Annotated in this window: 39 protein-coding genes (1 of these 39 only partly in view); 21 read left to right on the forward strand and 18 right to left on the reverse strand. The window is 70.5% G+C overall.

Annotation, left to right across the window (positions count from 1 at the left end):
- Positions 1-1,640 carry the 3' portion of a DNA translocase FtsK 4TM domain-containing protein gene (locus C7416_RS22815; RefSeq protein WP_111521039.1) on the forward strand. It extends 1,642 nt beyond the left edge of the window, so the window shows 1,640 of its 3,282 coding nt (coding positions 1,643-3,282); its start codon lies beyond the left edge, outside the window; the stop codon is at positions 1,638-1,640.
- 32 nt (positions 1,641-1,672) lie between these two features.
- Positions 1,673-2,014: a cupin domain-containing protein gene (locus tag C7416_RS22820; RefSeq protein ID WP_111521040.1), complete on the forward strand. Its 342-nt coding sequence runs from the start codon at positions 1,673-1,675 to the stop codon at positions 2,012-2,014.
- Positions 2,015-2,204: 190 nt separating this feature from the next.
- On the opposite strand, the gene C7416_RS22825 is transcribed toward C7416_RS22820, so the two are convergent.
- From C7416_RS22825 to C7416_RS22840, 4 genes are read right to left on the reverse strand one after another with little or no spacing between them, the layout of a single operon-like run.
- Positions 2,205-2,807, reverse strand: coding sequence for a peroxidase-related enzyme (locus tag C7416_RS22825; protein ID WP_111521041.1), 603 nt, complete (start codon positions 2,805-2,807; stop codon positions 2,205-2,207).
- Entirely contained in the window at positions 2,804-3,349 is a 546-nt protein-coding gene (locus C7416_RS22830; protein ID WP_111521042.1) for a CMD domain protein, read from the reverse strand. Before C7416_RS22830 ends, C7416_RS22825 begins: the two co-directional genes overlap by 4 nt.
- Positions 3,350-3,391: 42 nt before the next feature.
- A complete protein-coding gene (locus tag C7416_RS22835) occupies positions 3,392-4,858 on the reverse strand; it encodes an FAD-dependent oxidoreductase (protein ID WP_111521072.1) in 1,467 nt (488 codons plus the stop codon).
- Complete coding sequence (locus C7416_RS22840; protein WP_111521043.1) at positions 4,851-5,861, reverse strand: LysR family transcriptional regulator; 1,011 nt, start codon at positions 5,859-5,861, stop codon at positions 4,851-4,853. The genes C7416_RS22835 and C7416_RS22840 overlap by 8 nt, the downstream gene beginning before the upstream one ends.
- Before the next feature lie 225 nt (positions 5,862-6,086).
- On the opposite strand from C7416_RS22840, the gene C7416_RS22845 reads away from it, so the two are divergent.
- On the forward strand, positions 6,087-7,565 hold the full coding sequence (locus C7416_RS22845) for a glycine betaine ABC transporter substrate-binding protein (RefSeq protein WP_111521073.1): 1,479 nt from the start codon (positions 6,087-6,089) through the stop codon (positions 7,563-7,565).
- Here C7416_RS22845 and C7416_RS22850 read toward each other — a convergent pair.
- The gene (locus C7416_RS22850; protein ID WP_111521074.1) at positions 7,562-8,977 is read right to left on the reverse strand and encodes an aminotransferase-like domain-containing protein; all 1,416 of its coding nucleotides are present in this window, start codon (positions 8,975-8,977) and stop codon (positions 7,562-7,564) included. The genes C7416_RS22845 and C7416_RS22850 overlap by 4 nt on opposite strands.
- 160 nt (positions 8,978-9,137) lie before the next feature.
- Between C7416_RS22850 and C7416_RS22855 the strand changes: the two genes are divergently transcribed.
- Genes C7416_RS22855 through C7416_RS22865 form a run of 3 tightly spaced genes read left to right on the forward strand, consistent with a single transcriptional unit; the run spans position 9,138 to position 12,547 of the window.
- Positions 9,138-9,323, forward strand: a complete 186-nt coding sequence (locus tag C7416_RS22855; protein ID WP_012352788.1) for a DUF2970 domain-containing protein — start codon at positions 9,138-9,140, stop codon at positions 9,321-9,323.
- Positions 9,324-9,336: 13 nt separating this feature from the next.
- Complete coding sequence (locus C7416_RS22860; protein WP_111521044.1) at positions 9,337-10,662, forward strand: c-type cytochrome; 1,326 nt, start codon at positions 9,337-9,339, stop codon at positions 10,660-10,662.
- A gap of 7 nt (positions 10,663-10,669) precedes the next feature.
- On the forward strand, positions 10,670-12,547 hold the full coding sequence (locus C7416_RS22865; protein ID WP_111521045.1) for an NAD(P)-binding protein: 1,878 nt from the start codon (positions 10,670-10,672) through the stop codon (positions 12,545-12,547).
- A 7-nt stretch (positions 12,548-12,554) separates the two neighbouring features.
- On the opposite strand, the gene C7416_RS22870 is transcribed toward C7416_RS22865, so the two are convergent.
- Both C7416_RS22870 and C7416_RS22875 read right to left on the reverse strand, forming a co-directional pair.
- Complete coding sequence (locus C7416_RS22870; RefSeq protein ID WP_111521075.1) at positions 12,555-13,457, reverse strand: acyltransferase; 903 nt, start codon at positions 13,455-13,457, stop codon at positions 12,555-12,557.
- 232 nt (positions 13,458-13,689) lie between these two features.
- The gene (locus C7416_RS22875; protein ID WP_111521076.1) at positions 13,690-14,646 is read right to left on the reverse strand and encodes a SphA family protein; all 957 of its coding nucleotides are present in this window, start codon (positions 14,644-14,646) and stop codon (positions 13,690-13,692) included.
- Between the two features lie 213 nt (positions 14,647-14,859).
- Between C7416_RS22875 and C7416_RS22880 the strand changes: the two genes are divergently transcribed.
- From C7416_RS22880 to C7416_RS22940, 13 genes are all read left to right on the forward strand, one after another.
- Entirely contained in the window at positions 14,860-16,008 is a 1,149-nt protein-coding gene (locus C7416_RS22880) for a BamA/TamA family outer membrane protein (RefSeq protein ID WP_111521046.1), read from the forward strand.
- 134 nt (positions 16,009-16,142) lie between these two features.
- Complete coding sequence (locus tag C7416_RS22885) at positions 16,143-17,375, forward strand: formylglycine-generating enzyme family protein (RefSeq protein WP_111521047.1); 1,233 nt, start codon at positions 16,143-16,145, stop codon at positions 17,373-17,375.
- Between the two features lie 58 nt (positions 17,376-17,433).
- Positions 17,434-18,507 (forward strand): HAD family hydrolase, encoded by a 1,074-nt coding sequence (locus C7416_RS22890; RefSeq protein WP_111521048.1) that lies wholly within the window; start codon positions 17,434-17,436, stop codon positions 18,505-18,507.
- Positions 18,508-18,572: 65 nt separating this feature from the next.
- Positions 18,573-20,330, forward strand: coding sequence for an arylsulfatase (locus C7416_RS22895; RefSeq protein WP_111521049.1), 1,758 nt, complete (start codon positions 18,573-18,575; stop codon positions 20,328-20,330).
- A gap of 69 nt (positions 20,331-20,399) precedes the next feature.
- Entirely contained in the window at positions 20,400-23,057 is a 2,658-nt protein-coding gene (locus C7416_RS22900) for a fused MFS/spermidine synthase (RefSeq protein ID WP_111521050.1), read from the forward strand.
- The gene (locus C7416_RS22905) at positions 23,054-24,028 is read left to right on the forward strand and encodes an AAA family ATPase (protein ID WP_111521051.1); all 975 of its coding nucleotides are present in this window, start codon (positions 23,054-23,056) and stop codon (positions 24,026-24,028) included. The genes C7416_RS22900 and C7416_RS22905 overlap by 4 nt, the downstream gene beginning before the upstream one ends.
- 19 nt (positions 24,029-24,047) lie before the next feature.
- Positions 24,048-25,070: a DUF58 domain-containing protein gene (locus tag C7416_RS22910; RefSeq protein ID WP_111521052.1), complete on the forward strand. Its 1,023-nt coding sequence runs from the start codon at positions 24,048-24,050 to the stop codon at positions 25,068-25,070.
- On the forward strand, positions 25,067-25,582 hold the full coding sequence (locus C7416_RS22915) for a DUF4381 domain-containing protein (protein ID WP_111521053.1): 516 nt from the start codon (positions 25,067-25,069) through the stop codon (positions 25,580-25,582). Before C7416_RS22910 ends, C7416_RS22915 begins: the two co-directional genes overlap by 4 nt.
- Positions 25,569-26,645, forward strand: a complete 1,077-nt coding sequence (locus C7416_RS22920; RefSeq protein WP_111521054.1) for a vWA domain-containing protein — start codon at positions 25,569-25,571, stop codon at positions 26,643-26,645. Before C7416_RS22915 ends, C7416_RS22920 begins: the two co-directional genes overlap by 14 nt.
- The gene (locus C7416_RS22925) at positions 26,645-28,306 is read left to right on the forward strand and encodes a VWA domain-containing protein (RefSeq protein ID WP_111521055.1); all 1,662 of its coding nucleotides are present in this window, start codon (positions 26,645-26,647) and stop codon (positions 28,304-28,306) included. The genes C7416_RS22920 and C7416_RS22925 overlap by 1 nt, the downstream gene beginning before the upstream one ends.
- Positions 28,307-28,317: 11 nt before the next feature.
- Positions 28,318-29,694, forward strand: a complete 1,377-nt coding sequence (locus C7416_RS22930) for a BatD family protein (protein WP_240988163.1) — start codon at positions 28,318-28,320, stop codon at positions 29,692-29,694.
- A gap of 33 nt (positions 29,695-29,727) precedes the next feature.
- On the forward strand, positions 29,728-31,425 hold the full coding sequence (gene aspT, locus C7416_RS22935) for an aspartate-alanine antiporter (RefSeq protein WP_111521057.1): 1,698 nt from the start codon (positions 29,728-29,730) through the stop codon (positions 31,423-31,425).
- Between the two features lie 142 nt (positions 31,426-31,567).
- Complete coding sequence (locus C7416_RS22940) at positions 31,568-32,446, forward strand: class II glutamine amidotransferase (RefSeq protein ID WP_111521058.1); 879 nt, start codon at positions 31,568-31,570, stop codon at positions 32,444-32,446.
- 42 nt (positions 32,447-32,488) lie between these two features.
- Here C7416_RS22940 and C7416_RS22945 read toward each other — a convergent pair whose 3' ends face one another.
- The 11 genes from C7416_RS22945 to C7416_RS22995 all read right to left on the reverse strand — a co-directional run bounded on the left by C7416_RS22945 (position 32,489) and on the right by C7416_RS22995 (position 46,684).
- Positions 32,489-34,909, reverse strand: a complete 2,421-nt coding sequence (locus C7416_RS22945) for a spermine/spermidine synthase domain-containing protein (protein ID WP_111521077.1) — start codon at positions 34,907-34,909, stop codon at positions 32,489-32,491.
- A 40-nt stretch (positions 34,910-34,949) separates the two neighbouring features.
- On the reverse strand, positions 34,950-35,741 hold the full coding sequence (locus C7416_RS22950; RefSeq protein ID WP_111521059.1) for a protein-L-isoaspartate(D-aspartate) O-methyltransferase: 792 nt from the start codon (positions 35,739-35,741) through the stop codon (positions 34,950-34,952).
- A 64-nt stretch (positions 35,742-35,805) separates the two neighbouring features.
- Positions 35,806-38,586 (reverse strand): Hsp70 family protein, encoded by a 2,781-nt coding sequence (locus tag C7416_RS22955; RefSeq protein ID WP_111521078.1) that lies wholly within the window; start codon positions 38,584-38,586, stop codon positions 35,806-35,808.
- A 28-nt stretch (positions 38,587-38,614) separates the two neighbouring features.
- A complete protein-coding gene (locus C7416_RS22960; protein ID WP_111521060.1) occupies positions 38,615-40,462 on the reverse strand; it encodes an Hsp70 family protein in 1,848 nt (615 codons plus the stop codon).
- The gene (locus tag C7416_RS22965; RefSeq protein WP_111521061.1) at positions 40,459-41,037 is read right to left on the reverse strand and encodes a DUF2760 domain-containing protein; all 579 of its coding nucleotides are present in this window, start codon (positions 41,035-41,037) and stop codon (positions 40,459-40,461) included. Before C7416_RS22965 ends, C7416_RS22960 begins: the two co-directional genes overlap by 4 nt.
- Positions 41,038-41,074: 37 nt before the next feature.
- On the reverse strand, positions 41,075-43,042 hold the full coding sequence (rpoD, locus tag C7416_RS22970) for an RNA polymerase sigma factor RpoD (protein ID WP_111521062.1): 1,968 nt from the start codon (positions 43,040-43,042) through the stop codon (positions 41,075-41,077).
- Between the two features lie 327 nt (positions 43,043-43,369).
- Complete coding sequence (locus C7416_RS22975; protein WP_062799292.1) at positions 43,370-43,828, reverse strand: Lrp/AsnC family transcriptional regulator; 459 nt, start codon at positions 43,826-43,828, stop codon at positions 43,370-43,372.
- A gap of 56 nt (positions 43,829-43,884) precedes the next feature.
- Positions 43,885-44,448: a cysteine dioxygenase family protein gene (locus tag C7416_RS22980; RefSeq protein WP_111521063.1), complete on the reverse strand. Its 564-nt coding sequence runs from the start codon at positions 44,446-44,448 to the stop codon at positions 43,885-43,887.
- A 191-nt stretch (positions 44,449-44,639) separates the two neighbouring features.
- Positions 44,640-45,416: a cell envelope integrity protein TolA gene (gene tolA, locus C7416_RS22985; protein WP_111521064.1), complete on the reverse strand. Its 777-nt coding sequence runs from the start codon at positions 45,414-45,416 to the stop codon at positions 44,640-44,642.
- A 128-nt stretch (positions 45,417-45,544) separates the two neighbouring features.
- Positions 45,545-45,913, reverse strand: coding sequence for a VOC family protein (locus tag C7416_RS22990; RefSeq protein ID WP_111521065.1), 369 nt, complete (start codon positions 45,911-45,913; stop codon positions 45,545-45,547).
- 75 nt (positions 45,914-45,988) lie between these two features.
- Positions 45,989-46,684, reverse strand: a complete 696-nt coding sequence (locus tag C7416_RS22995; RefSeq protein ID WP_111521066.1) for a TetR/AcrR family transcriptional regulator — start codon at positions 46,682-46,684, stop codon at positions 45,989-45,991.
- Between the two features lie 343 nt (positions 46,685-47,027).
- Here C7416_RS22995 and C7416_RS23000 point away from each other — a divergent pair, with 343 nt between their 5' ends.
- Positions 47,028-48,752: an AMP-binding protein gene (locus C7416_RS23000; protein ID WP_111521067.1), complete on the forward strand. Its 1,725-nt coding sequence runs from the start codon at positions 47,028-47,030 to the stop codon at positions 48,750-48,752.
- Between the two features lie 57 nt (positions 48,753-48,809).
- Positions 48,810-49,099, forward strand: a 290-nt coding sequence (locus C7416_RS23005; RefSeq protein WP_309250943.1) for a carboxyl transferase domain-containing protein, incomplete at its 3' end; no start/stop codon positions are given.

Genomic DNA, 49,099 nt, shown 5'->3' on the forward strand with positions numbered 1-49,099 from the left:
CATCCGCTGAAGCCCAGGCACCCGTCGACGTCGCGCCAGACAGCCCGCCCCCCGCCAAGCCCCGCATCGTGCTGCCCGCCGTGGTTGGCCGCACCGTGCCGCTGGCAGCCGCGACGCCGCCCGCGCCGGTGACGCCACCGGCGCCGCGTCCCGTGGTCGACTACCGCCTGCCGCCGTCGGACTTGCTGGAATGCGAAGTCGACAGTGCCGAGCAGGTGTCGGAAGAACGCCTGCGCGAAACCGGCGAGCTGATCGAACAGCGGCTGGCCGAGTTCAAGGTGCCGGTCGCCGTGGTCGGCGCGGGCGCCGGCCCGGTGATCACCCGCTTCGAGGTCGAGCCCGCCATGGGCGTGCGCGGCGCGCAGGTGGTCGGGTTGATGAAGGACCTGGCGCGGGCGCTGGGCGTGACCTCGATCCGCGTGGTCGAGACCATTCCGGGCAAGACCTGCATGGGGCTGGAGCTGCCCAACGCGCGCCGGCAGATGATTCGGCTGTCCGAGATCGTCAACGCCGCCTCGTTCCAGGCGCATCATTCGCGGCTGGTGCTGGCGATGGGCAAGGACATCACCGGCAACCCGGTGGTGACCGACCTGGCACGCGCGCCGCACCTGCTGGTCGCCGGCACCACCGGCTCGGGCAAGTCGGTGGCGGTCAACGCCATGATCCTGTCGATGCTGTACAAGGCCACGCCGGAAGACGTGCGCCTGATCATGATCGACCCCAAGATGCTGGAGCTGTCGGTCTACGAGGGCATCCCGCACCTGCTGGCGCCGGTGGTCACCGACATGAAGCAGGCCGCCCACGCGCTCAACTGGTGCGTCGGCGAAATGGAAAAGCGCTACAAGCTGATGTCGGCGCTGGGCGTGCGCAACCTGGCCGGCTACAACCAGAAGATCCGTGCCGCCGAGGCCGCGGGGCAGAAGGTGCCCAACCCGTTCTCGCTGACGCCTGACGCGCCCGAGCCGCTGTCGCGCCTGCCCATGATCGTGGTGGTGATCGACGAACTGGCCGACCTGATGATGGTCGCCGGCAAGAAGATCGAGGAACTGATCGCGCGCCTGGCGCAGAAGGCGCGCGCCGCCGGCATCCACCTGATCCTGGCCACGCAGCGCCCGTCGGTTGACGTGATCACGGGCCTGATCAAGGCCAATATCCCCACGCGCGTGGCGTTCCAGGTCTCGTCCAAGATCGATTCGCGCACCATCCTCGACCAGATGGGCGCCGAGAGCCTGCTCGGCCAGGGCGACATGCTGTTCCTGCCGCCGGGCACCGGCTATCCGCAGCGCGTGCATGGCGCTTTTGTCGCCGACGACGAGGTGCACCGCGTGGTCGAGCACTGGAAGCAGTTCGGCGAGCCCGACTACGATGAGGCCATCCTCGCCGGCGACCCGGCCGAGGCCGGCGGCGCTGACCTGTTCGGCGACGGCGGCGGCGACGGCGAGGCCGACCCGCTCTACGACGAGGCCGCCAGCTTCGTGCTGACCAGCCGCCGCGCCTCGATCTCGGCGGTGCAGCGGCAGCTGCGCATCGGCTACAACCGCGCGGCGCGGCTGATCGAGCAGATGGAAGTGGCCGGACTGGTCTCGCCGATGGGCCGCAACGGCGCGCGCGACGTGCTCGCGCCCGGGCCGGCCGACTGAGCGGACCGCCACCACGGCCCGAAGGAGTCAGCATGCAGCCTGAACACGGAAACCTGCTCGCCGGCGTCCCGGCCGGCGCCGCGCAGGAAATCTTCGAGCCGCTGCTGCAACGCCCGGGCCTGCGCATCGAGCGCATCGTCTCCAACGGCCAGGCCAGCCCGGAGGGCTTCTGGTACGACAGCGCGGAGGCGGAGTGGGTGCTGCTGTTGAGTGGCCGTGCCGCGCTTGAACTGGAGGGCCAGCCGAGGTTGCATACGATGCGGCCTGGCGACTGGCTGCACCTGCCGGCGCATTGCCGCCATCGGGTGGCGTGGACTGATGCAACGCAGCCCACAGTCTGGCTGGCGATGCATTATGGGAGCGGCGAAGGCTAGGACGTGCAAGCTGCGCGCGCTTGCGATGCGCGGCGGTTTGCTCCCCTCTCCCGCTTGCGGGAGAGGGGCCGGGGGAGAGGGCAGGCGCTGGCATACCGACTCGCTTGACTTCGTTGAAACTCCGGCCCTCTCCCCCACCCCTCTCCCGCGCGCGGGAGAGGGGAGCTTATGCGTGCGCTCCTGGCCTTGGTTAACCGACCGCCACCTGCTCCTGCGGAAACACAGGTTCCCCCAGATTCAGCATCAGCCGGTTCGCCCACGCGAAGATCGCGATCGAGTGGATCAGGTCCAGGATCTCCGCGTCCGTCACGCCGGCCTCGCGCAGCGGCTTGAGCTGTTCGGCGGTGACTTCGGCCGGCCGCTCGGTCAGCTCCGCCGAAAATTTCGCGATGGCGCGTTCGCGCGCGGTGGTGCCGGCGCTGTAGGGGTCGTCGAACACCTGGCGGATCACGTCGTTGCGCTTGGCCAGCTGTTCGAAGCGCTGGGCGTGGACCGAGGCGCAGTAGACGCAGCCGTTGATGCGCGACACCACCGTGGTCGACAGCTCGCGTTCGGCGCGCGGCATGCCGCCGGGCGCGTACATGATGGCGTTGAAGGCGGTCGAGCGTTGGCGCAGGATCTCGGGCTGGTGGACCAGGAAGCGGTAGTAGTCCTGCACCTTGGCCTTGGGGTGGCTCTCTTCGAGCACGGCGATCTGCTCGGGCGTGGCCTGGTCGAGGTCGACCACGTCCAGCCATGCCTTCCAGTCGAGCACTTCGTTGGTGAAGCCGTGGGATTTGATGATTTCGCTCATGCCTGGGCTCCGGCGGGGTTGTCGTTCAGGGCTTGCAGGGCTTTCAGTGCGCCCAGTCCGGCCACCAGCCGCACCTGGTACGACAGGAACGCGACCAGCTGCGCCAGCGTGACCACCGCCGGGGTGCTAAGGCCAGCGGCCGGCAGCGCCAGCAGCGCGGCCTGGTCGCCCTCGACCGGTTTCTCGATCAGCTTGCGGGTGAATTCGAGCATGGCGCGCAGGCGCGGCTCGGCCACGTCCGCGGGCGTGCCCTCGGCCGCGGCGCGGATCTGGCCGGCATCGGTGCCGAGCTGCTCGAGCCGGCCCCGGTAGTGCGCGGCCAGTGCCGGCGACGGCGTCAGCCGGGCGGCGTACAGCGCCACCAGCAGCCGTTCCGCCAGCGACAGGCCAGGCAGGTCGGGATCGAACAGGGCATCGTAGCTGCCCTGGGTGGCGGCCACGACCTTGTCGCGCTGGTGCCGCAGGGTGTGGGTGGCGCTGCCCGGCGCGAGGCCGGTGAGCTGGTCGATCAGGTCGACCGCGGAAGTCGGGGGCTGGGTCATCGGACGTTCTGTCTGGGTTGGGTCGGGAGTCGGTTCGGGGATTCAGGCCTTGGCGGTGCGCAGCGCCGGCGGCGGCGCCGGCACCCATTCGTCGCCGAAGACCTCGGGCTCGGCATAGGCCTGCAGCGCGGCGTAGTGCAGCTCGATGTCTTCCTGGTACAGCCGCGCGGCAATGCCCTGGCCAAGCCGGCGCGCGCCGTCGCTGATCGCCGGGATGTCGCCGGAGACGGTGCCGTGCGACAGCGCCGCCGGATAGCAGAAGCAGTGGATGCGCGTCAGGCCCGGGCAGGCGCCGGGGGTCTTTTCCTGGAATTCGAAGGCTTCGCCGAGGTCGGGCGAATCGGACAGCTCGCGGTCTTCCTGGCCCGCGGGCGGCGCATGGCGGTCGCGCCAGAACCGGATATGCGGGGCGAAGGCGGCGAACTCCGGGCGCGTTTCCAGCGCGATGCGGAAGCCGGTGGAGAAGATCAGGAAGTCCAGTTCGAACTCGCCGCGCGGGGTGCGCACGTGCAGCACGTCGCCCTGCGCCTCGATCGCTTCCAGCGCGGCGCCCAGGTTGAAGTACGCATTGGCATGGCGCGACACGCGCAGCGTGCTGCCGCGCGGCGGCGGCACCTGCTGGCTGTTGATGTAATGGCGCAGGCGCCATTTCCAGGCGTCGGGCAGGCCGTAGTGGCCGAAGGTCAGGCCCGGGTTGCCGGCGCCCTTGCTCTTGTTGACGCGCGGAATGTCGGCGCGGCGAATCAGCATCTCGACGCTGGCGGCGCCGGCCTCCAGCGCGGTCGCGGCGCTGTCCATGGCCGAGGCGCCGGCGCCGACCACGCCTACGCGCTTGCCGCGCAGCGCGGCGTAGTCCATCTGGTCCGACGAATGCGCCCACAGGTGGCGCGGCAGCGCGGCCGCCACCGGCGGCACATAGGCGCCGCCGAGGCCGTCGCGGCCGGTGGCCAGCACCACGCGGCGCGCCAGCACCGTGAGCGGGCCGGCCGGCGTCTGCATCGACAGCGCCACCAGCCCGTCGGGGCGCGGCACGATCCGCTCGATCTCGTGTTCGTTGCGGATATCCAGCGCCAGCACCTGGCGGTACCAGCGCAGGTAATCCATCCATTGCAGGCGCGGGATCTTGTCCAGCGCCTGCCACGCGGCTTCGCCGAACTGGGCCTCGAACCAGGCGCGGAAGGTCAGTGCCGGCAGGCCCAGCGCGGGGCCGGTCAGTTGCTTGGGCGAGCGCAGCGTCTCCATGCGCGCGGTGGTGGCCCACGGGCCTTCATAGCCCGCCGGGGCGCGGTCGAAGGCGCGCACGCGCACGCCCAGGTGGGTCAGCGTGGCGCTTGCCGCGAGGCCTGCCATGCCGCCGCCGATCACGGCGACGTCGAGCACCTCCTGCCCGTCGACCCTGCGCGGGATGGTCCAGGCCTTGGCGGGCAGCTCCAGCCAGGACAGGTCCTGGCGCAGCCGGGCTTCGAGGGCGGCCAGGCCTGTAGGGGTGGGAGCGGATAGTTCAGTCATGGCTTGGAAGTCCGGCATCGTGTGAGAGCGTGTCAGCGTCTTCGCTGGCATCGCCATAGAGCGATTGCAGCAGCGCGCCGTGTTCGGCGGGCTCGCGCCGCACCAGGTCGGGCAGCAGCGCGGCAGCGGCGTCGGCCACCGCCTGCACCAGCCCCTGCACGGCGGTGCTGGCCGGGCGCGCCTGCGGCGTGATTACCCCGAAAAAGAACGGAATATCGGCATCGATCGGCAGCACCGCGATATCGGTCAGCGGCAGCCCGCGCGCGGTCACCGGCTCCAGCAAGGCGATGCCGAGCCCGGCGCGCACAAGGGTCAGGGCGCTGATCGAGGTGTTGGTGTCGATCACCCCGGCCGCCGGAACGTTGGCGGCGGCGAGCGCGCGGTCGACGCGGCGGCGCAGCCGGTAGGGGTTGTGCATGGTGATCAGGCGGCGGCCGCGGCAGTCCTGCAGCGCGATGGCGGGCTGCGCCACGAGCGGGTCGTCGGCGCGCAGCGCCGCCACGCAGGCGGACTGTCCGATCCAGTGCACGGTCACGCCGCGATGCTCCAGCGGCAGGCTGTTCAGGCCGATGTCGGCGGCACCGGTCAGCACGGCGTGCACTACCTGCTCCGGCGACTGGCTCTGCACCGCCACGCGCTCCGGCGCGCACAGTCCGCGCGCGAAGGCCAGCGCCAGCGCCGGCGGCAGCAGGCCCGCGGCCAGCGCCGGGGTGGCGGCGATGCGCAGCGGCCGGCCATCGCCGCGCGCCAGCGCCGCTGCGCGCGTGCGGATTTGCTGCATGCCCGCCAGCGTCTGCTCGACCTCGTCGTAGAGCAGGAAACCCTGCTCGGTCGGGCTCACGCGCGGGCCGCTGCGGGTGAACAGGGCGAAACCGAGTTCGGCCTCCAGCTCCTGGATCAGTCGCGTGATCGCCGGCTGCGAGCGACCGAGCAGCCGCCCGGCGGCGGTGACGCTACCGGTGGTGACGACTGCGGCGAAGGCTTCCAGTTGCCGGATTTCCATGGAGTCGGGACGGGGCGCGCTACCGGGTTCTATGTCTAAACTGGATTCTGACGCCTTCAACATGCGAAATGCAAATACTATTTCGGGATAAGTTCATACGCGGCCTATGATGTAGCGATGCCGGGCGCACACCGGCGCCAGATCGGGACGGACGTGTTGGCCGGGATTCGTGGAAGTCAGGCAAGGGGGAGGGCGTGGCACCGGCTCGGTTTCGCCGTGGCCTGGGTGCTGGCTGCGGCACTGGCGACGAGCCTGCCGGCCCGCGCGGCGGACCCGCTGCGCGTCGGTTCCAAGCGCTTCACCGAGTCATACATCCTTGGCGAACTGCTGAGCCAGGCCGCAGGGCCGCCCGGCACCGCGCAGCACCAGCCCGGCCTGGGCAACACCGCGATCGTGTTCGCGGCGCTGAAGGCCGGCAGCATCGATCTCTACGCCGACTACACCGGCACGCTGGCCGCCGAAGTCCTCAAGCTGCCGCCCGGCGCGGGCCTCGACCAGATCCGGCGCGCGCTGGCGCCGCTGGGGCTGGGCGCGGCGATTCCGCTGGGATTCGAGAACACCTATGCGCTGGCCGTGTCCGACGCCCGCGCGGGGTCGTTGCAGCGCTTGAGCGATCTGGCGACGCAGCCCGCGCTCAGGCTCGGGCTGTCGCACGAGTTCCTCGGCCGCGCCGATGGCTGGCCCGGGCTGGCCAGCCGCTATGCCTTGCCGCAACGCCCGCTCGGTCTCGACCACGGCGTTGCCTACGAGGCGCTGGCGGCGGGGCAGGTCGACGCCATCGACATCTATTCCACCGATGCCAAGATCCGCAAGTACCGGCTGCGCGTGCTGACGGACGACCGGCATTACTTTCCGCGCTACGACGCCGTGGTGGTCTACCGGCTCGACGTGCCGCAGCGCTTCCCGCAGGCGTGGCAGGCGCTGCAACGGCTGGCCGGGCGCGTCAGCGCCGACGACATGATCGCGATGAACGCGGCGGCGGAGCTAGACGGCCAGCCGTTCGCCGCGATCGCGCGCGCCTTCCTGGACGGTGGCGCAGCGCAGGCAGCAAATGTCGCTGACGCACAGCGCAGCCGGCTGCTGGCCGCGCTGTTCGGCCCCGACACCGCGCGGCTGGCGCGGCGCCATGTCGGGCTGGTCGCGGGCGCGGTCGGCGCCGCGACGCTGGTGGGCGTGCCGCTGGGGATGCTGGCGGCGCGGCGCCGGCGCACCGGCCAGGCGGTGCTGGGCGCGGTCAGCGTGCTGCAGACGGTGCCGTCGCTGGCTTTGCTGGCGATGCTGATCCCGCTGCTGGGCCGCATCGGCGTGTGGCCGGCGATGGTGGCGCTGTTTCTCTATGCGCTGCTGCCGATCGTGCGCAATACCGCCACCGGGCTGGAGCAGGTGCCGCAGGGCATGCGCGACGCGGCGCGCGCGCTCGGGCTGCGCGGCGCGCAGGTGCTGCGCTACGTGGAGCTGCCGCTGGCGTTGCCGGTGCTGCTGGCCGGCGTCAAGACCGCGGCCATCATTAGCGTGGGCACGGCCACCATTGCGGCATTCGTTGGCGCCGGCGGTTTCGGCGAGCGCATCGCCACCGGGCTGGCGCTGAACGACACCACGCTGCTGCTGGCCGGCGCAATCCCGGCCGCGGTGCTGGCGCTAGTGGTGCAGGCCGCGTTCGAGGCGCTGGAGTGGGCGTTGCGCCGCCGGCGCGACGCGCGCTAGCCGGCCTGCTGCGCGATCAGCCGCCCCAGCGTGGCCACCGCGGCCTCGGCCTCGTCGTTCCACAAGTGGCCGTAGTTGAGCCGGATGCAGTTGCGGTAGCCTTGCCGCGCCGAGAAGATCGGTCCCGGCGCGATGCCGATGCCGGCTTCCAGCGCGGCATGATGTAGCGCCAGCGCATCGAACCCCGCGGCAAACTCCACCCACAGGAAATAGCCGCCGTCCGGACGCGACACCCGCACCTCTTCCGGGAAATGCTGGCCGATCGCGTCGATCATGCGGCCCTGCTGCATCTCCAGCACGTGGCGCAGCTTGCGCAGGTGCTTGTCGTAGCCGCCGTGCTGCAGGTATTCGGCCAGCGCCACCTGCGTCGGCACGCCGGCCGACAGCGTGGTCATCAGCTTGAGCCGCTGGATCGCCTCGCCAAAGCGGCCCGGTGCGACCCAGCCGATGCGGAAACCCGGTGCCAGGGTCTTGGAGAACGAGCTGCAATGCATCACCAGCCCGTGCGTATCGAAGGCCTTGGCCGGCAGCGGGCAGCGGTTGCCGAAGTAGAGCTCGCCATAGACGTCGTCCTCGATCAGCGGCACCTGGTGGCGCGCCAGCAGGGCCACCAGCGCCTTCTTCTTGTCCTCCGACATGCTCGCGCCGAGCGGGTTCTGGAACTGCGTCATGAACCAGCACGCCTTGACCGGATGGCGCGACAGCGCGGTGTCGAGCGCGCCCAGGTCGATGCCTTCGGCGGGATCCACCGGGATCTCGACGGCCTTGAGCCGCAGCCGCTCCAGCGCCTGCAGCGAGGCATAGAAGCCGGGCGATTCGATCGCGACCACGTCGCCCGGCTGCGTCACCGCCATCAGGCACAGGTTCAGCGCCTCGAGCGCGCCGTTGGTGACGACCAGGTCCTCGGCCGGCTGCGGCGCACCTGTCCCCAGGTAGCGCAGCGCGATCTGGCGGCGCAGCGCGGCATTGCCGGGCGGCAGGTCGTTGACCGAGTACCACGGGTCGAGCGCGCGGCCGGCGCGCGCCAGCGACTTGCCCAGCCGCTCCCACGGGAACAGCTCGGGCGACGGAAAGGCCGAGCCGAACTGCACCAGCTCGCGGTCGCGCGCGCCTTCGAGCACGGCGAACACCAGCTTGGAAATGTCCACCTGCGTCGACACCTGCCGCGACGGGCGCGCCTGCGGCTGCGGCAGCTCGCGCCGCGCCGGCCCCGCCACGTAGTAGCCGGAGCGCTCGCGCGCCCGCACCAGCCCGCGCTCTTCCAGCCGGTAATAGGCCTGGAACGCGGTCGACGGGCTGACGCCGTACTGGGCCACGGTCTTGCGGATCGACGGCAGGCGCGTGCCCGGGGGCAGGCTGCCGTTGCGGATATCGGCGGCCAGGGTTTCGGCGAGGGCTTCGTACCGTTTCATGGTGAGGGGGGGCAGGGCGGCGGCGGTCAGGGGATTATCGCCCGGGCGCAACCAACTGATACGTAATTTTTCCAGTTATCTGATGCTGGTATGGCTGGCGGCGACGGGCCATAATCGGCCCATCGTTCCAATACCCGTTGCCGTTGTGCGAGGAAATGCCATGAACCCGTTGAGGCTGTTGCGGACCGTGCTGTGGGGCTTCTTCGGCCTGCGCCAGGGCAGCGAGCACCAGCGCGACCTGGACAACCTGCGCCCGGTGCCGCTGATCGTGACCGGCGTCGCCGTCGCCGCCGGACTGGTGGCCTGCCTGGTGCTGGCGGCCAACTGGGCCGTGTCGGCGGCATGAGCTGACTGCATCCATGCGCTTCCCTTTCCACGGGCGTGGCCTTGCTTTCTCCCGCGCGTTGCGCCAGCTGGCCGGGCTGACGCTGGCCGTGCTGCTGCCCGCGGGCCTGGCTCAGGCCGCCGGCGACGCGCAGCAGGTCGAGCGCGGCCGCTACCTGGCACGCATCGCCAACTGCGCCGCCTGCCATACCAGCACCGGCGGCAAGCCCTTTGCCGGCGGGCTGCCGATCCGCACCGCGGTCGGCACGCTCTATTCGACCAATATCACGCCCGATGCCGGCAGCGGCATCGGCGCCTACACGCTGGCCGAGTTCGACCGCGCCGTGCGCCATGGCGTCGCGCGCGACGGCAAGCGCCTGTATCCGGCCATGCCGTACCCGTCGTACGCGCGCATGCAGAAGGACGATGTGGCGGCGCTGTACGCCTACCTGCGCGCCGAGGTGGCGCCGGTGGCGCAGCGCAATCCCGCGCCGCAGATGCGCTGGCCGTTCGGCATGCGCGGCCTGCTGGCGGTGTGGAACGTGCTGTTTCTCGATGACGACCCGGTCCGCAACGACCCGGCGCGCGACGCCGCCTGGAACCGCGGCGCCTACCTGGTGCAGGCGGTGGCGCATTGCGGCGCCTGCCATACGCCGCGCGGCACGCTGTTCGCCGAGAAGGGCCTGGACGAGCGCAGCCGGCATTTCCTGGCCGGGGCCAGCGTCGAAGGGTGGTCGGCCACCAACCTGACCGGCGACCAGGTCACCGGGCTGGGCGCCTGGTCGCGCGCGGACATCGCCGAATTCCTGCGCACCGGGCGCAACGCGCACGCGACCTCGTTCGGCCCGATGTCGACGGTGGTTTCCACCGCGACCCAGTACATGAGCCCGGCCGACCTGGACGCGGTCGCCGCCTACCTCAAGTCCCTGCCTGGCGCGCGCGGCGAAGACAAGCCGTTCCGGCACGATCCCGCCACCGCGCAGCAGCTGCGGCAGGGCCGCTTCGACCTGCCCGGCGCGCGCCAGTACGCGGTGTTCTGCATGCCGTGCCATGGTGCCGACGGCAAGGGCTTCGCCCGCGTCTTTCCGCCGCTGGCCGGCAACCCGACCGTGGCCGATCCGGATCCGGCATCGCTGGTCAACCTGCTGCTCGACGGCGCCGTGACCGCACGCGTGGCGACCGCGCCGTCGGACTACCACATGCCCGGCTATGGCTGGACCCTGGACGACCAGGAGCTGGCCAATGTGCTGACCTTTATCCGCGGCAGCTGGGGCAACCGCGCCGCGCCGGTGGCGGAGGCCGAGGTGGCCGCGCGGCGCCGGGCCCTGGCCGCGCAGCGCCAGGCCGACGCCCAACCATGAGCCGCCGATGACGATCACCCGAAGAGACTTCCTCAACGGCACCGCGCTGGCCATTGCCGCGGGGCTGGCGCCGGTGCAGCTGCTGCACGCGCAGCCGCGCGCGGGCGCGCCGTCCGCTGCCACGCCGTCCGCCGCCTATCCGCCGGCGCTGACCGGGCTGCGCGGCAACCATGCCGGCACCTACACACTGGCCCACAGCCTGGCGCGCGAAGGCGCGAAGTATCCCGCGGTGCTGGCGCGCGAGGCCTTTGACCTGGTGGTGGTCGGCGGCGGCCTCAGCGGCCTGGCGGCGGCGTGGTTCTACCGTCGCCGCTTCGGCGCCAATCGCCGCATCCTGATCCTGGATAACCACGACGATTTTGGCGGCCACGCCAAGCGCAACGAATTCACGGTGCGCGGCAAGCGGCTGGTGACCTATGGCGGCAGCGCCGAGATGCCGGCGAGCGCGGCCGGCGACGCCGCGGTGCGCGAGCTGCTGGCCGGGCTCGGGCTCGATGCCGCGCGTCCGCCCGCGGCCGTCGCCCCTGACCCTTATGCCGAGCTCGGCATGGGCCGGGCGGTGTTCTTTAATGCCGAGCACTTCGGGCGCGACCAGTGGGTGGCGGGCGATCCCTTCGGCGAAGCGATCGACGCGCGCAGCGGCGCGCGCGCGGGCGGCCCCGCGGGGGGCCCCGATCCGGCGGCGCTGTCGCGCTTTCTGGACAGCGCGCCCTTGCCCGCGGCGGACCGCGCCGCGCTGGCGCGGCTGGCCGCCGGTACCACCGACTACCTGCCGGCGCTGTCCGGCGCCGAACGCAGCGCGGCGCTGCGAACCATGCGCTATGCCGCCTTCCTGCGCGACCAGGCCGGCATCGGCCTGGCCGGGCAGCGCTTCCTGCGCAGCCGCAGCCTCGATGCCTATGCGCTCGATGCCGACGGCATCTCGGTGGCCGACGCCATCGCCATCGGCCTGCCTGCAGGCGCCAACATGCCGGCGCCGGCGGGCAATGCGCGGCTGGGCAAGTCGCCCGCGTCGCGGCTGTGGTTTGCCGATGGCAATGCCGCGCTGGCGCGGCTGCTGGTGCAGAGCCTGATCCCCGGCGTGGCGCGCGTGGGCGCGCCGGCGCAGGTGGTAGCGGCCGCGTTCGACTACAGCCGCCTGGACCGCGAAGGCGATCCGGTGCGGCTGCGCCTGAACAGCACCGCGATCGCGGTCGAGCCCGACGGCCCGATCACGCGCGTCACCTATGGCTTCAGCGGCAACCTGCACCGGGTCGAGGCGCGCCACGTGGTGCTGGCCGGCTACAACATGATGATCCCGTACCTGTTGCCGTCGCTGCCGGCGCAGCAGAAGGCCACCCTGCACAACGAGGCCAAGGCGCCGCTGGTCTATACCAAGGTGGCACTGGACCACTGGCAGGCGTTTGCCGCGCTGCGCACGCGCCGCATCCATGCGCCGGCGATGCCCTACACCGATCTGTGGCTGGAGCCGCCGGCGGGCCGGGAACCGTCCGACCCGGCGGTGCTGCACATGCTCTATGTGCCGACCGTGCCCGACAGCGGCATGCCGGCGCGCGACCGATTCCGCGCCGGCCGTGCCTTGCTGCTGGGCACGCCCTTCGACGCGATGGAGCGCGACATCCGCGCCCAGCTCGACCGCATGCTCGGACACCAGGGCTTTGCCTCGAAGGACGTGATCCGGGGCATTACTGTCAACCGCTGGGCGCACGGCTACAGCTACATGCCCGACAGCCTGGCCGGCGAGAACGTGGCGCCCGACGTGGCGTGGCCGGGGCTGGCCGGCGTCGGCAACATCAGCATCGCCAACAGCGACAACGCCGGCAGCCCTTCGCTGACGGCGGCGGTGGCGCAGGGCAAGCGCGCCATCGAGCGGCTGCCCGGCTAGCGCCCGCTCAATCGCGGCGCGGCGGCGTCAGCGCGTCGATCTCCGCATCCTTGGCTTCCCACTGGCGTGCCAGCCAGTGGTGGAATTCGGTGCGAAAGGCCTTGTCGCTGCCGTAGTCGGCGTTGCAGAAGGACGGCGGCACCGGCAGCTGGCGCATCCGCACCAGCACCGGGCCGGCGCGACCGCAGGCGAGGTCCCAGAAGCCCGGCGCGCCTTGCGGGTAGACGATGGTGACATCGATCAGCGAGCGGAACTTGTCGCCCATCGCGTTCAGCGCCACCGCCAGCCCGCCGGCCTTGGGCTTGAGCAGGTGGCGGTAGGGGGAAGCCTGCGCGGCACGCTTTGCCTCGGTAAAGCGCGTGCCTTCGGCAAACACCATCACGCTGGTCGGCACCAGCGAGAACTTGGCGCAGGCGCGCCGCGCGGTTTCCTGGTCCTGGTGCCGCAACGCCGGATTGCGCCGCAGCTCGGCCTTGCCGTGGCGCTTCATGAACGGGAAGTCCAGCGCCCACCAGGCCAGGCCGATCACCGGCACATAGATCAGCTGCTGCTTCAGGAAGAACTTCAGCAGCGGGATGCGGCGGTTCAGCGCCCGCTGCAGCACGAAGATATCGGCCCACGACTGGTGGTTGCAGTTGACCAGGTACCAGTCGGCATAGCGCAGGCCCTCGTTGCCGCGGATGTCCCAGGGCTCGCGCTGGATCCACGCGAACCAGCCGGTGTTGCCAGAGATCCAGGCGGTGGCGATGCCGTTGAGCAGCGGGTCGATGCGGCGCCTGGCCGCGGCGAACGGCAGCGCCAGCTTCAGCAGCGCCAGCGGAAACAGCAGCGCGCACCAGAACAGCGTGCTGGCGATCAGCAGGGTCCAGCTCAGGATGCCGGTGACGAAGGCGAAGCGGCCGCGCGGCACCAACGCCCGGCGGCGTGGCCGCACGGCGGGGATGGCGGAGGCGGGCTGGCTGGCGTCAGGGGAAGCTGGGCAGGCGGTGGAAGCGGTGGAAGCGGTGGAAGCGGTGGAAGCGGGGGAAGAAGAGGGCAACGTCGTCATGGGCGCCAGTTTGCAGGCAGGAAAGGAATTGGAGCTTGCGCTTGATCAACGCGGACGCTGGCTCGTGGGTATCTCAAGTTAACGCGTGATGCCTTCAGAACACCAGCGTCGCCGTGCCCATGAAGGTATTGGTGCTCTTCAGCCGGTTCTTGCTCGCCACCGACGGCACCCAGCGCAGGCTCAGCGACAGTAGGCTTTTGGCGCCGATCTTGGTGTCGTAGGTGACGATCGGCCCCACCGCCCAGTCGTGGCCGCGGAAGCCGTTCAGCCGGTCCGCCAGCGGCCCGCTGTCGTCGCCCAGCTGCTGCGTGGTGCCGGCGATCAGGCCCACGCCGGCGCCGTTGGCAAAGCGCTTGAGCAGCATCGTGTCGAGCGTGAACAGCGGCGCGTTCTGGTAATCGGTGGCGTGGTTGCGGGTGTAGAACTGGATGCCGGCGACGGCATCGAACTCCAGCCCGTGTTCGGGGAACAGCTTGGTATAGGCCACCTGCGGAATGAAGGTCCAGTTGTTGAGGCTGGGATTGGCCAGGGCGTTGGCATCGTACTTGCCGGTCGGCGCCCACACGTTCAGGCTCAGCGCCACGTGTTCGGTCTTGGAAAAATGGTAGCCCGCGATGAGCGGCGCGAACGAGATGTCGAATAGGTTGGAGGCGGTGTCCTGGGTGCTGACGCCGCGGCCGCTGACGGCAAGGTTGGCCGTGACCTTGGTCCACACATAGGGCAGCGTAAAGCTGGAGGCGAAGTTCCAGGCGCCGGTGTCGGTATCCCACACTTTCATCACGGTCGCGAGGGTGAAGGCGATCTTGCCGTCGATGCCGGCCGAGGCCTTGCCCGCGATCGGCACCGTGCGGCTGCCGCCGATCGAGCCGTCGAGGTAGATCTCGCCGACATTGACGATCAGTGCCGGCTCGGGCGACACCACCCCCGCGTTGGGCAGCACGCTGGTGCCGGTCACGGGACGTCCGAGCGCGCCTTCGGTGGCGTGGGCGCCGGCGCAGGCCAACAGCAGCGGTGCAGTCAAGGCAAGCCGTTGTGCGAGGGTTTTTGGCATGGGCATCAACAGGTAGGACAGACCGGGCAGGGCACGCGGTCGGCGCCCGCGCCGGTTTTTCGACATTGCATACTAGCAGCAAACCCCCGCGTCACTGTTGGCGCGAAAACACGCAAAAAAAGCTCGCCAAAACTTTCATTACGGCATCGCAAATATTTACTTCACAAGGCCGAATCCACTCGGCGATGATGCTTGCCGATGATTCGTCCCACCATGAAAAGACGCCTTGCCGCGCTGATGTTCGCACTGCCCTTGTGCTGGTGCTGCGGCGCATGGGCGCAGGCCGACGCGGCTGGCGAGAAGAAGCCGCTGTCGTTCTTCGACCCCGAAGACGGCGCGCTGGACATGAGCGACTTCCTGCTCAACCACAGCGGCGCGCTGCCCGTGCCCACCATCATCACCGAGCCCGCGGTCGGCTATGGTGCGGGCCTCGGGCTGATGTTCTTCTCGCAATCGATGGCCGACTCGGCCGCCAGCGCCAGGGCCAGCGGCAAGGGCCCGGCGCCGCCCAACATCACCGGCATCGGCGGCGCGTATACCGAGAATGGCACCTGGGGCGCCGGCGTCGCGCATTTCCACACCTGGGACGGCGACCGTTACCGCTATCTCGGCGCGCTGGCCAAGGTCGATGCCAACCTCGACTATTACGGCTTGCGCAACCAGCCGCGCGCCTATGCGCTGCGCGGGGTGTTCCTGGTGCAGCAGCTGCTGGTGCGCATCGCCGACACCCGCTGGTACGTGGGCCCGCGCTATGTGTATTTCGATTCGACCGCGACCTTCAGGTTTGGCGATGCCGGCGAGCTGGGCAGCTTCGACCGGAACCAGCGCATCGGCAAGGCCGGGCTGGTGGTCGACTACGACTCGCGCGACAACATCTTCTATCCCACCCGCGGCAGCTATGCCGAACTCGAGGCGCAGTTCGCACGCGGCGGCTTCGGCAGTACCCAGTCGTTCGACATGTACAACGCGCGCGGCTTTACCTGGCTGCCGCTGGCGCGCACCGTGATCCTCGGCCTGCGCGCCGATACGCGCTTTTCCAGCGGCGACGTGCCGTTCTATGCGCAGCCCTACGTCGACCTGCGCGGCGTGCAGAAGGGGCGCTACCAGGACCGCAACGCGCTCGCCGCGGAAATGGAATTGCGCTGGGATGTGACCCCGCGCTGGTCGCTGCTGGGCTTTACCGGTGTCGGCAAGGCCTATGGGCGCTGGCACGATTTTTCCGATGCCTCGAACATCTACAGCGTCGGCGCGGGCTTTCGCTACATGATCGCGCGCAAGCTGGGGGTGTCGATCGGCGTGGATGTGGCGCACAGCAAGGGCCAGAACGCGTTCTATATCCAGGTGGGCAGCGCCTGGCGCTGAGGCGACAGCGGAATGAGAAAAAAACTTAATTCACTGCTGCCGGAAATCATAAAAAGCTGACTTCTGATTGCCAAACCCATCTGAGATCATTGTTTTCGCTGATCGGCGCAGTGTTTTGCATACAGAGACATGGAATGAGCGGACCACGTGATAGCGGCAATCCCGGTGCGGGCCCAGCGGCCCTGGCGGCCGCACGGCGCGGCGGCAGGCGGGCGTGGCTGCTGGCCGGCCTGCTCGGTGTGGGGCTCGCGGCCGGCCTCGGTGGCAGCTACTGGTATCTGAAGGGACGGACCCCGGCCGCGCCCGCGATTGTCATCGGCGATGGCAAGAACGGTCCCGCCGGCATGGTGCGCGTGCCGGGAGGCGAATTCCTGATGGGCAGCGACAGCAAGATGGCGCAGCCCAATGAAAAACCGGCGCACAAGGTGCGCGTGCATGCGTTCTGGATGGACCAGCACCACGTCACCAACGCGGAATTCCGCAAGTTCGTCGAAGCCACCGGCTATGTCACCACCGCCGAGCGCGCCCCCGACTGGGAAACCCTGCGCGTGCAGCTGCCGCCCGGCACGCCGCGCCCGCCCGACAGCGCCATGGTCGCGGGCGGCATGGTCTTCGTCGGCACGCCGCGGCCGGTGCCGCTGCAGGACTATTCGCGCTGGTGGCGCTATGTGCCCGGCGCCGACTGGCGCCATCCGACCGGCCCCGGCAGCTCGATCGAGGGCAAGGACAACCACCCGGTGGTGCAGGTTTCATACGAAGACGCACAGGCGTATGCCAAGTGGGCCGGGAAGCGGCTGCCGACCGAGGCGGAATGGGAGTTCGCGGCGCGCGGCGGGCTCGAGCAGGCGACCTATGCCTGGGGCGAGCAGTTTGCCCCCGACGGCAGGCAGATGGCCAATGTCTGGCAGGGGCAGCAGAACCAGCCGTTCCCCGTGGTCAGCCCCAAGGCCGGCGGCGCGCTGGGCACCAGCCCCGTCGGCACCTTTCCGCCCAACGGCTACGGCCTTGCCGACATGACCGGCAATGCCTGGCAGTGGGTCGCGGACTGGTACCGGGCCGACCAGTTCCGGCGCGAAGCCGGCAAGGCGCAGCCGATCGAAAACCCGGCGGGCCCGCTGGCGTCGTGGGACCCGTCCGAACCGGGGGTGCCGGTCAACGCGCCCAAGCGCGTCACGCGCGGCGGCTCGTTCCTGTGCAACGAGGATTTCTGCCTGAGCTACCGCCCCAGCGCACGGCGCGGCACCGATCCCTTCAACAGCATGTCGCACCTCGGCTTCCGCCTGGTGATGGACGAAGGCCGCTGGGCGGAAATGCAACGCCGGCCACCGGTGGCCATGACCGGCCACGCCGGGCCCGCAGCGCGCTGACGACGCGCGCGGACCACGATTCTTTCCAGCAGCACAACCCGCGTCAGGAGCGAGCAATATGACCATGGCAGCGCCTCCCGCAATCCTTGCCAGCCACACGCGCAAGGCCATCGCCGCGCTGGCGCTGGCCGGCCTGGCGCTGGCCGGCTGCTCGACCTCCGCCACCGCCCCCGCGGCCCAGGACGCGGCCGCACAGTCCGCGCAGGCCCCGGCAACGGCGCTGCCGTCGTGGCGCGACGGCGCGACGCGGCAGGCGCTGCTGAAGTTCGTCGCCGACGTGACGCGACCGGGCTCGCCAGGCTTCGTGCCGCCCGACGAGCGCGTGGCCGTGTTCGACAACGACGGCACGCTGTGGAGCGAGCAGCCGCTGTACTTCCAGTTCTTCTTCCTGCTCGACCAGATCCGCGCCGCGTCGCCGCAGCACCCGGAGTGGCGCAACAACCCGGCCTTCAAGGCGCTGATGGCCAACGACATGCAGGGCCTGATGCGCAACGAGAAGCAGCTGGCCACGCTGATCGCCAGGGCCAACAGCGGCATGACCGTCGACGAGTACGACCGCACCATCCGCGACTGGCTGGCAAAGTCCCGGCATCCCAAATTCAACCGGCCTTACACCGAACTGGTGTACCAGCCGCAGCTGGAACTGCTGTCCTACCTGCGCGCCAATGGCTTCAAGACCTACATTGTCTCGGGCGGCACCATCGACTTCATGCGGCCGTGGAGCCAGGCCATCTACGGCATCCCGCCCGAACAGGTGATCGGCTCCTCGCAGGCGGTGCGCTACCAGGTGCGCGACGGCAAGCCGGTGCTGGTGCGCGACCCCAAGCTGGACTTCATCGATGACGGGCCGGGCAAGCCGGTCGGCATCTACCGCCATATCGGCCGCCGGCCCATCCTTGCCGTGGGCAACTCCGACGGCGACCTGCAGATGCTGGAGTACACCACGGGCGGCGAAGGCCCGCGCCTGGGAGTACTGGTGCATCACGACGATGCCGAGCGCGAGTTCGCCTATGACCGCCAGTCCAAGGTGGGCAAGCTCGACAAGGCCCTTGATGCGGCCCGCGTCAAGGGCTGGACGGTGGTCAGCATGAAGCGGGACTGGCAGCAGGTCTATCCGGCCGGCAAGCCATGACCACACGTATCAGCGGCAAACCAGCGGCAAACCGACCGTAACGGGTCAATGAACGGAGGCGGGACATGCACAGAGTTGAAGAACGCATAGTCAGAGGGCGGAGGTCCAGGCTGGCGCTGCTGGCCGTGGCCGCCGTGGTGGTCGCGGTGACAGGCTGCGACAAGAAGGAAACCGCGCCAAAGGCGCAGCAGCCGGCGGCGCAGGCGCCCGCCGCGACGCCGGCACCGAGCGCGGCCGCACCGGTACCGGCCCGCGAGAATCCGCCAGTGGCGACCAGCGCGCCGGTTGCCGCGGCCTCCGCGCCCGCGCTGGCGGCACCGGCCGCCTCGGGCAAGAAGCCGAACATCCTGGTGATCTTTGGCGATGACATCGGCCAGACCAACATCAGCGCCTACAGCCATGGCGTGGTGGGTTACCGCACCCCGAACATCGACCGCATTGCCCAGGAGGGCATGCTGTTTACCGACTACTACGGCGAGAACAGCTGCACCGCCGGCCGCTCCACCTTCATCACCGGTGAAGTCGGGCTGCGCACGGGCCTGCTGAAGGTCGGCATCCCGGGCGCGCCGGTGGGCCTGCAGGCGCAGAACGTGACCATTGCCCAGGCGCTCAAGCCGCTGGGCTATGCCACCGGCCAGTTCGGCAAGAACCACCTGGGCGACCGCAACGAGTACCTGCCCACCGCGCACGGCTTCGACGAGTTCTTCGGCAACCTCTATCACCTGAACGCGGAGGAGGAGCCGGAGCGCCCGTACTATCCGAAGAACGACGAGGCCTGGGTCAAGGCCAACGCGCCGCGCGGCGTGATCCACTCCTTTGCCGACGGCAAGGTCCAGGACACCGGCCCGCTGAACCGCAAGCGCATGGAGACCATCGACGACGAGACCACGGCGGCGGCGATCGGCTTCATCGACAAGCAGGTGAAGGCCGACAAGCCCTTCTTCGTATGGATGAACACCACCCGCATGCACGTGTTCACCCACGTGCGCGAGTCGATGCGGGGGCAGAGCGGCATGCCCGGCAACGAGTACGCCGACGGCATGATCGAGCACGACGGCCACGTCGGCAAGCTGCTCAAGGCGCTCGACGACCTGAAGATTGCCGACAACACCATCGTGATCTACAGCACCGACAACGGCCCCAACCAGTTCAGCTGGCCGGATGCCGCGACCACGCCGTTCCGCAGCGAGAAGGACACCAACTGGGAAGGCGCGTTCCGGGTGCCGGCGATCATCCGCTGGCCGGGCCGGATCAAGCCCAACACGGTGTCCACCACGATGATCTCCGGGCTCGACTGGTTCCCGACGCTGCTGGCCGCGGCCGGTGATACCGATATCAAGGAGCGCCTGCTCAAGGGCACCAGCATCGGCGGCAAATCGTTCAAGGTGCATCTGGATGGCTACAACTTCCTGCCCTACCTGACCGGGCAGACCAATACCGGGCCGCGCCAGGACTTCTTCTACTTCAACGATGACGGCCAGCTGGTGGCGATGCGCCACAACGACTGGAAGTTCGTGTTCTGCGAACAGCGCCAGCCTGGTGGCTTCCAGGTCTGGGCCAATCCGTTCACCTGCCTGCGGGTGCCCAAGGCATTCAACCTGCGCATGGACCCCTATGAGCGGGCCGATACGGTTTCGGACCAGTACTACGACTGGACCGCGAAGAACGCCTACATGATCGGTTATGCGTCCTCGCGGGTGGCGCCGTTCCTGCAGACGTTCAAGGACTACCCGCCCAGCCAGCGGCCGGCGAGTTTCACCATCGACCAGATGACCGAGGCGGTGATGTCGTCGATCGACAGGGGCGCGGCCGGCGGCAAGTAGCCTCCGGCGTGACCGGCCAGCCGGCTTCCACTGCAAAGGCCGGCTGGCCCATTCCACAGGGATCGCACCATGGTAGAAGCGCGCGCCGGCGCAGGCTCCGGCAAGGATAAGGTGCGGCATGCGACGGCCACCAGCGGGCAGGGCGCCCGGGCCGCCGCGCAGGCGGGGCAGGACAAGCTGGCGTGGCATGACGCCGCGCTGGTGCCTGCCCTGCTGCTTTTTGCCTCGGGCACCGCGGGGCTGGTGTTCCAGGTGCTGTGGATCCGGCAGCTCGCGCTGGTGGTGGGCGTCGAGGTACACGCCGTCACCACCGCCGTGAGCGCATTCTTCGGTGGCCTGGCACTGGGCGGCTGGGTCTTCGGCCGCATCGCCGACCGCCATGGTGAGCCGCTCCGGCTTTATGCCTGGCTGGAAATCGCGGTGCTGGCGCTGGGCATCGGCGCGACGCTGGCCCTGGCGCAGGCCGCCGCGCCGTTTGCCTGGCTGGAAAGCCGTGTGGGCCTGCTGGCGTGGGCGTTGCCGTTCGTGCTGGTGATCCTGCCGGCGGCCGCGATGGGCGGCACGCTGCCGGTGCTGATGCGCGTGCTGGGCTCGCGCCCGGGCCGCGTTGGCACCCACGGTGGCAGGCTCTACGCCGCCAACACCGCCGGCGCGATCGCCGGCACGCTGCTGGCGGGCTTTGTGCTGGTGCCCGGGCTTGGCGTCCTCGGCAGCGCCATCGCGGCGGGCCTGCTCAACGGCGTCGCGGCGCTGGCGGCGTGGCTGCTGGCACGGCGGGCACCGCGCCCGTCCGCTCCCGCCAGCGCCCACGCAGCGCACGATGCCGCTCCGGCCGGCGATGTCGCCAACGGCCGGCTCGCGCTGCTGCTGTATGCCGCCGCCGGCGGCATCGCGCTGGGCTACGAGGTGGTCTGGTCACAGGCCATCGTGCAGTTCCTCAGCACGCGCACCTTTGCCTTCACCGTGGTGCTGGCCACCTACCTCGCCGGGCTCGCCATCGGCAGCGCGCTGGCCGCGCGCCATGCCGACCGCGTGCGCGACCCGTGGGGCGCCTTCGGGCTGCTGGTGGCGGCGGCAGGGCTGATGGCCTTGCTCGAATTCGTGCTGCTGGGTGAATGGCTGCTGCGCGCACAGGGCAGCCTGTCGGCGTGGGTGCAGGGCCTGACCGCGAGTCCGCTGCTGGCGGCGTGCGCGCGCTTTGCTCTGGCGGCGCTGACGGTGGTGTTCGTGCCGACGCTGCTGCTGGGCGCGGCGTTTCCGTTCGTGCTGCGCGTCAGTGTCGACAGCCGGCGCATCGGCGCGGGCGTGGGCAGCGTGATCGCGCTCAACACGCTCGGCGGCATCGCCGGCACGGCACTGGCCGGCTTCGTGCTGGTGCCGTACCTGGGACTGGTGCGGACGCTGTCGCTGCTGGCGGTCGCCGCGGCGGTGGTCGGCGTGGTGGCGGTGGCGCTGGGCAGCGGGGTGCGGCCGGCGGCGCGCTGGGCGGTGCCGATGCTGGGCGTGCTGGCGGTGATCGCCGCCGCGCTGGCACCGCCGGACCGCCTCGCCACGCTGCTGGCGCGGGCTCGCGGCGGCGAACTGGTGTTCTACGAGGAAGGGCGCGGCGCCACCGTGGCGGTGGTCGAGCAGGCCTCGGCCACCAACCGCTTCCGCCGACTCTATATCCAGGGCGTGTCCAATTCCGGCGATGCCATGACCTCGCAGCGCTATATGCGGCTGCAGGCGCTGCTGCCGTTGATCGTGCACAACGGTACGCCGAAGTCGGCGCTGGTGATCGGGCTCGGCACCGGCATCACGGCGGGCGCGACGCTGGCGTGGCGGGGGCTGGAGCGGCGCGTGGTGGCGGAGCTGCTGCCGCCGGTCGCGCGCGCGGTGCCCAGCTTCAAGGGGAATTTCGGCGTCGCCACCGACCCGCGCGTGGAGATCCGGCTGCGCGACGGCCGACGCGAGCTGCTGCAGAGCCCGCAGCGCTACGACCTGGTCACGCTGGAACCGCCGCCGCCGTCGGCCGCCGGCGTCGCCAACCTGTATTCGACCGATTTTTACCGGCTCGCAGCGGCGCGGCTGCAAGCCGGCGGGCTGGTGGCGCAGTGGCTGCCGCTGCCGACGCAGAACGACGCCGATACACGCATGCTGGTGCGCAGCTTCCTCGATGTGTTCCCGCACGCCACGCTGTGGACCACCGAGCTGCACGAGATGCTGCTGGTCGGTTCGATGTCGCCGCTGGCGCTGGATGTGGCGCAGGTCCGCGCGCGCTTTGCGCAACCCGAGGTCGCCGCGGCCTTGCAGGCGGTGGGCGTGCGCTCGGCGGCGGCGCTGCTGGCTACCTGGGTCACCGACCGCGCCGGGCTGGACTGGTATGCGGCCGATGCCCCGGCCGTGACCGATGACCGCCCGCGCATCGAATATGCCGGGTGGGTCCGCCCCGACGCCTTCCCGGAATCGCTGTCGAGGCTGCTGTCGCTGCAAAGCGAACCGCCGCTGGCGGGCGCCGACGATGCCTTCTGGCGCGAGCTGCGCCACGAGCGCGAGATCCTGCACACGTTCTACCGCGCCGGCCTCGACGCCTACCGCGGCGACCGCGAGGCGTGGGCCAGCCATATCACACAGGCCATGCGCGCCGATCCCGACAATCCCTACTACGCCTGGTTCGTCGGCGGCCAGGCCCGCCGCGCCCCGGCCGCACCAGAGACTCCGGAAAACGCCCCAAGGAACGCCCCATGAGCACACGCGACGACGTCCTGTCCCTGCAGCAGCGCATGGGCGAATCGATCGTGGGCCAGCAGCGCATGATCGAGCGCCTGCTGCTGGGCCTGCTGGCGGACGGCCACCTGCTGGTCGAAGGCCTGCCGGGGCTGGCCAAGACCCGCGCCATCAAGATGCTGGCGCGCAACCTCGATGCGCGGCTGTCGCGGATCCAGTTCACGCCGGACCTGCTGCCCGCGGACATTACCGGGTCGGAGATCTACTTCACCGAAGGCGGCAAGGGCGAGTTCCGCTTCCAGCCCGGCCCGGTGTTCGCCAACCTGGTGCTGGCCGACGAGGTCAACCGCTCGCCGGCCAAGGTCCAGGCGGCGCTGCTGGAGGCGATGGAAGAGCGCCAGGTCACCGTCGGCGGCACCACCCACAAGCTCGAGCCGCTGTTCCTGGTGATGGCGACGCAGAACCCGATCGAGCAGGAGGGCACCTACGCGCTGCCCGAGGCGCAGATGGACCGCTTCCTGATGCATGTCAGCGTGGGCTATCCCGAAGCGCAGGCCGAGGCCGACATCGTCAGGCTGGCGCGCGCGGAAGAGGCGGGCGGCGCGGCGGCTGGCGCGAGCGCTCCGGTGCGGCTCGCGCCCGAGGCCATCTTCGCCGCGCGTGCGGCCATCCATGGCATCCATGTCAGCGAGGCGGTGGAGCGCTACATTGTCGCGCTGGTGCAGGCCACGCGCGCGCCCAAGCTTGTCGACGACGATCTCGACAAGTGGATCCAGGTGGGCGTGAGCCCACGCGGCTCGATCGGGCTGGACAAGGTGGCGCGCGCGCATGCGTGGCTGCACGGGCGCGACTTCGTCACGCCCGAGGACGTGCAGGCCGTGGTCGGCGATGTGTTTCGCCACCGGCTGATCCTGTCGTACGAGGCGCATGCCGCCGGCGTCGGCGCCGATGCCGTGATCGAGCGCCTGGTGCAGCAGGTGGCGGTGGCCTGAACCAGCGCGAGGGCCTGTCATGCGCCTGCCATTCCGCGCCATCGCCCGCGCCGCCCCGGCGGCGGCGCACCCGCCGTCTTCGCAGGCGGTGGCCGGTGTCAGCGTGGATGCCGCGGCGCTCGCCCGGCTCGAGGTGGCGGCGCGCGACTTCCATTTCCTGCCGCGCCAGCCGGTGCACAGCGTGCTGGCCGGGCGCCATGCCTCGCGCGTGCGCGGGCGCGGTCTGACCTTTGAGGAATTGCGCCTGTACCTGCCCGGCGACGATCTCCGCAGCATGGACTGGCGCGTGACCGCGCGCACCGGCCAGCCGCATGTGCGCGTCTACACCGAGGAAAAGGACCGACCGGTGCTGCTGGTGGTGGACCAGCGCATCAACATGTTCTTCGGCAGCCGGCGCGCGATGAAATCGGTCAGCGCGGCCGAGGCGGCGGCACTGGCCGCGTGGCGCGTGCTCGCCGAAGGTGACCGCGTCGGCGGCGTGGTGCTGGGCGACGACCGCATCGAGGCGTTTGCGCCGCGCCGCAGCCGCGACGCCGTGCAGCAGCTGCTGGGCGGCATCGCGCGCTTCAACCAGGCCCTGCGCGCCGATGCGCCGGCGCGCCGCGCCGCGGGGCAGCTCAACGCGGCATTGGAGCGCACCGCGCGCATGGCGCGCCACGACTGCCTGGTGATCGTCGTCAGCGATTTCGACGGCCACGACAGCCGCACCCGCGACCTGATGCTGGCACTGGCCACGCACAACGATGTGCTGACCATCCTGGTCCACGACCCGTTCCTCGGCGCGCTGCCGGGCTCGGGGCAGCTGGTGGTCAGCGATGGCGAGCTGCAGGTCGAGCTGGGCTTCGGCCATGCCGCCACGCGGCGCGGCATCGCGGAGTTTGCCGATGCCCGCGCCAGGACGCTGCTGGACTGGCACCATGCCATGGGCGTGCCGCTGCTGCCGCTGTCCGCTGCCGAGGAGACCGCGCCGCAGTTGCGCCGGCTGCTGGGCCGGCCGCTGCAGCAGGCGCCGGTGCGGCAACGCGCGGGGGCCGCGCGATGAGCCTGACGCACAGCGCCGCCCCGGCGACCCTGGCAACGCTGGCCGACCTCGCCGTGCCGCCGCCGCCGTCGTGGATGCCGCAGACCATCGGCTGGCCGATCGCCGGCGGCGTGCTGCTGCTGGCGCTGGCCTGGGCCGGCTGGCGCGCGTGGCGGCGCTACCGCGCCAACCGCTACCGGCGCGAGGCGCTGGCGGAACTGGCGGCGCTGCCGCAGGACCCCGACCCCGCGCACCGCGCCGCCGCCTTGCGCGCAATGGCGGCGCTGCTCAAGCGCACCGCGCTGGCGGCGTGGCCGCGCGCGCAGGTGGCCAGCCTGGCCGGCGCCGGCTGGGCCGAATTCCTGCGGGCGCATGCGGGCCGGGCCGGGGATGTCGCGCCGCAGCTGGCGGCCCTGGTGCAAGACGCCGAGTACCGCGGCGACGCCGCGCTGGCGCAATGGCCCGACGCCGAGGTGCGCGCCGTGGCCGCGGCATGCCGGCGCTGGATCGCGGAGCACCATGTACCAGTTTGAATATCCGTGGCTGTTCGCGCTGCTGCCGCTGCCCTTGCTGCTGTGGTGGTGGCTGCCGCCGTACCGCGAGGAAAGCCCGTCGGTGCGGCTGCCGTTCTTTGGCGAGGTTGCCAGTGCCGCCGGGCTGACGCCGGCGGCCGGCGCCGTGGTGCCGCGCCGCAACCGGCTGCAATGGGTGCTGGCGCCGCTGGCGTGGGTGCTGGTGGTGACCGCGCTGGCGCGGCCGCAGTACCTCGAGGCGCCGGTGCAGAAGGTGCAGCCCGCGCGCGACCTGCTGCTGGCGCTGGACCTGTCGCAGTCGATGGACACGCGCGACTTCCGCGATCCGTCCGGGGCGCTGATTCCGCGCGTGCAGGCGGTGCGGCAGGTGGTCGGCAACTTCGTGGCGCGGCGCCCGGGCGACCGCATCGGCCTGGTGGTGTTCGGCGATGCGCCGTACCCGCTGGCGCCGTTTACGCTGGACCACCAGCTGGTGCAGGCGCTGCTGGCCGACCTGGTACCCGGCATGGCCGGACCGAGCACGGCGCTGGGCGATGCCATCGGCCTCGGCATCAAGCTGTTCGGGCACAGCGAAGCGCCGGAGCGCGTGATGATCGTGCTCACCGACGGCAACGACACCGCCAGCCGGATGCCACCCGAGCGCGCCGGCGGCATCGCGCGCGAACGCAAGGTGGTGGTGCATACCATCGGCATCGGCGACCCCAACGCCGCAGGCGAGCAGAAAGTCGACCTCGACGTGCTGCAGCGGCTGGCGGCGCAGACCGGCGGGCGCTACTTCTTTGGCGCCGACCAGGCCGGCCTGGAGAGCATCTACGCGACCCTCGACCGGATCACGCCGCATGACCAGAAGACGCTGTCGTGGCGGCCGCGGCGCGAGCTTTTCATGTGGCCGCTGGGCGCGGCGCTGGCATTGGTACTGGCGTACCAGTTGCTGATGTTCGGCTATTCGGCGTGGGTCGCGCGGCCGCGGCGACGCCGTGCCGATGGGGCAGAAGCGACGGAAGTCGCGGAAGTGGTGGAAGTGGCGGGCGCGATGGCGGATGCCGCCGGGAGCGGGCGCTGATGCCGGCCTGGCTCGACCCGCTCGCCCACTTCCATTTCCTGCGCCCGTGGTGGCTGCTGGGGCTGCTGCCGGCCGCGCTGCTGGTGTGGGCGGTGCGGCGCCGCGGCGACGTGCGGCGCCGCTGGCGCGACACCATCGCGCCGCACCTGCTCGACGCGCTGATGCTCGGCGAACGCCGCCGCCTGGCGCTGCGCCCGGTGCACCTGACCGCGCTGCTGCTGGCGCTGGGCACGGTGGCGCTGGCTGGCCCGAGCTGGCGCCAGGAACGCCCGCCGTTCCTCGACGACAAGGCACCGCTGGCGATCGCCGTGGACCTGTCGCCGAGCATGGACGCGGTCGACGTCACGCCGACGCGGCTGGAGCGGGCCAAGCTCAAGATCAAGGCGCTGCTGGCGCGCCGCGACGGCGGCCGCACCGCCCTCTACGCCTATGCCGGCTCGACCCACCTGGTGCTGCCGCTGACCGACGACGCCAGCCTGCTGCAGACCTTCGCCGACGCGCTGCAGACCCGCATCATGCCGGTGCCCGGGCGCGACATGGCGCAGGCGCTGCGCGTGATCGACGCCGACCTGAAGCGCGAGCCGGTGCCGGGCACCATCCTGTTCCTGACCGACGGCGTCGACCCCGCCGCCGCGGCGGCATTCCGCGCCCAGGCCGCCAGCGGCCGCAGCCAGCCGGTGGTGCTGGCGCTGGGCACCGAGCAGGGCGGGCCGCTGCGCAATGCCGCCGGCGGCTTCGTCGAGCAGGACGGCGCGCGCGTGTTTGCGCGGCTGGACGTGAAAGCGCTGGAGCGCTTCGGCGATGACAGCGGCGTGCCGGTGGCGACCTTTACGCCCGACAGCGACGACGACGTGGCCTGGGTGCAGCGCCACGTGCAGTCGCATCTCGAGCAGATGCAGGCGGGCGACCGTACCCGCTGGAAGGACGAGGGGTGGTGGCTGGTGCCGCCGCTCGCGCTGCTGGCGGTGCTGTGGTTCCGCAAGGGCTGGACCGTGCGCTGGAGTGCGGGCTTGTTGTTGGCGCTGGCGCTTGGCGCACCGCCCGAGGCGCGCGCGCAGGCATCCGCGCCAGCCGCGCAAGCCAGTGCGCTACGCCCATGGCGCTTCGTCGACCTGTGGCTGACGCACGACCAGCAAGGCCGGCGCGCCTTCGAGCAGGGCGACTTTGCCCGCGCAGCGACGCTGTTCGACGACCCGATGTGGCGCGGCATCGCAGAGTATCGCGCCGGCCAGTACGCGCAGGCGGTGCAGAGCTTCGCGCGCGTCGATTCCGCGCAGGCCGACTACAACCAGGGCAATGCGCTGGCGCGGCAGGGCCAGTACCAGCAGGCCGCCGCGCGCTACCGCCAGGCGCTGAAGCGACAGCCGCAGTGGCCAGAGGCAGCCGCCAACCTGGCGCTGATGGAAAAGCTGCTGGCGCAGCAGTTGCCGCAGGAAAAGCCGGATCCCGACGACGGCGAAGAGCCGCCCGACCTGCCGCCGGACCAGGTCAAGTACGACGCCGCGAAGCCGTCGGCGCCGGGCGGCAAGTCGCTGCAGGTGGTGCTGGCGCAGGACGCCGAGATGTGGATGCGCGCGATCCAGACCACGCCGACCGACCTGCTGCAGCGCAAGTTCGCGCTGCAGCACGGGCAGGCGGCGCCGGCGCAGGGCGCGCGATGAGGCGCCACGCCATGCCGCCGCGCGCGTGGCAGCGCTGCGCTGCGCCGCTGGTGCTTTGGCTGGCGGCGTGGCTGTGGCCCTGGCTGGCACAGGCGGCCGCCGGGCCCATCGTGCGCGTCCAGGTGGGCGCGCGCCAGCCGGTGCTGGTGGGCCAGCAGGTCGGCATCGACGTCACCATCCTCGCGCCCAACTATTTCCTGTCGGCACCGGAGTTTCCGACGCTCCAGGTGCCGGGCGCGGTGGTCACTCTGCCGGATACGCGCGCGGTGAATTCCACCGAGACCATCGACGGCGTGGCCTATGCGGGCATCCGCAAGACCTACGCCTTCACTGCCGAGCAGGATGGCGAGTTCCGGCTGCCGGCCGCAACCATCCGGGTGACCTACGCCGGCGACGACGGCGCGCCGCGCGAGGGCAGCGTCACCTTGCCGGTCACCACGATCCGGGCCGGCACCGGTGGCAGCAGCACCGCGGCGGCGGGCGCCGCCGCCGGCCGGCGCTTGCTGCCGGTGGCGCGGCTCAGCGTGACGCAGACGCTGGATCACAAGCCCGACCACGGCGTGGTGCGGCTGCATGCGGGCGATGCGCTGGTGCGCACCGTCACCACCTTTGCGCCGCAGACCCAGGCGATGATGATCGTGCCGCCGCATGCCGCGTCGCCGCGCGGCGTGCGCCTGTTCCGCGCGGATGCGCGGCTGTCCGACCAGGCCCAGGCGGCGCCGGAACCGGGCGGCACGCGCGTCGATACGCTGACCTATGTGTTCGAGCGGCCCGGCACCTATACGCTGCCGGCGGTCACGGTGGACTGGGTCGATCCCGCCACGCGCCGGCCCGACAGATCCGAAGCGCCGGCGGTGAAGGTCGAGGTGGCCGCCGCGCGCAACGGCGGGGCGCTGGCGCCGGGCGGGCCGTCGGCCGGCGCGCTGACGGACGCGGGCGGCCTGCCGTGGCGCACGCTGCTGTGGGCCGCAGGCGCGCTGCTCGGCGCCGCCGTGCTGGCGCTGCTGTGGCGGCGGCTGCGGCCGCGCCTGGCGCGCCTGCGGCAACGCCGTGCCGGGCGCCGGCGTGCCCGCGCCGAGAGCGCCGATGCGCGGCTGACGGCCACGTTGCAGGCGTGCCGCGCGGGCGATGCGGCCGCCGCCAGCCAGGCGCTGGGCGGCTGGACCCGCGCCGCCCACGGCACCACGCCCGCGGCCTGGGCCGAAGCCGCCGGTGACGCCGCGCTGGCCGATGCCGTGACCGGCCTGCAACGCCATCTCTACGGGGCGGTGCCGGTCCCGTCTGCCTGGGACGGCAACCCGCTGGCCCAGGCGCTGGGCCGGCACGCCAGGCCTGCGCCAGTGCGTCGGCGCCGTGCCGAGCCGGCGCTGCCACCGCTCAATCCCTGACCCGCCGCTCCCCACCAACCAACCCGCGCCCCCATGACCTGTACCGTTGATGCCTTTGCCGCCAACCCGTTGCTGGTGCTGTTCATCACCGTCGGACTCGGCTACTTCGTCGGCAAGGCGCGGGTCGGACCGATCCAGCTGGGGGGCGTGTGCGGCACGCTGATCGTCGCGCTGTTCATGGGACAGACCGGCTGCCAGATGCATGGCGAGCTGAAGGACCTGGCCTTTGCCCTGTTCATCTTCGCCATGGGCTATTCCGGCGGGCCGCAGTTCTTTGCCAACCTGAACCGCTCGAGCCTGCGCTATATGGTGCTGCCGGTGGTGGAGGCGGTGGTGGTGCTGGCGATCGCGCTCGCCGCGGCGGCCTGGCTGGGCTTCGATCCGGGCACCGCGGCCGGGCTGGCCGCCGGCGCCGCGACCGAGTCGGCGGTGGTGGGCACCGCCGCCGAAGCGCTCAAGCACCTGGGCCTGGATGCCGCCACCGTGGGTCGCTACGAAGCCAATATCGCCACCGCGTATACGCTGACCTACCTGGTCGGGCTGATCAGCATCGTCTTCTTCACGAGCCAGATCGCGCCGGCACTGCTCGGCATCGACCTGCGCCAGGCCGCGCGCGAGGTCGCGGCGCGCATGGAGGCGGCCTCCGACGACGACGTCGCCACCCAGCCGGCGCTGCCGCGACTGATCGGGCGCGCCTACTCGGTGCACCAGGCCGCCGGCATGACGGTCAGCCAGCTGCAGCACCAGGTCGGCGGCCGGGCCTCGGTGGTCAAGGTGCTGCGCGGCGGGGCCAGCATCGAGCTGGCCGATGACGACGCCGTGCAGGCCGGCGATATCCTCGCCATGGTCGGCATCCGCAGCAACCTCCTGAAGGCCGCCGCGCTGACCGGCCCGGAAGTGCTGCTGCCCGAGGCGCACACCGATGCCATCCAGCTGGTGGAAAAGCGGGTAGTGGTGAACAAGCGCCGGGTCAACGGCAAGACCCTCGGCGAGCTGGCGCGCCTGGCCGATCCGCGGCGGCTGCGCGAGGTCTGGGTGCTGGAAGTGCGGCGCTCGGGGCTGTCGCTGCCGATCACGCGCTCGACGCCGCTGCAGCTGGGCGACGTGATCACCATCGTCGGCCTGGAGCCGTCGCTGTCCGAGGCCATCGCTGGCATCGGCGTGGAGGCCAAGGCCTCCGAGGTCACCGACCTGGTGTTCCTGTGCGTCGGCATCCTGGCCGGCCTGCTGGTGGGCACGCTGAGCGTGAACCTGGGCGGCATGCACATCTCGCTGGGCAGCGGCGGCGGGGCGCTGCTGAGCGGGCTGGTGTTCGGCTGGGCCCAGTCGCGCAAGCCGTCGCTCGGCACCTTTCCGGCGTCAGCGGTGCAGATCCTGAAGGACCTCGGGCTGGCGGTGTTCGTCGCCTGCGTCGGGCTGTCGGCCGGGCCGGATGCGATCGCGCTGATCCGCGAGCATGGCGCGGTGCTGCCGCTGATCGGGCTGGCGGTGTCGCTGGGGCCGGCGTGCCTGTCCTTGTGGATCGGGCACAAGCTGCTCCGGATCGAAGGCCCGCTGCTGGTCGGCGCGATCGCCGGGCAGCACGTCAGCACCCCGGCGATCAGCGCGATCCTGGCCGCCAGCCAGAGTTCGGTGCCGCTGCTGGGCTACACCATCACCTATGCCATCGCCAACGTGCTGCTGCCGGTGCTGGGGCCGATCATTATCTCGCTGGCCTACCGCTTCGCCTGAGTGCCGGGTGCCCGATGGTGCCCGAGGGTGCCTGAGGGTGCCTGAGCGGCCATTTCTTTGCCGTTCGCGCCGCGCCGTCCTACAACTGAAGTGTGGGGCGGAGGGCACCGTGCCGCACCCGCCAAGGACAAGGAGGAGCAATATGTGCCGCTGGCTGGCTTATTCGGGCAGATCCGTTGCATTGGAAACGGTGCTGTTCCAGCCGGAACACTCGCTGATCGACCAGAGCCTGAATTCCCGGCTCGGCCATACCACCACCAACGGCGACGGCTTCGGCGTCGGCTGGTACGGGCGCCATGCCGAGGTGCCGTTCCGCTACCGCTGCCTGCATCCGGCGTGGAGCGACACCAACCTGCGCGAGACCGCCCGGGCGGTGCGCGCGCCGATGTTCGTCGCGCACGTGCGCGCCGCCACCGGCACGCCGACGCAGGAAACCAACTGCCATCCGTTCCGCTTCGGCCGCTGGCTGTTCGTCCACAACGGCCTGATCCGCGACTATCCGCTGGTGCGGCGCGACCTGATGATGGCGGTGGCGCCGCATCTGTTCCGCTGGATCGAGGGCTCGACCGATTCCGAGGTGATGTTCTTCCTGGCGCTGACCTTCGGCCTGGAACGCGACCCGGTCGGTGCGCTGGAGCAGATGGCCGGGCTGATCGAGGACGTCGGCCAGCGCCACGACGTGCAGTTCCCGCTCAACATGACGGTGTGCGTGACCGACGGCCGGCAGATCGTGGCGGTGCGCTATTCGAGCGAGACCAACTCGCGCTCGCTGTTCCACAGCACCTCGTTCCGGCAGCTGCGCGAGCTCTATCCAGACGACCCGCGCATCGCCGCCGCGGGCGACGACGCCTTCCTGGTGCTGTCGGAGCCGCTGATCGACGTGCAGGGCGTGTGGGAGGAGATACCCGAGGGCACCATCCTGGTGGCGCGGGGCGGCGAGATCGACCGCCACCGCTTCGTGCCGCGCTTGCCCAGCCCGCCGCCATTGCACGCGGCGCAGGGCAACGGGGCCGCGGGTTGAGGGGCGGGCCGAGGGCACGGGCACAGCGGCACCACGCAAGCCTCAGGGGCACGCCAGCGCAGCGGCGGCATACAGCAGCAGCGCCACCAGCACCACCACGGTAAAGCCGGCGTGGATCGCCAGCAGCGTGGCCAGCACGGCCGCCACCACCGAGGCGCAGGCGTTGATGCCCCAGGCCCACGGCACCAGCTTGTGGTCGCGCGCGGCAAGCCCGGACAGGCCGAGCGGGAACGGCATCCCCATCAGGAAGGCCAGCGGCGCGATCAGCGCCACCGCAATGGCGACCCGGGCGGGATCGGGCCAGGCGATCAGCAGCGGGAACACCACGGGCAGCGTCACCAGGTAGAGCAGCGCCACGGCGCACACGCCGCCGATCGCCAGCGCCACCTGACGCCGGCCGCGCCCGGGCCCGGGGCGCGCGGGAAGGCGCGGCGCGAATCGGCTGCCCAGCCCGGCGAAGCACAGGAACGCGCACAGCACCACCGCCACGGCATAGAGCGGATGGCTCAGGAACAGGATGAATTTCTGGATAAAGGCGATCTCGACGAACATGAAGCCAAGGCCGACCGCGACGAAGTAGAAGCCGGTGCGCGCGGCCGGCACCGGTGACGCTGGCGCGCGCCGCCGCAGCACCCGCAGCGGCACGCCGATCAGCAGCAGCGCCGCGGCGATGGCCTGCAGCAGCGTCGCCACCAGCACCGGATAGCCCCAGTCCAGCAAGGGCAGCCCGCCCTGCGCCTTCAGCGAGATCAGCTCCGGCAGCGTGCGCCATTTGAAGAAGTGGAAGAAGTAGGGCCGGTCGTCGGTGGCGGGGCGCACGTCGAACTTGTAGCGCGACAGGAAAAGCTCGCGCCCGGGGTCGAGCAGTGCCTGCGCGGCGGCATAGAAGTGCGGCTGGTCGAGCACGTTGTAGCGGTTGGCCGCGCCGGGCCGGATGCCGGGATGGTATTCGACGTCGAACGAGCGGGCACGGCCGAACTCGAGCAGCGCGTCGATTTCCGCGGGCTGGAAATCGCCTTGCTTGACCACCAGCGTGGCCGTCTTCCAGCCGCGCAGCAGCACCAGCCGGCGCGACGGGTCGGGCACGCCTGCGCGCGTCATCGCTGCCACCGCGGTGGCGAACAGTTTGGGGATATCGCGCGGCGGCAGCGAGACCCAGCGCGTGATCGCCAGCAGGCCGCCGGGCCGCAGGTGGCGCAGGTAGGCCTCGAACGCTTCCACGGTATAGAGGTAGCTTTCGGAGAGCGCGTACAGGCCCGCCGACGAAGTGCTGAAGGAATCCAGCAGCGCCACCTGGATCAGGTCGTAGCGCTGCCGGCTGGCCGCCAGGAAGCCGCGCGCCTCGCCCACATGCACCTGCACCCCGGCCGCGCTGTACGGCTTGCCTGAGAACGCGCCGAAGCGGTCCTGCACCAGCCCGATCACCTGCGGGTTCAGCTCGACGGCATCGACCGCGCTGGCGCCGTGGTAAAGCGCCTGCAGCACGTCGGCGCCGGCACCGCTGCCCAGCACCAGCACGCGCGGCGCCCGCAGCAGGTGATATGGCAGCGCGGAGGTCAGGTCGCCCAGGTAGGCCAGCGGCTCGCGCCGGCCGTCATGGCGGTTGAGCGCGCTCAGGCCGTCGCCGTCGGTAAACACGGCCAGTTGCGGCGGCGGTTCCGCGGTGGCATTCAGGCTGAGCCCAGGCGCATGGCGCAGCGGGATCGACGGACTCTCGACCACCGTGACCTGGCCGAGGGGACTCGAGCGTTGCGCCACCACGCGCGCGCCGGCGACGCGCAGCGCCTGGCTCAGCTCCTTGTACTCCGACGGCCGCAATGCCATCCAGCTGCCGGGGATGGCCGCCGGCACGGCTGCCATCGCCAGCAGCAGCGCCGGCAGCCAGGGGCGATTGGAGCGGTAGGAGCGGCATTCGAAGCAGGCCAGCGCCGCGGCCGCCATGCCCGCCATGCTGACCAGGCGCAGGGCATCGACCGGAGCCAGCACGAACAGCGCGGCGATGATGCCCAAGCTGCCCAGCCCGGCGCCAAGGATATCGAAGCTGTAGAGCCGGGGCACCTGCAGCGGGAAGCGCGCAAAGCTCAAACACACGCTGGTGGCCGCGCACAGGAAGGGCACGAACAGCAGCAGGTAGATCGCCACCAGGCGCAGCGGCTGCGTGGGCTCCCACAGGATTTCCAGCGGGTTGAAGCCGACCCGCTGCGCAAGCTCGAAGCAGACCAGGGCGCTGATGCCGAACAGCAGCGCGCCGCCGGCAAACACCGGCACGAAATGCCGCACCAGCACCGGCTGCGCCAGTGCCACCAGCGCCCCCGCGGCGCCGTAGCCGAGCAGGGCCACGCTGATCATCATGTAGGCGAAGTGATGCCACAGGATGATCGAAAGCAGCCGCATCAGCAGGATTTCGTAGCCCAGCGCGGCGGCGGACAGCAAGGCCAGGGCGAACAGCGGCGGGCGTGGCATCGCGTTCATCGCGTGAGGCGGCCGGCCCGGGTGCCGCGCCTCAGTGCTTGCCGACCAGCGGCACGAAGCGCACCGGCAGGATCTGCCGGGTGCTGACGCTGCCGTCAGCGGACTTTTCCACCAGCAGCAGGTACTGCGTCAGGAACTGCGCGCCCACCGGGATCACCATGCGCCCGCCCGGCTTGAGCTGGCGGATCAGCGGCGGCGGCACGTGGCTGGCCGCGGCGGTGACGACGATGGCGTCATAGGGCGCGTGCTCGTCCCAGCCGTAGTAGCCGTCGCCCACCTTGCACGCCACCTGCCGGTAGGCCAGCCGCTTCAGGCGCTCGCACGCCTGGCGCCCGAGCGGCTCGATGATCTCGATGGTGTAGACCGCGCGCGCCAGGTGGCTCAGCACCGCGGCCTGGTAGCCGGAGCCGGTGCCGATCTCGAGCACGCTGTCGCCCGGCTGGACCCGCAGCAGGTCGGTCATCAGCGCCACGATATACGGCTGCGAAATGGTCTGGCCATGGCCGATCGGCAATGGCCGGTTCTCGTAGGCGTGCGGCTTCTGCGGGTCCGGTACGAACTCATGGCGGGGCACCTGGCCCATCACGGCCATCACGCCCGGGGCGATGCCGTGGCTGCGGTTGGGCACGCCGGCGCCGGCGTCGATCGCGGCAATCTCGCTGACCATCTCCGCGCGCTGCTTCTGCCGTGCGTCGTCGGCGCGGCACAGCCCGGCCGATGCCATGGCGGCAACGGCGAGCGAGGCGAGAAGGACGATAGAGGGATGGCGGGCGGACGGCTGCACGATGGGACTCCCGGGGAGCCTACCGTCATCGTAGGTCATCGGCTGCGCAGGCGCCGGCAAGTGGCAAACGAGGCGCTTGCCGGCCCTCCCGGCCACGGGCTGGCTAGCCCGCGATCAGCTTGAGGCCGGCCGGCAGCGCCTCGCCGAATACCCGTCCCTCGTCGGCGGCGTCGAGTTCGACCACCTCGCGCACCATCGCGATCCAGCCCGGCGGCGCGCTGGCGGCTTCCAGCCGGCGCACCACGTCCGCGCGCAGCGCGTCGGGCAGGTCGCGGGTGCGGTCGCCGGTCATGCGTGCGATCTGCACCGCGGCGAACGCGGCCGGCTCGACCTTTTTCCAGTCGAGCGCCAGGATGGCGTCCAGCCACTGGCCAGCGGTATCGGCCGGCACCACGCTGTGCGCGCTGCCGTAGAACGGCATGCGCGCGCCGATCCGGCCCACCGCCCACCAGCCCTGGTTGTTCTCGGACGGCTTGCGCAGCCGGGTCAGCAGCCAGCCGGCCAGCTCGGTCTTGGCGTCGACGGGCAGGCGCTCGAGCGAGCCGGCCAGCCGCACCATGTCGGCATAGCCGCCCCGGGCGGGCCCGGCCGGTTTCTTGAAGTGCGCGCTGCCTGGTGGCTGCAGGTAGAAGGCCATGTCTTCCAGCAGGCGCAGCTGCGCGCTTTCGTCCAGCCCGCCGGCGGCGCGCCGCCACAGCGTCCACCATTCCGACCAGTTCTGGCTTTCGTTGACGTACTGGATGCCCTGGTCGTACTGCGACCACAGCTGCGTGACGCGCCATTCGTCGAGCGGATAGCCGAAGCCGGGGCGCACGCAATAGCCCGCCAGGTTCAGCCACAGGCGCTCATGGTCGGCGGTGCGGCGGCGGCGCCTGGCGCGCTCCCACAAGGCGCCGAACAGCTCGCGCAGCAATGCGCTGTCCCACTGCTCGCGCGCGCCCAGGATCTGCTCCAGCTGCGCGCGCAGGCGCTTGACTTCCTTCGGCCCGACCTCCTGCGAACGCGCGCCGAAGGTGCGGTCGATCAGTTCCAAAGCCTGCGGCAGCGATGGGTGGGCCGTTGGCGCCGCGGGTGCCGCGGCGGCATCGTTGCCGCGCAGCTGGAACTCCAGGCGCCAGCGCTGCGCGGCATCGCCGGTATTGATGCAGTGGACTTCGAGCGTGCCGACCTCGGTCAGCGACGTGGTGATCTGCACCGGCGTTTCGCGCGGGCCGCCGGCGCCGCGTGTCGGCACCACGGTGGCGATCGGCGGCAGGCGCACGAAGTCGCCGCCGGACAGGTCGGTCAGCGCGCCGGGCTGGTAGGGCGTCTCGGCCACCGATGACACCAGGTGGAACTGCACCGGGTGCCCCAGCCGCAAGGCGAAAGTGCGGTCGCTGAGGTGGATCTCGTGGCCTTCCTCGGTGCCGCGCGGCAGCAGGCAGATGCCTTGCTGGCCGGCGGCGCCATCGTCGAGCACCAGGAAATAGCTGCGCGCCGAGCCGCCGCCGATGCGCGGCGCCTGGCCGGCGCGCGCGCGCGCATACGCGACCGCGCCGCGGGCCACGGCAATGTCGGGGTCGGCGTTGTGCAGCACCTGCAGCGGCGTGCCGCGCCAGCCGCCCAGCGTGTCGGCGATGCGCTCCGCCAGCGCCTGCGCGCGGAACACGCCGCCGTTGAGCAGCAGCGTGTCCGGCACCGGCAGGGCATCGTCCGGCGCGTCCTCCATGCCGAGCGCGGCGCGGGCCTGCGCCGCATGCTGGCCGAGGAAGGCGGCGACGTGGCGGGTCACGGCGGGATCGGCGGCATAGGGCAGGCCGAACTCGACGATGGCGCCGCGCGCGCGCCGCGGCCGTTCGCTGGCCGGCACGTTGGGGAAGAAGCCGTCGACCACCAGCCGCTCGACTTCCTGCCGCGTCAACTGCACCGAGCGCGCGCCGCCGACCAGCCGGGAGCCCGCGCCCAGCAGCGTCACGTTGACGGCATCGGGCGCGTCCGCGCCCAGCAGTTGTTCCTTGGCGGCGCGGCAGCGCGCCACCAGCTGCGACAGGCTCGCGGCCGACAGGCGCGGCTGCGCCGGCGCGCCTTCGCCCAGGCGCGCTTCGACCTGGTGCGCCAGCCCCAGGTCCATGTTGTCGCCGCCGAGCATCAGGTGGTTGCCCACCCCGATGCGTGTCAGCTGCGTCTGCCCGTCCTGCATTGCCACGCGGATCAGCGTAAGGTCGGTGGTGCCGCCGCCGACGTCGCAGATCAGCACCAGCCGGGTTTGCGCAAGGTCCTGCTCCAGCGTCTGGCGATGGTGGAACAGCCAGTCGTAGAGCGCGGCCTGCGGCTCTTCCAGCAGGCGCAACGCGGGCAGGCCCGCCAGGCGCGCGGCTTCGAGCGTCAGCGCGCGCGCGCCCTCGTCGAACGACGCCGGCACGGTCAGCACCACGTCCTGCTGTTCGAGCGGCGCGTCGGGGAAGCGGTGGTTCCAGGCGGCGCAGACATAGCCGAGATAGCTCGCGCTGGCGACCACCGGTGAAATCTTGTCGAGATCCTCCTCGCCGCCCCAGGGCAGGATCGGCGCGGTGCGGTCGACCGAGGCATGCGACAGCCAGCTCTTGGCGCTGGCCACCAGCCGGCCCGGCACCTGCGCGCCCAGCGTCGCCGCGAGGCGGCCGAACACGGTGCGGCGCGCGGCCGCGCTGGCGGCCGATTGCCAGGGCAGCTGCAGGTCATCGCCGTTGAGCTCGCCCGGCGCCGCGTGGTAGCGCACCGACGGCAGCAGGGGGCGGGCCGCGACCTCGCCCGGCGCGACCAGCTGGTCGATGTCGAGCACGCGGATATCGTCGGAGCCGGCCCGGGCGTAGGCCACCACCGTGTTGCTGGTGCCGAGGTCGATGCCGACGATGTATTGCTTCATCGACTGCTTCATCGCCGCTGCCGCGGCTTCAGGCATCGGCGTTGCCGCGCACGTCGAATTGCACCTTCCAGCGTTCGCCGCTGGCGCGCGGCACGGCCTCGAGTTCGAGCGTGCCGGCCTCGGTCACGCGCGCATGCAGCCTCACCGGCACCACTTCGCCGGCGGTGCGGCCTTCGGCGGGCAGGGTCGCCTGGATCTCTTCCAGCTCCTGCAGTTCCTCCGGCCCCCAGAAGTCGAGCAGGGTGCCGACCTGGTCCTGGCGCCGCACCGACGAGCCGAAGAAGCGGAAGTGCACCGGCTCACCGACCACCAGGCCGAATTCCTGCGGCGGCAGCTCGGCCTCGGTGCCTTCTTCCATGCCGAACGGGGCCACGCACAGCGCCTGGATCGGCGGTTCGAAGCCCGGCACCGCGGGCATCGACGATTCCACCGCGACGTAGTAGGCGCGCGCGGTGCCGCCGCGGATGCGCACGCCCTTGCCGCGCCGCACGTAGCCGTAATAGGCCGCGCCGCGCGCCACCGCCAGGTCCAGCTCGGCGCCGTCGAGCAGGCGCGCCGGCGCCGCGCCCTCGGCAGCGAGCCAGCCGTTGAGCGTCTGCAGGATGCGCTCGACCAGCAGGCCCGACTTGAACACGCCACCGTTGAACAGCACGGCGGTGGGGCGCAGGAAGCTGGCACCTTCCGGCTGCGTGGCCTGCAGGCCTTCGATCTCGGCCAGCGCGCCCGCTTGCCGGCCCAGGAACGCGGCCAGGTGGCGCGTGATGGCCGCATCCTGCGCGTAGGGCAGGCCCAGCTGCGTCAGGCCGGCGCGGGCCCGGGTGACCGGGCGCGCCGCGGCGTCGACTTGCGGGAAGAACCCTTCGAGAATGGTCTGGGTCAGTTCGGCGCGGGTCAGCTCGGTGCGGATCGAGCCGCCGATCAGCTTCGAACCGCGGCTGGGCACGACCAGCGGCACGGCATCGGTGGCCGGGTCGGTCAGCAGCGTTTCCTTGGCCGCGCGGCAGGCGTAGGTCAGCGCGCGCAGCTGCCACGGATCGGCCTGCGTGCCCTGCGCCGCCAGCTTGCGCGCCACCACGTGGGCCAGCGCCAGGTCCATGTTGTCGCCGCCCAGCAGGATGTGGTCGCCGACCGCGATGCGATGCAACTCAAGGTTGCCGTCGCGCTCGATCACGGCGATCAGCGACAGGTCGGTGGTGCCGCCGCCGACATCGACCACCAGGATGATGTCGCCCACCCTGACCTGCTTGCGCCACTGGCCGGCGCTTTTCTGGATCCAGCTGTAGAGCGCGGCCTGCGGCTCCTCGAGCAGGGTCATGCGGGCATAGCCGGCCGCCGCGGCGGCTTCGGCGGTCAGTTCGCGCGCGGCAGGGTCGAACGATGCCGGGATCGTCACGGTGACGTCCTGCTCGCCGAACGGTGCGTCGGGATGGGCCTGGTCCCACGCTTCGCGCAGATGCGTCAGGTAGCGCACTGAGGCCTCCAGCGGCGATACGCGCGGCACCTCCGGCGGCGCGTCGGCCGGCAGGATCGCCGCGCGGCGGTCCACGCCGGGATGGCACAGCCAGCTCTTGGCGCTGGACACCAGCCGGATCGGCGTGCCCGCGCCGCGGCTGCGCGCCATCTCGCCGACCGCGAAGTCGCGCGCGGCGCTCCACGGCAGGTTCAGGTCGCCCGGGGCCAGTTCGCTTTCGTGCGGCAGGTACAGGAACGAGGGCAGCAGGTCGAGGTCCTCGACCGCGCCGGGCGCGGTCAGCTGCGCGATCGGCAGCACGCGCTGGCTGGTGTTCTCGCCATCGCTGGCAGCCAGGTCGACGTAGGAGACCGCGCTGTGGGTCGTGCCCAGGTCGATGCCGATGGCGTAGCGGGCCTCGCTCATAGCTCCACCTCGGCGGGGGCGATCACGCTGGCGTCGTGGCGCTCGGCCAGGCGCGGCAGGCGCACTTCCTCGACCTTCCAGCCGCGATGGCTGATGGCGCCATGGAACGGCGCGCTGCCGACCACGTTGCCGGTCAGGCGGATCGCGCTGGCATCGAAGCCGTCGGCCAGCGTCACGCGGCTGCCCTCGGCCTCTTCGCGCACCGGGCGGATGGTGAAATGCTCGCGCAGCACCGCGCGGCAGCCATCGTGCACCAGGCGCGCGGCGGCGCCGATCTCGGCGTCGGCATAGCGCGCGATGTCTTCCTCGACGAAGTCGACGAAGCGGGCGTCGCGCTGCAGCAGTCCGAGCAATTGCAGCGCGGCCACCGGGCTGGCTTCCTTCAGCGCGGGGGCGGGCTCGGCAACCGGCGCCGGGGCGGGTGCCGTCACCGGGGCCGGGGCGGCCTGCGCGGCGGGCTCGCCTGCGCGCAGGCGCTTGATGCCGGCGGCCAGCTCGCGGTTGCCAAGGATCGCGAAGAAGGTGCCCATGGCAAGCGAGAGCCTGCCAAAGAAAGAGAGGTTCGGGTCAGGCATGGATAACACTCCTCTGTGCGCGGATGCGAAGGACCGCTCAGGCGTCGCGCAGATAGGTGATCAACTGGTCCGCGCGGCTGGGATGCCGCAGCTTCTTCATCGCCTTGCTTTCGATCTGGCGGATGCGCTCGCGCGTAACGTCGAACTGCTTGCCGACTTCTTCCAGCGTGTAGTCGGTCGACATGTCGATGCCGAAGCGCATGCGCAGCACCTTGGCCTCGCGCGGCGAGAGTTCGTCGAGCATCTCGCGCACCACCGCGCGCAGGCCGGCCTGCAGCGCGGCATCGGCGGGCGTGGCGGTGTCCGAGTCGGCGATCATGTCGCCCAGGCTGGTGTCGCCGTCCTCGCCCACCGGGGTCTCCATCGACACCGGCTCCTTGGCGATCTTCATGATCGAGCGCACCTTGTCCTCGGTCATGTCGAGGCGCTCGGCCAGCACCGCCGGATCGGGTTCCTTGCCGGTCTGCTGCATGATCTCCCGCGACAGGCGGTTGAGCTTGTTGATCTGCTCGATCATGTGCACCGGCACGCGGATGGTGCGGGCCTGGTCGGCGATGGCGCGCGTGACCGCCTGGCGCACCCACCAGGTGGCGTAGGTGGAGAATTTCCAGCCGCGGCGGTATTCGAACTTGTCGACCGCCTTCATCAGGCCGATGTTGCCTTCCTGGATCAGGTCCAGGAACTGCATGCCGCGGTTGGTGTATTTCTTCGCGATCGAGATCACCAGGCGCAGGTTGGCCTGCGTCATCTCGTGCTTGGCCTGGCGCATCTGGCGCTCGGCCGCCAGCATCTTGCGGTTGACCGACTTCAGCTCGGCCAGCGACAGCGCCGCGCGGGACTGGATGTCGATCAGCTTCTGCTGGTGCGCTTCCAGGTCCGGCAGCGCACGCGCGACCGCGGCGCTGTAGGGGCGACCTTCGGCGGCCAGGCCCTGGCCCCAGGCCAGGTTGGTCTCGTTGCCGGGGAAGCGCGCGATGACATCCTCGCGCTCCATGCCGCAGCGCTCGACCAGCAGCTGCACCACCTGGCGCTCGATCGCGCGCACCTCGTCGACCATGCCCTGGACGTTGGCGCACAGGCGCTCGATGGTGCGGGCGGTAAAGCGGATGGTGCGCAGCTCTTCGCGCACCGCGTCGCGCGCGGCGGCAAAGGCCGGGGCGGCGGCGCGGCCGGCTTCGCTTTCGGCGCGCATGCGCTCGAACTGCTCGGCGACGCGCGCAAAGCGCTTCATGCATTCGTCGCGCAGGCGGGCCAGGTCGGCTTCGGCGCTTTGCTGGCCGCTGCTGCCTTCATCGGCGCTGTCGTCGTCGTCTTCGTCGGACTCGTCGGTGCTGTCGAGGCTGCTGTCGTCGGCGTCATCCGCGGCGGCGGCGGCCGGCTCGGCGATGGTCTCGTCGCTGAGACCGTCGACCACGTCGTCGATGCCGATCTCGTTGGCGGCGACCTTGGCCGACAGCTCGAGGATGGTGGCGACGGTGAACGGGCACGCCGAGATCGCGTGGACCATGTTGTTCAGGCCTTCCTCGATGCGCTTGGCGATCTCGACTTCCTGCTTGCGCGTCAGCAGCGTGGCCGAGCTCATTTCGCGCATGTACATGCGCACCGGGTCGGTGGTGCGGCCGAACTCGGAGTCGACCGTGGCCAGCGCGACCTCGGCTTCCTCTTCGGCCTGCTCGTCGGAGGCCACCACCGGGCCGTCGCTGAGCAGCAGGGTCTCGGCATCCGGGGTCTGCTCGTAGATCTTCACGCCCATCTCGGCGAAGGTGCCGACGATGCTTTCCATCGCGGCCGTATCCGTGAAGTTCTCGGGCAGGTGGTCGCTGATGTCCGCGTGGGTCAGGTAGCCGCGCTGCCTGCCCAGCTGGATCAGCGCGCGCAGCTGCTGGCTGCGCGCGGCGGCTTCGGCCGTCGGATCAGTGTGTGCCGCGGCCGGGCTGGCCTGGCCGTTGTCCTTGACTGCTGCTGCTCGTGTTTTGGCTGCCGTTCGTTGTGCGCCACTTGTCATTGACTGCTGTTTCCTTCGTGCATCGCGTGTCGACGGCAGTGCGCACGAGGGCGCGTGATTCCAACCTGCTGTCAAGGCTCGCGTGGGGTTCGGCGGGGGCGGGGCGGATAACCGTTGGCCGCGGCCGTTTGAATAGGGGCCGCATATTCTACAGCCATTGCTGCGTCGCAGCAGGTTCCGGGCCCGGAATGCGTGGCGGCTAGTCTGCCGGAATGCGTGGTATTTGCAACAGGATGCGCTGAAAAGCGCGGCAGACGCCGCTGCCATGGCGGAAATTGCAAGGGCGCGCCAGTCCGGCCGCTGCGCTACGGCCGTTCAAGTGCCGCCTCAGGCATAGTCCAGCGGCAGCGCGGTGGTGTACTTGATCTGCTCCATCGCGAAGCTGGAGCTGACGTCGGCCAGCTCGGCGCCCTGGATCAGCTTCTTGTAGACGCGGTCGTAGGCAGCGATATCGGGCACCACCACGCGCAGCAGGTAGTCGGTGTCGCCCGCCATGCGGTAGAACTCGGTCACTTCCGGGATCGACGACACCAGTCCGTGGAACTGCTTGAGCCATTTCACGTTGTGCTGGCTGGTGCGGACGGAGACGAACACGGTCACGCCGGCATTGAGCTTGGCGGCGTCGAGCAGCGCCACGCGCTTGCGGATCAGGCCGGCTTCCTCCAGCTTCTGGATGCGGCGCCAGCACGGGGTCGAGCTCAGGCCGACCCGCTCGCCGATTTCCGCCACCGGCAAGGTGGCGTCTTCCTGCAGCAGGGCGAGGATCTGTTTGTCGTAGCGGTCCATGGTGCGTGGCGGTCAGTTGGAGAGGGAGCGCCCGCACCAGGCGCGCAGCGGGTCGGTCAGGCGTCGGCGGGCACCAGCAGGTTCACGCCGGTTGCAATATGGTCGCGGCTGACCCCGTAGAGATGCAGGGAAACCGCGATCTCGTCGCTGGCGTTGCCGAGCGCGTGGATATGCTGCAGGCCGCCCGGCACGCTGAAGGTATCGCCGGCGCTGCGCGTGACGGTGCTGGCATGGCGCGCGTGCCGGCTGGCGGGATCCCACCGGTAGTGCTGCTCGGTCAGCGTGCCGCGCAGCACGCGGTAGGCGCACCAGGTGCGGTGGCCATGCACCGGGCTGGCCTGGCCCGGGCGCCAGACCAGCACCATGGCCGAGAAGCGCTCCAGCGGATCGCCGTAGACCAGGTGCCGGGTATAGGTGTCGGCGGCGCCAAGCAAGGCACCCGGCGGCAACGCCGCCAGCAGCGTTTCGGTGTCGGGCAGATGCTGCGCGATGTGGCTGGCAACCAGGCGCGCGCTGTTGCTGAAGATGTCGGCGAGGTCGAGCGCCAGCCGGTCGAGCGGGGCGCCGGCCTGGCGGGCGGCGGCAAGAGGAGAGGCAATAACGGGTGAGGCGGTCGTCATGGCGGGCTTCGTCGGCTTGTTCTTGTCTATTCATGATATGGACCGGCGGTAGCACAGGCATGCGATTTGTCCTTCCAGGCAGGCTGGAATTGTAATGCCATTCCGATATAACGACATTTATTGGAATTTTTTTCTATCTGACCGTCGTTGGTGCGGGAGCGCACGCTACGGGATGCGGTCGTGGCCCCGGGCTAGCCGCCCTCGTCCTTGGGCCAGAACGTGATCAGGATATTGGACGGCGCCACGCCGTTGCTGTCGCGCGGCAGCGGGTCCGAGCGCTGCACCGCGCGCAGCACCGCGTTGTCCCAGCCGGCATTGCCGCTGGATTTGGCGAGCCGCGTCGACAGCAGCGAGCCATCGGGCGCCATGTGCACGGCGACCACCGCCGCCGGATTGCCGGCGACATCGTCGTTGAAGATGATGTTGGGCTTGACCCGCTGGCGCACGCGCTCGGCATAGCCCGACGACGGCCTGGCCGACGATCCGGAACCGGCCCCGGTGTTGGCCGTGGCCCCGGCGCCGCCCGCCTGCGCGCGCAGGCGCGCCAGTTCGGCCTGGCGCTCGGCATTGCTGGCCTGGCGCTGCGCTTCCGTGGCCTTGCGTTGCGCCTCCTTGCGCGCCGCTTCGGCGCGGGCCTGGGTTTCGCGCTGCCGCTGCTGCTCGGCCTCGCGCTGGGCCTCGCGCTCGGCCTGCCTGGCCTTGCGCTGCTTTTCCTGCAGCGAGATATCGGCGTCTTCCTCCTCGACGGGCTGCGGGGTCGGCGCCGGCCTGATCACGGGCTCGGGCACGGTGGCCTCGGGCACGGGCTCCCACAGTTCCGCGGCGACCCCGGTCGGCACGGCATTGCGCCAGCGCACGCCGTAGTACAGCAGGGCCCCCAGCAGCAGGTGCATGAGCAGGGCCAGCAGGAAGCAAGTCAGCGTGCGCCGCTCGCGCACGGGCTGGTAGGGGGAGGCGGCGGTCTGCATGGTCCTTGGATGCGGCGGAAACCAGGCCATTTCATTCTATGAGGCGCAACCGCATCAACCAAGCGCAGGACGGCACAGGCGGCGCCTGCCGCTGTCTCGCCAAAGGCACGGCAAGGCCGCGTCGGGTCTCAGCCCCTGGTGAAGATCTCGAGGAAGTGCTTGCTGGGATCCTCGAAATAGATGCGCCGGCCACCGTCATCGGTATTGACCTCGCCGGGGCGGCGCCGGTACGGGTCGGCCCAGTAGGTGAGCCGGTGCGCGCGGACCCGCGCAAAACCGTGGTCGAACTCGGCGTCGCTGACCAGGAAGGCATAGTGCTGCATGGCGATCTCGCCCTGCGCGTCCATGAAGTCGAGCGTCACGCCGTTGTCCAGCGCCACGCCGAGGAAGGGCCCGAACGGCTCGGCCGGCGGGCGGCCCAGGACCTCGCACAGGAAGTCCGCCGAGACCTGCTTGTCGTGAGAGAAGACGATGGTGTGGTTGAGCTGGATGGCCATGTCGCAATCTCCGCGATGGAAACAACCCCGGCCTCCAGCGTACAAGGATTTTGCGCGCGGTGCCCGGCGCTCCGGTCAGGCGTTGTCCAGCTTCCTCAGCGCCGCGCCGACTTCGCCATGGAAGGCGCGCAGCGCCTCCAGCTCGAGATTCGCGGGCTGCAGCGCGGGCCACAGCAGGGCCACCATGCCCGCGGCGGTCTTGTCGATATCGACCTCGCGCTCGCGCGCGATGGCGTCCCACAGGATATGCTCCATCGGCCCCAGGATGGCGGAACGCAACAGGCTCAGCGGCAGGTCGGCGCGAATCTCGCCATGTTGTCGGCCGCGCGCCAGCAGCTCCATCAGCGGCGCCGTATAGCGGCGCTGCAGCGGCACGAACTCCTGCCCCAGCTCCGGCCCCTTGGCCCGTCCTTCCGACAGCACCAGCGCGCACAGCCCGGTGCCCTGGATCAGGAACAGGCGCAGGTGCGTCTTCACGTAGAACGCCAGCTGGTCCCTGGTGCTCTGCTCGCGCGGCATGCCGCGCTCGACCGCGTCGATGATTTCGTCGTACCAGTCCTCGATGACCCGCACGCACAGCTTGCGCTTGCTCTGGAAGTACGTGAACACCGTGGCCTCGGACACGCCCAGGCGCTGGGCAATCTCGGTGGTGGTGGTCTTGTCGTAGCCCAGTTCGGCGAACACCTCTCGGCTGACGCGCAGGATGTCGCGGATGCGTTGTTCCGCCCTGGCGCCGGACGGTATCCGGCGGGTGGCGGCGTTGTCTTCCATGGTGTCGGTATCCCCGGCAGGCGAAAGCGCGAATGATAGGCCGTACCCGGTGCAGGGCGCGGAACTGCGGCTGCGCGGACCAGGCGGTCGCGGCGCAATGCCGTCACATCGTACTCCATTTCCGCGCGAAGTTGAGTAAGCCTCAAATTAATGTTGAATTTTCCGGCCGGCCCGTATACCTTTCCGTCATTCCGATGTGACGAGACCGGAAGTCGATCGGCTATCCGGCAGCACTGACAGCAGCTTCACGGGGTTAACCCTGACTGGGTGAATCACCCCGGCGATATTCGTGACCTTGAGTTTCGCTCAACTCAAGTCGAAACCGAGCGCTTTGGAGACAACAATGAAGATGCAGGGAGAGCCGCTTCCCACCATCCTGCCGATCGGCGGGCTATCGCACGTCCGTGGCGACACCAGCATTGCGCTGTCCGAGCAGACCGTGCCGGCGCTGCTGGCGCAGACCGTGGCAGCGTTCCCGGAACGCGAGGCCGTGGTTTTTCGCGAGCAGGGCGTACGCTGGAACTGGCGCGAGTTTGCCGAAGCCATCGATGCGCTGGCAGCCGGGCTGCACGCGCTTGGCCTGGCCAGGGGCGATCGCGTCGGCATCTGGGCGCCGAACCGCGTGGAGTGGCTGGTGACCCAGTTCGCCACCGCCCGGCTGGGCCTGGTGCTGGTCAACATCAATCCGGCGTACCGGCTGGCGGAGCTGGAGTACGCGCTGAACAAGGTCGGCGTCAAGGCCATCGTTGCCGCCGAGGCTTTCAAGACCTCGCGCTACCTCGAGATGCTGCAGGCGCTGGCGCCGGAGCTGGCCACGAGCGCGCCGGGCGCGCTGCAGGCCGCGCGGCTGCCGTCGCTGCGCTGGGTGATCCGCATGGGCGAGGGCGAGACCCCGGGCATGATCCGCTATGCCGAGGTGCTGGCGCGCGGCGCCAGCGTGGCGCGCGCGGAGCTCGACCGCATCACGGCGCAGCTCGACCGCCATGACCCGATCAACGTGCAGTTCACCAGCGGCACCACCGGCGCGCCCAAGGGCGCCACGCTCACGCATCGCAATATCGTCAACAACGCGCGCTTTATCGCCATGGCGATGCGCTTCTCCGAGCAGGACAAGCTGTGCATCCCGGTGCCGTTCTACCACTGCTTCGGCATGGTGCTGTCGGTGCTGGCGTGTGTGTCGACCGGCGCGGCGATGGTGTTCCCGGGCGAGGCCTTCGAGCCCGAGGCCACCATGCGCGCGGTCAGCGAAGAGCGCTGCACCGCGCTGCACGGCGTGCCGACCATGTTTATCGCGCAGCTCGACCATCCGCGTTTCGCCGACTACGACTTCTCCTCGCTGCGCACCGGCATCATGGCCGGCTCGCCGTGCCCGATCGAGACCATGAAGCGGGTGGTGGCGCAGATGCACATGTCCGAGGTGACCATCGCCTATGGCATGACCGAGACCAGTCCGGTGTCGTTCCAGAGCAGCACCACCGATCCGCTCGACAAGCGCACCACTACGGTGGGCCGGGTCCAGCCGCACCTGGAGGTCAAGATCGTCGATGCCAGCGGCGCCACCGTGCCGGTGGGCGAGAAAGGCGAGCTGTGCACGCGCGGCTATTCGGTGATGCTGGGCTACTGGGACGACCAGGCCCGCACCGCCGAAGCCATCCGCGACGGCTGGATGCACACCGGCGACCTCGCCACCATTGACGAAGAGGGCTACTGCAATATCGTCGGCCGCGTCAAGGACATGCTGATCCGCGGCGGGGAGAACATCTACCCGCGCGAGATCGAGGAATTCCTGTTCCGCCATCCCAAGGTCCAGGCGGTGCAGGTGTTCGGCGTGCCCGATGCCAAGTATGGCGAGGAGGTGTGCGCGTGGATCGTGCTGAAGCCGGGCGAGAGTGCCACCGAAGACGAGATCCGCGCGTTCTGCCGCGATCAGATCGCGCACTACAAGATTCCGCGCTACATCCGCTTTGTCGACGAGATGCCCCTGACCGTGACCGGCAAGGTGCAGAAGTTCGTGATGCGCGACCAGATGGTGCGTGAACTGAACCTCGATGAATCCCGGACGGCCTGAGTGCCAGGTCCGAGAGATTAACCCTGTACAACCGATAACCGACTGCCCGAGGCCCCTATGGCGGTAATTGAAACCAAGCTGAACGCCCGCTCCGAGTCGTTCAGGACCAATGCGCAGGCAATGCAGGACCTGGTTGCCGACCTGCAGGAAAAGATCGCGAAGCTCGCCGAAGGCGGCGGCGCGGCCGCGCGCGACAAGCACCTGGCGCGCGGCAAGCTGCTGCCGCGCGAGCGCGTGCAGCAGCTGCTCGACCCCGGCACGCCGTTCCTGGAGCTGTCGCAGCTGGCCGCGTACGACATGTACGACGATGCCGCGCCCGGCGCCGGCATCATCACCGGCATCGGCCG

Origin of the sequence: Cupriavidus phytorum, from assembly GCF_003254285.1 — a bacterium.
Classification (GTDB): Bacteria; Pseudomonadota; Gammaproteobacteria; order Burkholderiales; family Burkholderiaceae; genus Cupriavidus; species Cupriavidus phytorum.

Coding starts and splice junctions, on each gene's coding strand:
- C7416_RS22820 (WP_111521040.1), top strand. CDS start 1,673: ATGCAGCCTGAACACGGAAACCTGCTCGCCGGCGTCCCGGCCGGCGCC.
- C7416_RS22825 (WP_111521041.1), bottom strand. CDS start 2,807: ATGAGCGAAATCATCAAATCCCACGGCTTCACCAACGAAGTGCTCGAC.
- C7416_RS22830 (WP_111521042.1), bottom strand. CDS start 3,349: ATGACCCAGCCCCCGACTTCCGCGGTCGACCTGATCGACCAGCTCACC.
- C7416_RS22835 (WP_111521072.1), bottom strand. CDS start 4,858: ATGACTGAACTATCCGCTCCCACCCCTACAGGCCTGGCCGCCCTCGAA.
- C7416_RS22840 (WP_111521043.1), bottom strand. CDS start 5,861: ATGGAAATCCGGCAACTGGAAGCCTTCGCCGCAGTCGTCACCACCGGT.
- C7416_RS22850 (WP_111521074.1), bottom strand. CDS start 8,977: ATGAAACGGTACGAAGCCCTCGCCGAAACCCTGGCCGCCGATATCCGC.
- C7416_RS22855 (WP_012352788.1), top strand. CDS start 9,138: ATGAACCCGTTGAGGCTGTTGCGGACCGTGCTGTGGGGCTTCTTCGGC.
- C7416_RS22860 (WP_111521044.1), top strand. CDS start 9,337: ATGCGCTTCCCTTTCCACGGGCGTGGCCTTGCTTTCTCCCGCGCGTTG.
- C7416_RS22865 (WP_111521045.1), top strand. CDS start 10,670: ATGACGATCACCCGAAGAGACTTCCTCAACGGCACCGCGCTGGCCATT.
- C7416_RS22875 (WP_111521076.1), bottom strand. CDS start 14,646: ATGCCAAAAACCCTCGCACAACGGCTTGCCTTGACTGCACCGCTGCTG.
- C7416_RS22880 (WP_111521046.1), top strand. CDS start 14,860: ATGAAAAGACGCCTTGCCGCGCTGATGTTCGCACTGCCCTTGTGCTGG.
- C7416_RS22885 (WP_111521047.1), top strand. CDS start 16,143: ATGAGCGGACCACGTGATAGCGGCAATCCCGGTGCGGGCCCAGCGGCC.
- C7416_RS22890 (WP_111521048.1), top strand. CDS start 17,434: ATGACCATGGCAGCGCCTCCCGCAATCCTTGCCAGCCACACGCGCAAG.
- C7416_RS22895 (WP_111521049.1), top strand. CDS start 18,573: ATGCACAGAGTTGAAGAACGCATAGTCAGAGGGCGGAGGTCCAGGCTG.
- C7416_RS22900 (WP_111521050.1), top strand. CDS start 20,400: ATGGTAGAAGCGCGCGCCGGCGCAGGCTCCGGCAAGGATAAGGTGCGG.
- C7416_RS22905 (WP_111521051.1), top strand. CDS start 23,054: ATGAGCACACGCGACGACGTCCTGTCCCTGCAGCAGCGCATGGGCGAA.
- C7416_RS22910 (WP_111521052.1), top strand. CDS start 24,048: ATGCGCCTGCCATTCCGCGCCATCGCCCGCGCCGCCCCGGCGGCGGCG.
- C7416_RS22915 (WP_111521053.1), top strand. CDS start 25,067: ATGAGCCTGACGCACAGCGCCGCCCCGGCGACCCTGGCAACGCTGGCC.
- C7416_RS22920 (WP_111521054.1), top strand. CDS start 25,569: ATGTACCAGTTTGAATATCCGTGGCTGTTCGCGCTGCTGCCGCTGCCC.
- C7416_RS22925 (WP_111521055.1), top strand. CDS start 26,645: ATGCCGGCCTGGCTCGACCCGCTCGCCCACTTCCATTTCCTGCGCCCG.
- C7416_RS22930 (WP_240988163.1), top strand. CDS start 28,318: ATGCCGCCGCGCGCGTGGCAGCGCTGCGCTGCGCCGCTGGTGCTTTGG.
- aspT (WP_111521057.1), top strand. CDS start 29,728: ATGACCTGTACCGTTGATGCCTTTGCCGCCAACCCGTTGCTGGTGCTG.
- C7416_RS22940 (WP_111521058.1), top strand. CDS start 31,568: ATGTGCCGCTGGCTGGCTTATTCGGGCAGATCCGTTGCATTGGAAACG.
- C7416_RS22945 (WP_111521077.1), bottom strand. CDS start 34,909: ATGCCACGCCCGCCGCTGTTCGCCCTGGCCTTGCTGTCCGCCGCCGCG.
- C7416_RS22950 (WP_111521059.1), bottom strand. CDS start 35,741: ATGACCTACGATGACGGTAGGCTCCCCGGGAGTCCCATCGTGCAGCCG.
- C7416_RS22955 (WP_111521078.1), bottom strand. CDS start 38,586: ATGAAGCAATACATCGTCGGCATCGACCTCGGCACCAGCAACACGGTG.
- C7416_RS22960 (WP_111521060.1), bottom strand. CDS start 40,462: ATGAGCGAGGCCCGCTACGCCATCGGCATCGACCTGGGCACGACCCAC.
- C7416_RS22965 (WP_111521061.1), bottom strand. CDS start 41,037: ATGCCTGACCCGAACCTCTCTTTCTTTGGCAGGCTCTCGCTTGCCATG.
- rpoD (WP_111521062.1), bottom strand. CDS start 43,042: ATGACAAGTGGCGCACAACGAACGGCAGCCAAAACACGAGCAGCAGCA.
- C7416_RS22975 (WP_062799292.1), bottom strand. CDS start 43,828: ATGGACCGCTACGACAAACAGATCCTCGCCCTGCTGCAGGAAGACGCC.
- C7416_RS22980 (WP_111521063.1), bottom strand. CDS start 44,448: ATGACGACCGCCTCACCCGTTATTGCCTCTCCTCTTGCCGCCGCCCGC.
- tolA (WP_111521064.1), bottom strand. CDS start 45,416: ATGCAGACCGCCGCCTCCCCCTACCAGCCCGTGCGCGAGCGGCGCACG.
- C7416_RS22990 (WP_111521065.1), bottom strand. CDS start 45,913: ATGGCCATCCAGCTCAACCACACCATCGTCTTCTCTCACGACAAGCAG.
- C7416_RS22995 (WP_111521066.1), bottom strand. CDS start 46,684: ATGGAAGACAACGCCGCCACCCGCCGGATACCGTCCGGCGCCAGGGCG.
- C7416_RS23000 (WP_111521067.1), top strand. CDS start 47,028: ATGAAGATGCAGGGAGAGCCGCTTCCCACCATCCTGCCGATCGGCGGG.